Genomic DNA, 55,983 nt, shown 5'->3' on the forward strand with positions numbered 1-55,983 from the left:
TCCCTTGCGGCTTCGGTCCCGCACCACCGCAGAACCGTTCTTCCGCACACCGCACGTCCGTAGCACCGCACGTCCCGTAGCACCGTACGTCCCGTAGCACCGTACGTCCGCAGCACCGCACGTCACTGGCACCGTACCGCCGCGCATGTCCGCCGCCGCGGCCCGATCCGTACCGGACGGGTCTCAGTTCGCCGGAGGCGCCAGCAGGGCCGTCAGTTCCTCCGAAGTGAAGGAACGATGCGGCAGCCCGCCGGGTCCCCCACCGCCCGGCTCGCCCTCCGCACCCTGCACGGCCGTCAGCAGCCGCCCCGCCTGTATCCGCCAGGGCTGCGCGCCGACCTCGCCGAAGGCGGCACAGGCCCGCCGGAACCGCTCCGCCGCCTGCGCACAGCGACCCCCGAGCGCGTCCACGCACCCGAGGTCCGTCTCCACCCGCGCGTACAGGAACCGGTCCGCCAGCTCATCGGTGATCTCCAGGGCCTGCTGCAGCGTGTCCCCCGCCGCCTGCAGCAGGCCCTGGCTCCACTGCGTCTGGCCCAGACCCCGCAGCGCGTGGGCCTCACCGACCCGGTCGCCCTCGCCGCGGGTCAGCCGCAGCACGGTGCCGAACGCCTCGGCGGCCTCCCCGAGATCCCCCGCGCGTAGCCGCACCTCGGCGAGCCGGTACACGCTCTGGGCCTCCGCCCGCACCGATCCCGTGCGCCGGCTCAGCGCCACCGCCTCCTCCGCCAGCGGCAGCGCGCCGCCCACGTTGCCCCGGTCCAGCTCGATCTGCGCCTGGAAGCCCAGCAGATGGGCCTCGTTCCCGATGTCCCCGGAGTCGTGGAATCCGCTGAGCGCCGCCTCGCAGTACTCCAGCGCCCGCTCCCAGTCGCCCTGGAACCGCGCGCACATGGCCAGGTTCCGCTGGGCGAGCGCCGCCCCGCCGAGGTCGCCGCTGCTGCGCAGCAGGCGCAGCGCGGCCATGTTCCAGCCCTCGGCCTGCTCGTAGCGCCGCTGGTAGATCGCCAGCGACCCCAGGAGCCGCAGCATCGTCGCCTCACCGGGCTCGTCGCCGGCCCGCCGGGCGGAGGCCAGGGCCTGCTCGGCGCTGCGCTGCCAGTCCTCCAGGTAGTTCTTGGTCTCGAAGTGCGGCACCGCGCTCTCGGTCAGCATCCAGGCGTAGCCGGCCCGGCCCGTCTCCGCGGCCTGCGCCACCACGTCCGTCACGGCGGTGCGCTCCGACTCGAACCAGTCCATCGGTGAGCCCAGCAGCTCGTCGGCGATCTCGCCCAGGAATCCGGGGGCGGGCGCCGCCGGCCGGCCCACCGGGAACTCCCGTCCGTCGATCCGCCGGTGCGCCTCCTCGGCCAGCCAGAGCCATGCCCCGAAGGCCCGCTCCAGCGCGGCGTCCGCCTCCTCCTCGGGCTCGTCACACTCCGCCCGCTCCCGGGCGAACAGCCGCAGCAGGTCCTGGAACCGGTAGCGGGCCGCCCGGCCCGGCGCCGCCTCCGCGACCTCCAGGAGCTGGGCGTCGACCAGGTGGTCGATCAGCTCCTCCGCGTGCCACACGCTGGTGTCCAGTACGGCCGCCCCCGCCCAGGCGGCGAAGTCCGCCGTGCGCAGCAGCCCGAGCCTCCGGTACATCCGGGCCGCCTCCGGCGGCAGGTCCCGGTAGGTGAGCCGGAAGCCGGCGCGCACCCCGCCCTCGCCCGGGCTCAGCACGTCGAGCCGGGACCGGTGGTCGCGCAGCCGCTCGACCAGGCTCCGCACGCTCAGGCTGGGCTTGGCCGCCAGCCGGGCGCCGGCGATCCGAAGCGCCAGTGGCAGGCGGTCGCACAGCGCGCCGAGCTGCTCCACCGCCACCGGGTCGCTGCCGAACCGGTCCGCACCGGCCAGGGTGATCAGCAGGGCCGTCGCCTCGGTCGGCTCCAGCATTCGCAGCCGGATGCTGAGCGCCGTGTAGTCCCCGGTCAGGTCGCCCAGGTTCTCCCGGCTGGTGGCCAGCACCACACTGCGTCCGCCGCCCGGCAGCAGGGGTCTGAGCTGGTGGAAGGAGCGCACGTTGTCCAGGACGATCAGCGTCTTGCGGGTGCTGAGCAGGCTCCGGAAGAGCGAGGCCCGCTCGTCGGGATCCGCCGGGACCTGGGGTGCGGCGATCCCGAGGGCGCGCAGGAAGCGGTCGAGCACGGCGGCGGGGGACACCGGTGCCTGTTCCTCGTCGTAGCCGCGCAGATCGGCGAAGAGCTGGCCGTCGGGGAACTGGTCGGCGACCTGGCTCGCCCAGTGGACCGCCAGTGCGGTCTTGCCCACCCCGCCCACGCCCACGATCGTCGCCAGTGCCGGGGTGTGAGGGTTGTACGGCTCCTTCAGCAGCCGGTCCAAGGAGGCCATTTCACGCTGCCGCCCGGTGAACGCCATGACTCCGGCCGGTAGTTGCGCCGGGATCGTGTGCACGGCGGCCGGCGCGGGGGTGACCACGGCCGGCGGGCGGGTCAGCTCCGGTGAGTCCCGCAGGATCAGCTCGTGCAACTGCCGCAGCCCCGGGCCGGGTTCGATTCCCAGCTGCTCGGTCAGTAACCGGCGGCCGTGCAGGAACACGTCGAGTGCCTCGGCCCGCTGCCCCGACCGGTACAGGGCGAGCATGAGGTGCTCGCGGCACTGCTCGCGCAGCGGGTGCCGGGCCACCAGTTCGGTGAGCTCGCCGATGAGCGCACGGTGCCGGCCCAGCTGCAGCATCAGCCCCGCCCGCTCCTCGATGAGCGTGAGCCTCGTCTGTTCCAGGCGCGTCGCCTCGGCCTCCAGGCGGGAACCGGGCGTCTCGTCGAGCGCCGAGCCCCGCCAGATGCTCAGCGCCTCCTCGAACAGCGTGCAGGCCTCCTCGGTACGGCCGTGCCGGGCGGCGTCGCGGCCCTGGGCGGCCCGCTCCAGGAATTCCTGGACGTCGACGCGGTGCTCGCCCTTGGCCAGCAGATAGCCCGGGGGAGAGGTGATCAGCAGATCGGTCACGCCGGCCTGCTTGAAGGTCTTGCGCAGGGTGGCCACGCAGATGGCGATCTGGTTCCGTGCCGTCGCGGGAGGGGAATCCGGCCAGACGGCGTCCACCAGGGTGTCCACCGAGACGACCCGGTCGGCATAGAGGACCAGCATCGCGAGGACCGTCGCCTGGCGCCGGCCGTTGATGCGCAAGGGGCCGTCGTCGGCCTGGACGAGCAGTGGCCCCAACAGTCTGAAGACAAACCGATTCAACAGGTCCCCCGCCTTTGAAACCCCGCGTCAGGCGCGAACGGTACCGCAAAGACGATTCCTCGGTGCAGTCAACTCTTGGGAAAATCAGCGGCTGTTTCAGGCCATCTTGTCCGTATGGCGGTAGGGCGGGGAACGGCCTTCACGGAGAGTCGCCGGCGCCGACCGAGGCCAGTACGCCCGACAGCCCCCGCAGCATTTCGGCCGTCCGGTGCACTTCCTCCGCACCGCCCAGGCTCTCGCACAGGTGCCGGGCGAGCCCGTCCAGGCACGAGTCGATCTCCCGCTTCGCCGCCGCTCCCGGCTCGGTGGCGGCGAGCAGTTTCGCCCGGCGGTGCGCCGGATTGTCCAGGTAGACCGCGAGCCCCTGGGACACGAGCAGGTCCGCTATGCGCTGCACGCTCTGCCGGGTCGTCCCCACGCGCCGGGCCACCTCGGAGACCGACAGGGACTCCTGCGTCACCGCGCTGAGGACCTGCCAGCGCGCCGCACTGAGGCCGGAAGGCAGGGCCAGCCGGTCCACGGCCGCGGTGAACCGCCCGTTCAGCCGGAAGACCGCCACGGCGGCCCGGCTGAACGCCTCGGCCTCCCCGGACTCCGCTGTACGCGTCAACGCCGGTCCCCTTCCGTACGTCTTCCGGGTCGCTGCACGATAACAGTGCGTGGTCGCACGGACGAGAGTCGTGCGACCACGCTCCGCAGACAGCGGCCCGGACTGGTCCGTTGGCAGCTCCGTGGTCGACGGAACCCTTCGGTAACCAGCCCAATGGCCCACCCCACGCGCATCGATTTGAGCCAGTGGGCCTCCAGGTGCTTATCTGTGGCGTATCCATGTACTTTCGGCGCCGCGCAGCGCCGGACGGCAACGAGGCCGGTTCCGGAGCGCGGCGCCTTCGCCGTGCCCGTCCGCCGCCCACCACCCCCGGGCGGCGCCGGACCGGCGCGCACCACTGCAGGGGGGCGGCACACCGCTGTGAAGAGGATGTTCGTAGCTCCGGATCCGGGGCGCCTGAGACTCAGGACGTCGGCCCGCGCCGTGATCGGCGTCGCCGCCGCCGTCGCCCTCGCCGAACTGTGCGGTCTGTCCCTGACCGCCTCCATCACCGGCGGACTGGCGGCCCTGCTCGCGCTCTTCACCGTCACCGACGCCACCGTGCGCCGCCAGGCCGTCACCACCGCCCTGCTGCCCGCCGCCGGATTCCCCGTCCTGGCCCTCGCCACGGCCCTGCACGGGGTGACCCCGCTGCGGGACGCCGCCTTCGTGCTCGTCGTCTTCTGCGGGGTCTACGCCCGCCGCTGGGGCCCGCGCGGGCACGCGCTCGGGATCTTCGCGTTCATGAACTTCTTCGTCACGCAGTTCCTGTACGCCCTTCCCGCCCAGCTCCCCGAGCTGTACACCGCCGTGGGCCTGGCCCTCGGCGCCGCCGCGGCCGTACGGTTCCTGCTCTGGCCCATCGAACGCCGCACCCCGCCGCCCGCCGCGCCCGCGCCGCTGCCCGGCAGCGGCCTGGCCCGGCACACGACCCGCCAGGCCTTCCAGGCCACCGCCGCGTGTGCCGTCGCCCTCGCCGTCGGCCAGGTGCTCTCCGAGGACCGCTGGTACTGGGCCGTCGGCACCGCCTGGTGGATCTTCGTCAACACCGCCTCCCGCGGCGAGACCCTGGTCCGCGGCTTCCGCCGGGTGCTCGGCACCGTCGTCGGCGTGGCCGCGGGCGTCCTGATCGCCATCCCGCTGGACGGCGCGCCCCTGCCCACCGCCCTCCTCGTCGCCGCCTGCGTCTTCGGGATCTTCTACACGGCCGCCGTCTCCTACAGCTGGATGATCCTGGCGGTCACGCTGATGGCCGGGCTGCTCTACGGCCTCCTCGGCGTACTGGACCCCGGCCTGCTCGTACTCCGCCTGGAGGAGACGGCCGTGGGGGCCGTGTGCGCCGCGCTGGCCGTGGTCCTCGTCCTGCCCGTCACCACCCACGCCACGAACGACGCGTGGATCCAGCGCGCCCTGCACTGCGTGCACTCCGCCACCGCCCAGGCCACCGCCCGCCTCGCGGGCTCCGCGACGGCGGACCCCGCCCCGCACGCCGCGGAGCTGGAGACGCTGCTGGCCCGGGTCCGGATGGCGCTCGCCCCCCTGGTCCACCCGCTCAGCCCGTTCCGCGCGCGCAAGGCCCGCGCCGGCCAGGTCATCGCCCTGCTGGACGACTGCGCCCGCGAGGTGCGCGGCCTGGTGACCGTCGTGGCCGACCCGGACGCCGGCCACGACGCCCGCCTCGCCGCCGCCTGCTGGCGCGTCGAGGCGGCGGTGCAGGCGCTGACCGCCGGCGAGCGGGAGCTCGAAGCGCCCGAGGCCACGGTCGACACCACCCCGTCCGCCGCCACCACCGAACCCGCGCTCGCCCACCTTCAGGGCCTGGAGCGGGCCCTGACCGAACTCGCCTCCCCCCTGGGCAGTGACCCCAGGGCGCCGTTCGTCATCAGCGCCTGAGCAGAGCGCCCCAGGCCGGCGTCCCCTCCGCGGACAGCCGGCCGGGGGTGTGCACCACCCCCAGGGCCTGGGTGGCCCGGGTCAGCGCCACGTACAGGTCGCTCGGCCCGAAGCCGGCCGGCTCCACCACGATCACCGTGTCGAACTCCAGCCCCTTGGCCTGACGCGGATCCAGCAGGACGACCTCACGGGTCAGATCGGGCTCCGCGCCCTCCCGCACCTGCGGCAGTACGGCGGCCAGTGCCCCGTGCAGATCCCGCTGGGCGATCACCGCGAGCCGCCCCTCGGCCGGCCGCTCCCGCTCCACCGCCTCCCCGACGGCCGCGGCCAGGTCGCCGGCCGCCCGCGCCCACGGCCGCACCCCGGTGGCCCGTACCGAACGCGGCGGCTCGAAACCGGGATCGCGCTCGCGCAGCGCGGCGGCCGCCACCTCCATGATCTCGGCCGGCGTGCGGTAGTTGACCCCGAGCGTGACCAGCTCCCACCGCTCGCCCACGTACGGCGCCAGGATCCGCTCCCAGGACCCGCAGCCCGCCTCGTCGCCGGTCTGCGCCGGATCGCCGACGAGCGTCATCGAGCGGGTCGGGCAGCGCCGCATCAGCAGCCGCCACGCCATCTCCGACAGTTCCTGCGCCTCGTCCACGATGACGTGCCCGAAGGCCCAGGTCCGGTCCGCCGCGGCACGCTCGGCGGTGCTGCGGTGGTCGGCCTCCTCGTGGCGTTCCGCCATCCGCTCGGCGTCGATGATGTCGTGCGCCGCCAGGTACTCGTTCTCCTCGTCCTCGAACTCGTACGACTGCGAGCCCGCGGACACGTCCAGCACCCCCTGCGCGTACGCGATGCGCTGCTGCCTGCGCCGCTCCTCGGCGGCGCGCAGCGCACTGTCGTCCTCCCCGAGCAGCTCGGCCGCCTCGTCCAGGAGCGGTACGTCGGCCGGAGTCCAGTCGGGCCGCGCCGAGGGCGCGCGGCGGATGAGCCGGGCCTCGTCCGGGGGCAGGTGCGTGGGCTCCGCCAGGAAGTCGGTGATCAGCTGCTGCGGGGTGAGGGAGGGCCACAGCGAGTCGATCGCCGCGTGCACGGCGGCGCTCGTCGCGATCTCCTTGCCGAGCTGGGCCACGTCGTCGGGGCCGAGCAGGTTCGGACCGCCGTACGGATCCGCCCCCAGCCGGTCGGCGAGCTGCGCGGTGAGCGCGTCGACGATCCGGAGGGCGAAGGCGGGCCGCGCCCGGTTGTGCGGCAGCCCGGTGCCCCGGGCCCGGTCCCGCGCCTCGTGGGCCATCGTGCGGTCCAGCAGCAGGGTCCCGTAGTCGTCGTGGTCGATCTCCAGCGCGGCCTCGGGCACGGTGTCGTACTCCTCGCCGCTGTCGGCCGGCACGTGCTCCGGCAGGCGCTGCCGGTCGGCGACGACCCGGGCGAGGACCCGCGCCATCGCGGCGCGGCCCTTCACCGCGGCGGCCCCGGGACGGTCGGTGCCGGTGGCGTGGACCCCCGGGAACAGCTCGCCCGGCGTGGACAGCAGCACACCCGTCTCGCCGAGCGCGGGCAGCACCCCGCCGATGTAGCCCAGGAAGGCCGGCCCCGGTCCGACGATCAGCACGCCGCGCCGGGCGAGCAGCTCGCGGTGGGCGTACAGCAGGTACGCGGCGCGGTGCAGCGCGACCGCGGTCTTGCCGGTGCCGGGCCCGCCCTCGACCACCAGCACCCCGCGGTGCGTGGAGCGGATGATCCGGTCCTGCTCGGCCTGGATGGTCCGCACGATGTCGTGCATGCGGCCGGTGCGGGCGGCGTCGAGCGCCGCCAGCAGGACCGCGTCGGCGTCGGCCCCCTCGTGGCCGGTGCGCTCCGCGTCGGTCAGGTCGAGGATCTCGTCGTGCAGGGCGGTGACCACCCGGCCCCGGCTGCTGATGTGGCGACGGCGGCGCAGTCCCATGGGCGTGTGCCCGGTGGCGAGGTAGAAGGGGCGGGCGACCTCGGCCCGCCAGTCCAGGACCAGCGGTGTGCGTTCCGTGTCGTCGGCGCGGATCCCGAGGCGTCCGATGTGGTGGTCGCGGCCGTCGGAGAACTCCAGTCGTCCGAAACACAGGCCGTTCGCACCGGCATTCAGAGCGGACAGCAGACCCGACTGCTCGGCCACCAGGACATCGCGTTCCAGGCGTGCCTGAAAGCCCGATCCGACATCGCGCAATGCCCCTTCGACTGCCTGTTCGGCCTGGTCACGCAGGTCGTCGAGGCGCCGATAGAGGTCGGTGACGAATTGCTGCTCTTTCCGGAATTCCTCGGTTGACAATTGCACTCCCGCCGCGATACACTGTCGTCGTAAACATTTCCGCGCCCTCGCTCAAAGCGAAGTCGCGAACTGTTCAATATACGCCTTCTCATCCCTCGGCAGCGAATTCGACCGGGGGATTTTTTGCGTACGGTGGATCTCATGACCACCGCACACGCCCCGGCCGACGGCATCGTCTACCGCCTCGCCCGCCCCGAGGACGCGGGCGCCATCGAGGCCCTGGACAGCTCCTTCACCACCTCCACCGTCTTCGAGGTCACCGCCTCCGGTGACGGCTTCGGCTTCCTGCTCCGCGAGGTGCCGGCGGACCCGCCGGTGCACAAGGTGTTCCCGCCCGAGGAGCACGACGAGCAGGGGTTCGCCGGCGCCCGGGGCCCCGACGTGGACGCGGACACCCGCACCTTCGTAGCCCTCGACGGCGGTGAGCTCTGCGGGTTCGCCGCCGTCGGCTACGCCGCGTGGAACCGGCGGCTGACGATCGAGGACATCGAGGTCGCGCCCGGTCACCGGGGTCGCGGGATCGGCAGCGCGCTGATGGAGCGCGCCGCGGAGTTCGCCCGCGAGCGGGGCGCGGAGCACCTCTGGCTCGAGGTCAGCTCGGTCAACGCCCCCGCCGTGCACGCCTACCGGCGCATGGGGTTCGTCTTCTGCGGCCTCGACACCGCCCTGTACGGGGGTACGCCCTCCGCGGGCGAGCAGGCGCTGTTCATGAGCCGCCCCTGCCGCTGACCCCGCGCGCACCGAAGCGGTCCGACGGCACGTCAACTCCCACGGCGGGGCGGATCTTACGTCCCTCTGCCCCCTGTTCGCAGCCCGATCCTCCAGGATCACTCGGAGGAGTGTTCCGGAAGCCCAGGCCGTACGCCCCTGACCTGCGGAAGGTACAACGGGTAATTGATTACTGCACATTCATCTGGCACGTACAGGGTGGATCTGGTCGGACAGGGGGTAACCCGCCGGAATGGAAATTCTTCAACAGCGCTCCACCACCGCACAGGTGTGGCAGGCGGCCGAGGAGTTCATCCGACTCTTCCACAGGGAGAACGCCGGCGCGGGTGATCCGCGCGCCCGGCTCGCCGCCGTGAGGGCGGAACTCGCGGACACCGGTACCTACGTGCACACCCCCGAGGAGCTGGTCCACGGGGCGCGCGTGGCCTGGCGCAACAGCAACCGCTGCATAGGCAGGCTCTACTGGAACTCGCTGCGGGTCCGTGACCGCCGGGGGATCACCGACGCCGACGCGATCGCCGCCGAGTGCTTCGACCACCTGCGCGAGGCGACCAACGGCGGCCGGGTGAGGCCCACCATCACCGTCTTCGCCCCGGAGGCCCCCGGCCGCCCGGGCCCCGTGATCTGGAGCGAGCAGCTGGTGCGGTACGCCGGCTACGGCGACCACCCGTCCATAACCGTCGGCGACGCCCGCAACGCCCCGCTCACCGAGGCCCTCCTGCAACTCGGCTGGCCCGGCGGCGCAGGCACCCCCTTCGACCTCCTCCCGCTGGTGGTCCAGGGTGTCGACGACAAGCCGCGGTGGTTCGACACCCCCGCGGACGCCGTCCTGGAGGTCCCGATCGTCCACCCCGACGGTGACGGGTGGGCGGACTGGGGTCTGCGCTGGCACGCCGTTCCCGCCATCTCCAACATGTGCCTGGAGATCGGCGGCATCCACTACCCTGCCGCGCCGTTCAACGGCTGGTACATGGGCACCGAGATCGGTGCGCGCAACCTCGCCGACACCGACCGCTACAACCTCCTGCCCGCCGTGGCCCGCCGCCTGGGCCTGGACACCTCCAGCGACCGTTCGCTGTGGAAGGACCGCGCCCTGGTCGAGCTCAACCGGGCGGTCCTGCACTCCTTCGACCGGGCGGGCGTCACCATCGCCGACCACCACTCCGAGTCCCGCCGCTTCCTCACCCACATGGAACGGGAGGAGCGCAAGGGCCGCGAGGTGGGCGCGGACTGGTCCTGGATCGTGCCGCCGATGTCCGGCGCGGCGACCCCGGTCTTCCATCGCACCTACGAGGACCTCCCCAGCAGCACGGCGTACGTCCACCACCCCGGCGCGCAGGAACGGGCCCGGGGACGGGATTTGGTCTAGACCTTCTGTTACCGTCGGCTCCGGACGGATCCGACGGCGGTGAGAGGGGTTTCCTGTGGGCGGCGCGGACAGCACGGACCGAAGCGGCGAACACCGGGCCTACATCGGCTCCTTCACCTCGGGGGGCGGCCGCGGTGTGACCATCGCGACCGTGGATCCGAAGACCGGGGCGCTGACCCCGCTCTCGGTCGCCACCGCCGAGGATCCGTCGTACCTCGCCCTCGCTCGGGACACCGGCGTCCTCTACGCGGTGAGCGAGACCGAGCGGGGCGAGGTGGCGGCCTTCCGGCCCACCGCCGGGGGCCTCGCGGCGCTGGGCGCGCCCGTGCGTGTCGGCGGCTCCGGCCCCACCCACCTCAGCGTGTCCGGGCGCCGCCTGTTCACCGCCAACTACACCTCGGGCAGCGTCAGCAGCCTCGCGCTGGCCGCCGACGGCAGCCCCGGCGGACCGGCCCGCGTGCTCGCGCACCGCGGCTCCGGCCCCGACACCGCCCGGCAGGAGGGGCCGCACGCCCATCAGGTGCTGCCCGACCCGACCGGCCGCTGGGTGCTCAGCGTCGACCTGGGCACCGATGCGGTCCGGGTCTGCGCACCGGACGCGGTCACGGGGGAGCTGCGGGTGCACACCGAGACGTCGCTGCGCGCCGGAACGGGCCCCCGCCACCTGGTCTTCCACCCGGAGGGCGCCGTGGCCTACGTCCTCCACGAGCTGGAGCCGCAGGTGACCGTCTGCCGGTGGAACGGCGCATCGGGGCGGCTGGAACCGGTCGGTGAGGTTCCGGTGGCCTCCACGGGCGCCCCAGGGGCCGTACGGGCGTACCCCTCGGCGGTCGTGGCCTCCCCCGACGGCCGGTTCGTGTGGGCGGCCGTCCGCGGGGCCGATGTGCTCGTCACCCTGTCGCTCGCCGACGGGCCGGGGAAGCCGCGGCTCACCGGCACCGTGGACTGCGGCGGCGCGTGGCCGCGGGACCTCGCCGTGGACACCGCGGGCAGCCGCCTCTACACGGCCAACGAGCACTCGGGTGACGTGAGCTGGTTCGACGTGGACCCGCTGACCGGGCAGCCGCACCGGGCCGGTTCGCTGGCCGTGCCCGCCGCCACCTGCGTGGTCCTCGGCTGAGTCCCGTACGCGGGCCGGGCGCGGGCCGGACGCGCGCAGGCCCCCGCCGGCCGGGAGATCCGGCCGACGGGGGCCTGCGCGGGTGTCGGGCGGGTCAGTGCGCGGGCGAGGTCTGGGGGATCCCCAGAGCCGCGGTGTACTGGGCGACGGCCAGCTTGCCGAGCGCCGGGTAGGCGCCGAGCACCTCGGCGGTGGCGCAGTCGGCCTCCTTGCACGCCGTGTCCAGCAGCCCGTCGGCGGCCTCCGGGCCGATCAGGTACGGGGCGAGCGCGAGCTGGGTGGAACCCTCGCGGCGCAGCTGGTCGGCGACCGCGGCCACCGAGCCCTCCTGGTCCAGCGCGGCGGCCTGGACGGGCACCGCGAGGCGGGCGGCGAGCAGCATGCCCGTGATCCCGGCGGCCTGCACGGCCTCCTCGCCGCCGGTGGTGGCCAGGACGATGCCGTCGGCGGCGGTGGTCACGGTGAAGAGGCGGGCGCGGTCGGCGCGGGCCAGCCCGGCCTCGGAGAGGCGCACGTGCAGACCCTCGGCCAGCAGCGGGTGCGGGCCGAGGACGTCGGCCAGCTCGGCGGCGGCGGAGGAGTCCATCAGCGCCTGGCGCATCCGGCGCAGCAGGTCGCTGTCCGGGCCGGCCAGCAGCGGGACGACCACGGCGTCCGGGCCGCTCTGCTCGGGCACCTCGTGGCCGGCGGCGCGGGCGAACTCGGCACGCGCGGTCCGGTCGGCCGAGACGGCGTCCAGCACGCCGGACAGGGACGGGAACTCGGAGGCGGAGTCACCCTCAAGGAAACCGATGCGGGCGTCGAGGCCCGGCAGCTCGGAGCGGCCGATGCTGATGATCTCTTCCGCGAGCCCCCGCGAAGCGGCCGAGGGTGCACCGGGCACGGCGAGCACCAGCGCGGGCGCGCCCTCGGGCGCAGCCGCGGGCTCGGGCCGGCGGTGCCGTCCGGTCGGGCGGGGTCGCGGCATTCGTACGGGCAGGCCATGTGCGGGGCCGGTGGGGGAGCTCATGGCGCCGCATGCTACTGGCTTATCGGAAGAAGGTGTTCGGGCAGGGCCTTCTCGTGCCGCATCTGTCCGTATTTATCCGATGAATTGCAGATACGTTCAACTGACGGACGGCAAGCGCCAGTCCACGGGCTGTGATCCCTGGCCCACCAGCAGTTCGTTCGTCCTGCTGAAGGGCCGGGAGCCGAAGAAGCCGTAATCCGCCGATTTGGGGGAGGGGTGCGAGGACTCCACCACCGGCAGGTCGCCGAGCAGCGGCCGCAGGTTGCGGGCCGCACGGCCCCACAGGATGGACACCAGCGGCTTGCCCCGGGCGGCCAGCGCGCGGATGGCCTGGTCGGTGACAGCCTCCCAGCCCTTGCCCTGATGCGCGTTCGACCGGCGGGGCGCGGTCGTGAGCGAGCGGTTGAGCAGCAGCACGCCCTGCCGGGTCCACGGGGTGAGGTCACCGTTGGCGGGCCGGCCGGTCCCTATGTCCCGGTGCATCTCCAGGAAGATGTTGTCCAGGCTCGGCGGTACCGGACGCACGTCCGGGGCCACCGAGAAGGACAGTCCCACCGCGTGCCCCGGGGTGGGGTACGGGTCCTGGCCGACGATGAGGACCTTGACCTCGTCGAAGGGCTGCTGGAAGGCGCGCAGCACATGGGCCCCGGCGGGGACGTACGTCCTCCCCGCCGCGATCTCGGCTCGCAGGAAGTCGCCCATCGCGGCGATCTGCGCCGCCACCGGCTCCAGAGCGCGGGCCCAGCCCGGCTCGACGATTTCGTTCAACGGTCGTGCTGCCACGGTGGATCACTCTACTGGCCGATCGTCGCCGCCCGCACGCACAGGACGTCGGGCAGGTGCTCGGCCAGCAACTGCCAGCTGTCGCCGTCGTCGTGGCTGGCGTACAACTCGCCGTTGCGGTTGCCGAAGTAGATCCCCGCCGGGTCCGCGTCGTCCGTGCAGAGCGCGTCCCGCAGGACCGTGCCGTAGTGGTCGGAGTCCGGGAGTCCGCGCGTGAGCGGTTCCCAGGTGGCGCCCGCGTCCTCGGTGCGGAAGACCCGGCACCGGTGCCCGGCCGGGACCCGGTCCGAGTCGGCGTTGAGCGGGAACACGTAGGCGGTGTCCGGCCGGTGCGGATGGGCCGCCACCGCGAAGCCGAAGTCGGAGGGCAGCCCGCCGCCGATGTCGGTCCAGCGGGCGCCCGCGTCGTCGCTGCGGTAGACGCCCCAGTGGTTCTGCAGGTACAGCCGGTCCGTGTCGCCGGCGTCCTGGGCGATCTTGTGGACGCACTGGCCGAACTCGGGGTTCGGATCCGGCAGGAACACCGCCGAGACCCCCTGGTTGGACGGTTGCCAGCTGGCCCCGCCGTCCCTGGTCCGGAACACCCCGGCGGTGGAGACCGCCACGGTGACCGCCTCCGGGTCGCCGGGATCGGTGATCACCGTGTGCAGGCCCTCGCCGCCGCCGCCCGGGACCCACTTGCCGCGGCTCGGGTGCTCCCACAGCGGGCGGACCAGCTCGAAGGACTCGCCCCGGTCCGTCGAACGGAACAGCGCCGCCGGCTCCGTGCCCGCATACACCACGTCGGGGGCCTCGGCCCCGGCCGGCTGGAGCTGCCAGACCCGCTCCAGCGAGGCGCCGGTGTCCTGGGGGAACTTCACGGCCGCCCCGGCCGGTTCCCGCCAGGTCTCCCCGAGGTCGTCGGAGCTGAAGACGGACGGACCCCAGTGGGTGCTGTCGCCGCCGACCAGCAGCCGGGGGGCCGGGCCGCGCCGGTCGATGGCGGCCGCGTAGACGGCCTGGGCGTTGAAGTGGGGCCCGCCGAACTCCCACGGCCCGTCGCCCCTGCGGCGGCCGATGAACAGTCCCTTGCGGGTCCCCACGAGCAGCAGTACGTCGGCCATGGCCGGCACCTCCGGACCTCGTCGTCCTTGCGGGTGGATCGTTCCTCGCGGAGCGTCTTTCCGGCCAGTCTGCACCCGCCCACCGACAGGGGCCCGGCGGGCGCCACGCACCTCACATCGGATGATCTATACCGATCATTTACCGCGCGGAAATGATTGCGCCTTGCATAGGGGTGTTCGCAGTGGGTTGACTTCAAGCCATTGCTGCCGCGTGTGAGAGGACGTATGTGGCCACCGAGCACCTGTCTCCGCTCGACCTCGCCTTCTGGCGGATGGAATCCGCCGACCATCCCATGCACCTCGGCGCCCTCGCCGTCTTCCGCACCCCCCGGCACCCGGAGCCGGGCGACGGGGACGCCGCCGAGCGGGCCGCCGCGCTCCTCACCGCGCGCTGTGCGGCCGTGCCGGGCCTGCGCCGCCGGATCCGCGACGTGCTGCTGCCCCTCGGCGCCGCCGCCTGGTCGCCGGACCCCGGCTTCGATCCGGCACGGCACGTCTTCCTCGTCCGCACGGACCTGACCTGCCCGCACGAGGCCGCCGGCCCCCTGATGGCCCGCCCGCTGGACCGGGAGCTGCCGCCGTGGGAGGCGCACGTCCTGGCCGGGCCGGATCCGGACTCCTTCGCCGTCCTGTTCAAGTTCCACCACGCCCTCGCCGACGGCCTGGGCGCGCTCGCCCTCGCGGCCGCGCTGTTCGACGAGGTCCCCGAGCCGCGAGCCCCCGTGCGCCCGGTTCCGGGGCAGCGGGCCGGTTCCGTCCTGAGCCGGCTCCCGGGAGCCCTGGCCGCCCGGGTCCAGGGCGTGGGCCAGGCCCTGGAGATCGGCGCCGCCGTGGCCCGCGGCGGGCTGCCGCTCGGTGTCCCGGCCGCGTTCACGGCCGGTCCCACGGGCTCGGGCAGCCGTATCGTCGCCGGTCTCGCGCTCGACCTCGACGAGGTCAACCTGATCCGCAAGGGGGCCGGTGGCACCGTCAACGACGTGCTGATCACCCTGGTCGCGGGCGCACTGCGGCGCTGGCTGGCCGGCCGCGGCGACCCCGAACCCCTCGGGGCCGGACCGCGGGCCCTGATCCCGGTCTCCCGCCGCCGCGGGCCCCGGGACGGTGGAGGCGCGGGGAACCGGCTGTCCGGCTACCTGCTCCGGCTGCCGCTCGCCGAGCCCGATCCGCTGCGGCGCCTGGCCTGCGTACGCGTCGGCATGGACCGCAACAAGGACGCCGGGCCCGCCCGGGGTGCGGGAGCCGTCGCCCTGCTCGCGGACCACGTCCACCCGCTCGGCCACCGGCTCGGCGGGCCCCTCGTCGCCCAGGCGGCCAGGCTGCTCTACGACATCCTCGTCACCAGCGTCCCGCTGCCCGGCCTCACCTTCTCCCTCGGCGGCAGCCGGGTCCACGAGGTCTACCCGCTCGCCCCGCTGGCCCGAGGCCAGTCTCTTGCGGTCGCCGTCTCCACCTACAAGGGAACGGTCCACTACGGCCTGGTCGCCGACGCGGCCGCGGTCGCGGACCTGGCGGCGCTGGCCGGGGCGCTGCGGGCCGAGCTCGACGCACTTGTACGAGAGGTCTCGTAGTACGAGGAGATTCGTAGTATGGTGAGTCTCGTACTTAGCCGCCGATCCCGGCGCGCCCGGTGACCCCTGGAGAGCCCCGATGAGTGCTGCCCCCGCCGTACCCGCCGCTTTCGCCGCCCTGTTCGAGCCCTACACCCTGCGATCGGTCACCGTCCCGAACCGCGTGTGGATGGCCGCGATGTGCCAGTACAGCGCCGAGGCCTTCGGGCCGAACGCGGGCGTCGCCGGCGACTGGCACTTCGCCCACTACGCCGCCCGCGCCACCGGGGGGACCGGCCTGATCATCCAGGAGGCCACCGCGGTCTCCCCGGAGGGCCGCATCTCCCCCTACGACCTCGGCATCTGGAACGACACCCAGGTCGAGGCCCTGCGCCGGATCACCGGCTTCCTGAAGGCCCGGGGGACCGTCCCCGGCATCCAGATCGCCCACGCCGGCCGCAAGGCGTCCACGGACCGCACATGGACCGGCGGCGCGCCGGTCGGCCCCGACGCGCACGGCTGGCGGCCGGTCGCCCCGAGCGCGGTGCCGTTCGCCGAGGGCCACCCCGTCCCGCACGAGCTGACGGTCGATGAGATCGCCCGGATCACCGGCCAGTTCGCGGCCGCGGCGGGGCGGGCCCTGGCGGCGGGCTACGAGGTCGTCGAGATCCACGGCGCTCACGGCTACCTCATCGGGGAGTTCCTCTCCCCGCACAGCAACAGGCGCACCGACGCCTACGGCGGATCCTTCGAGAACCGCACCCGCTTCGCCCTGGAGGTCGTCGACGCCGTCCGGGCGGTGTGGCCCGAGGAACTGCCGCTGCTCTTCCGGATCTCCGCCACCGACTGGCTGGAGCAGGAGGGCTGGACGGCCGACGAGACCGTACGCCTGGCCCGGCTCCTCCAGGAACACGGCGTGGACCTCCTCGACGTCTCCACCGGCGGCCTCGCTCCCGGAGTGAGCATCCCGGTCGGCCCCGGCTACCAGGTGCCCTTCGCCGCCCGGGTGAAGGCCGAGACGACCCTCCCCGTGGCGGCCGTCGGCCTGATCACCGAACCGGAGCAGGCCGAGAAGATCCTGGCCAACGGCGAGGCCGACGCGGTCCTGCTGGGCCGCGAGCTGCTGCGCGACCCGTTCTGGGCCCGCCGCGCGGCCGAACGGCTCGGCGCGTCGATCCGGACGCCCGAGCAGTACCACCGGTCCTGGTGACGGCGGTACGGCCGCGGCCCCGGGTCGCGGCCGTACCGGCCGCTCCCGCCGGTTTCCGCGGTGCGCACGCCTCCTTCGACACCTCTCGTACCATGGGGGTCCGGACCAAGCCGAGTGAGCGGAGCAGGGACATGACGGATCGGGACACCTCCCGCACCCCGGCCCACCCGGCGGCGGAAGAGATCCGCCTGGAGGGCGTGCTGCACGCGCTCTCCGACCCGGTGCGGCTCTCCATCGTGCTGGACCTCGCCGCCTCGCCGGACGATCTGGCCTGCTCGCACTTCGACCTGCCGGTCACCAAGTCCACGACCACGCACCACTTCCGCGTCCTGCGCGAGAGCGGTGTCGTACGCCAGGCCTACCGCGGCACCACGAAACTGAACGCCCTGCGCCGCGATGACCTGGAGGCCCTGTTCCCGGGCTTCCTCGACAGCGTCCTGACGGCGGCCGCCGCCGAGGCGGAGCGGCTCGCGTCGCCGTGACCGCGGGCCGGACGACCCCGCCGGTGGTCACGGCCGCGGGCGTGCTGTCGACCGACACCGTCACGCCGTCGGCGATGTCCTCCGCGGTGAGGAGCAGGCCATCGGACACCGGATTCACCGGGAGGCCGCAGCCGGGATGCCGCCCGTCGCGGCGGGGCGGGCGCCGGGCCCGGTCGTCGGCCACGGCGCGGTCCGGGCACCGGGCGGCGCTCACGGTGGTCCGCCCGGCGGAGCCCGCACCCGCCGCCGCGGCGCACGGGGGCGCCCTGGGGGCGCCACCAGCAGCGCCGCCGTCACCGTCCCGAGGTGGATCCAGGGCCGCCCCCCGGCCCGTGACCGGCGGAACCCGTTCGCTGCCACGCCCCTCCCTCCGCATGCTGCTCCGGGACTCCGGGGCTCCGGTCCAGCGCCGTGCTCGGCCCGCGCACCCGGGGCGGCACGGCGACACTCCCGGCCGGGGCCCCGGACGATCCCGGACGCAGGTCCGCGGGCGCCTGCGCGCGGCGCGGCGAGCCGGGGGCCGGAAGACGGCCTACGCCCGGTCCGCGCCCGCCGCGTCCAACAGGCCCTGCCAGTTGGGGATCTTGACGGTGCGTCGGCCCAGCGAACGGCCCAGATCCGCCTCGGCCGACTCGATGGCCAGCCAGCCGGGCCACTCCACCGGGTGCAGGCCCGCCGCCCGCAGGGCGGCCAGCGGGTCGCCGGGCAGCTCGCGCCGGGCCAGCGCACCCGCGTCCTGGAGCAGCGAGGACACGGTCTCCTTCGCGCACGGCCGGTTCGTGCCGATCACCCCGGTGGGGCCCCGCTTGATCCAGCCCGCCACGTACTCGCCGACCGAGGCCCGGCCCGCGCGCAGCACCCGGCCCGCGGCGTGCGGAACCGTGCCGCTCGCCGGGTCGAAGGGCAGCCCGGTGAGCGGCAGGCCCCTGTACCCCACCGAGCGCAGCACCAGCTGCGCCTCGACGTCCTCGTGGACGCCCGTCCCGGTCACCCCGCCGTGCCCGTCCGGGGCGGTCCGCTCGAAGCGCATCCCGGTGACCCGGCCGTCGGGCCCGCCCAGGATCTCCACCGGGCGCAGATAGAACCGCAGCGCGATGCGGCGCGGTTCCTCGCCGGGCTCCTTGCCGGCCCAGCCGCGCAGCACTTCCAGGTTGCGCCGCGCCACCGCCGGCAGCGCGGCGGCGGCATCCGGGTCGGCGTACGTCGGGTCCAGTGCCAGCTCGGCCGGGTCCGCCCCGGTGTCCACACCCGGCAGGGTGCCCAGTTCGCGCAGTTCCTTCGTGGTGAACCTGCCCTGGGAGGGCCCGCGCCGGGCCACCATGGACACCTTGCGCACCCCGCTGTCCGCGAGCGCCCCGAGGGCCGGCTGCGGCATGTCCGTCGGCGCCAGCTCCGACGCGGCGCGGGCCAGGATCCGGGTCACGTCCACCGCGACGTTGCCCGCCCCGACCACCACCGCCGCTTCGGCCCCGGGCAGGCCGAAGGCCTCGGCGGCGGCGTCCGGGTGCCCGCTGTACCAGGACACGAAGGCCGTCGCGGAGTGCACCCCGGCCAGTTCCTCGCCGGGGATGCCCAGCATCCGGTCCCGCGCCGCACCCACGCAGTACACGACCGCGTGGTACAGCTCCAGCAGCCGCTGCGCGGGCAGGGCGGTCCCGCCGACCTCGACGTTCCCGAGGAAGCGGATCCGCTCGTCCTCCAGCACGGTGCGCAGGCTGCCCTGCAGCGACTTGATCTTCTCGTGGTCCGGTGCGACCCCGTAGCGCACCAGCCCGTACGGGGCGGGCAGCCGGTCCAGTACGTCGACCAGCACCCCGGGCACCTCGCGCTGCTGGATCAGCGCCTGGGCCGCGTAGACCCCGCTGGGTCCCGATCCGACGACGGCGACACGAAGCACGGCGGAGCTCCTCCCGCAGGTGGTTCCAGCATGGCACCGGCCCGCCCGCCGGTCAGCCCATCGTGCGCATCCGGTGGATCTCGGCGCTCTGCGTGGCCACCACCTCGTTGGCCATCTCCTCGACGGCGACGTTGTTCCCGCCGGTCAGTGCCTCGCCCGCCATCGTCAGGGCCCCCTCGTGGTGGGCGGTCATCAGCTTCAGGAAGAGCCGGTCGAAGTCGGCGCCCCTGGCCGCGGCCAGTTCGTCGAGCTGCTGCGCGGTCGCCATGCCCGGCATCGAGCCGTGGTCGTGGTCGTGTCCGTGCCCGGGGGCGGCCGTTGCGGAGCCCGCCGCCGGTGCCGGATGGAGGTTCAACCACTTCTGCATGGCGCCGATTTCGGGCTTCTGGGCGGCCGTGATTCGTTCCGCCAGCCGTTTGACCGGCTCCGCCGCCGCCCGTTCGGGAGCCAGTGCGCTCATCGTCAGGGCCTGTCGGTGGTGTTCGATCATCCGCTGCACGTAGGCGTGGTCGGCGGCGTTGGGGCTGTCGTCGGGCTTCGCCGCGGCGGCCTGTTCGGGGGTGAGGGTGCGTGAGGTCTCGCCGGGTCTGCCCGGCGCGACGATCGAGGCCCGCCCGTCGTCGGCCCGGTCCGCTCCGTCGTCCTGGCAGGCGGTGAGCATCAGCAGGAGGCAGGCGGTCGCCGGCACCGCGGCGAACCGGAGAGGCCGCGCGGACGAGGCCTCGCGGCCCCTGAGGTCTTTTGCCATGTCCATGAAGGGAAGATACTGCCGGGGTCCTGGTTCCGTTCCCCTGCGGACGGAACCGATCGGGCTCCCATGGGAGGCACAGTGACCTCACTACGCACCAGGAGAGCGGGCAGCGGGAGGGTGGGGGTGGCCGTTCTCGCGGCCGGTCTCCTCACGACCCTCCTCACGGCCGGACCGGCAGCGGCCACGCCCGACCCCGGCGACCTGACGCCCGGGCACGTAAACCATCAGGGCGCGGGCACCCTCGACGGGCCGGAACTCGCCCCGGGCGACATCCCCGGCCAGGACGAGATCGTGCACAGCGCCAACATCAAGCCCCTGGCCAACATCCCCTCCACCGATGCCACCGCGATCAACACGGACCTCGCCTTCCAGGGCAGGTACGCCTACGCGGGCAACTACAACGGCTTCACGATCTACGACATCGCCAACCCCAAGGCGCCGAAGAAGATCACCGAGGTGCTCTGCCCCGGCGGGCAGAACGACATCTCCGTCGACGGCGACCTGCTCTTCCTCTCCACCGACTCCTCGCGCAGCGACGACTCCTGCAACAGCGTCTCGCAGCCCGCGACGGAGAAGTCCTCGTGGGAGGGCATCAAGATCTTCGACATCAAGGACAAGAAGAACCCCAGGTACATCAAGTCCGTCGAGACCGCCTGCGGCTCCCACACCCACACCCTGGTCCCCGGCCGCAAGGACATCTACCTCTACGTCGCCTCCTACTCGCCGAACGAGGCCTTCCCCGACTGCAAGCCGCCGCACGACGGCATCTCCGTGGTGAAGGTCCCGAAGAAGAGCCCGACCCGGGCCGCGGTCGTCGCCTTCCCGGTGCTCTTCCCCGACGGCGGCAACCCGGGCGCGCCCACCAACCCCGGAGTCTCCAAGACCACCGGCTGCCACGACATCACCGTGCTGCCCTCGAAGGACCTGGCCGCCGGCGCCTGCATGGGCGACGGCATCCTCTTCGACATCAGCAGGCCCGAGCAGCCACGCGTCATCGACCGGGTGCAGGACAACGTGAACTTCGCGTTCTGGCACTCGGCCACCTTCAACGAGCGCGCGAACAAGGTGGTGTTCACCGACGAACTCGGCGGCGGTGGCGGCGCCACCTGCAACGAGGCCACCGGCCCCGACCGGGGCGCCGACGGGATCTACGACATCACCGGCCGCGGCGAGCAGCGCAAGCTCGTCTTCCGCAGCTACTTCAAGATCCCGCGCCACCAGGCCGACACCGAGAACTGCGTGGCCCACAACGGCTCGCTGATCCCGGTCGGCGGTGGCCGCGACATCATGGTGCAGGCCTGGTACCAGGGCGGCGTCTCGGTGTGGGAGTTCACCGACTCGTCCCGGCCCCGGGAGATCGCCTACTTCGAGCGGGGGCCGCTGACGACGGACCGGCTGGGGCTGGGCGGGTCCTGGTCGGCGTACTACTACAACGGCCACATCTACTCGAACGACATCGCCAAGGGCCTCGACGTCCTGCGGCTCGACGACAGGCGCACCGACAGTGCCAAGCGGGTCCGCCTGGACCGGCTCAACGTACAGTCCCAGCCCGAGTACCACTGAACCGTGTGAGGTCACAGGTGTGAGGGGAACGTTCCGCCGGGCGGCCCGCCGTCCGGCGGAACACCGAGGTCCCAGTCCAGCCCGTAGCGCTGGAACAGCTCCGCCCGCAGCCGGGCGGCCGGCATCGGCGCCCCGGGCAGCAGCACCGCCACCACCGCGCCCATCAGCAGGGCGCGCAGCAGCGGGTAGTCCGCGTCCACGTCCTGCGAGCCGTACCGGGCGACGGTGTCCCGCAGCAACTCGGCCAGCCGTTGCTGCTCCGGGCACTGCACGAAGCCCTCGGCCGTGAGGATGCCCGCCATGTGCGTCCGCATCAGCAGCGGTTCGTCCCGGGCGAGGCCCAGGATCGCGTCGATGGCCCGCGCCAGCCGCTCGCGCCCGTCCTCGCTGCGGGGCTCCCGCTCCAGCGCGGCGCACAGGGTGAGGTGCATCAGCCGGTGCACGGCCGACTGCAGCAACTGCCGTTTGCCCGGGAAGTAGTACGAGACCAGGCCGCGCGCCGCGCCCGCCCGGTCGGCGATGTCGCCGAGGGTCGTCGCCTCGTAGCCGCGCTCGGCGACGAGCTCCACCGTGGACCGCAGCAGCCGTTCCCGGGAACGTCTGCGCAATTCTTCATTGACCGATGCGCTGCGCGGGGACATGCTTACTCCTGCGTTGACTGGCTCTCGGCCAATATACTCAGCGCACGGGGTCGCCTGCTCTGGGTGACACGGGGGATCATCCAGGGCAGGCCACGCCACTCGGCGGCCCGCCCCGGCTCCACGGGCCCGGCAGCGCGCCTTCAGGCCGGGTCCCGGCCCCGGGACCCGCCTCACCGTTCCTGCGTTCCACCCACGGGTCTGCGGCCGCGGACGCGCGCCGACGCCGCGAGGACCACCACGGCGGTGCCCAGCAGCCAGCCCGCCAGCACGTCGGAGAACCAGTGCACACCGAGGTAGAGCCGGGTGAAGCCGACACCGAGCACCGTGACGGCCGCCGACGCCCAGGCGGCCGGGTCCCACCCCGGGGACGGGCGGGGCATCAGCCACAGCAGCATCCCGCAGACCACCGTCGCCGTCAGGGCGTGGCCGGACGGGTAGGCCGCGTAGTGCGCCCAGTCCACCGGGTCCGACCACACCGGACGCTCCCGGCCCACCGCCGCCTTCAGCCCCTGCTGCACCACTGATGCCGCCACCACGGCCAACGCCACCCGCAGGGCCCGCTCGCGGTCGTCGCGCCGCCACAGCAGGAAGCAGGCCACGGCGGCCAGCACCCGCATGGCCCACGGGTCCCAGACCCAGTCGGACAGCACCCGCATGGACCGCGTGACCCCGGGGTGGGCGACGGCGTGGGCGTGCAGGTCCCGGGCCACCCGTTCGTCGTAGGCCAGGAGGGGCTGCCAGCCCGCCACCACCAGGGCGGTCAGTACCGCCACGAACAGCACGCAGCCGATCCCCACCCAACGAAATAGATCGTTCCGCATAGGGCGATCCTTGCACCGGCCCCGGGCGGACGGCGCCGGGCGCGCACTACGCCAGCGCGCTCAGCCCCGGTACGAAGGCGACCAGCAAGGGGATCGCCGGCACCAGCGTGGCCAGCGCCGTCAGCCGCAGCCGACGGCCCGGCGAGAGCCTGGGCGCGGCCGACAGCAGCCTGCGCACCCGCTGCGGGACGTGCGCCTCCGGCGCGGAGGAGGCCGCGAACACCCCGCGGTCCTCGTTGAGCCCGACGAGCGCCAGCGCGACCGTCAGCCGGCCGAACCGCCGTGAGGCCACGTCGTCCGCGGCCAGCTCCACCAGCCGGTGCATCTCCGCCTCGAAGGCGGCGAAGACCGGTACTTGCGGGAAGCCCCGGGACAGCGCCCGCGAACAGTGCAGCAGCCAGTCGTGGCGGGCCGTCGCGTGCCCCTGCTCGTGTGCCATCACGGCGTCCAGCTGGCTGCCCTTGAGCCGTCCCAGCGCCGCCGTCGTGACCACCAGCTGCGGAGCCGCGCCCGGCAGCCACCAGGCGTCCGGCCGCGGACCCTCCAGTACGACGAGCCGCGCACCGGCGGGGTCCTCCCCGGGCAGCAGCGGGGCCCGCTCCAGCAGTTCGCTGCCCTGCGCGCGCCGCCGGGCCCGCGCCCGCAGCACCTCGCCGGTCAGCATCGCCCCCGTCCACAGGCCGCCGCCCGCGAGGGCGAGGGCGGTCGCGGCGGCCCAGGGGCCGCCGGACGCGCCGAGGGCGTAGGCGTCGACCACCCCGTGCGGGGCGGCGGCGAAGAGCCGGCCCCGGACCGCCTGCCAGGCCGCGGCGGCGCTCAGCAGCATGGACAGTCCGAAGCACAGCAGCACCGCGCCGACGACGCACTGCCACACCCACAGGGCCACGACCGGCTCGCGTTCGGGCCACTGGGCCCGGGCCAGCAGGCGGGGGGCGAGCAGCGCGGTCAGGGCGCCGAGCACAAGGAGGGCGGCGGGGACCATCATGGTTACCAGCCTATGAGCGAGCGGCTACCTGCGGGTACGAGACGGGGGCATTGGTGACGCAGGACACGTTTCGCCGGCCCCGTCACATCGACAGCAGCATCGCCAACATCCCCATTCCCATGGCGAGTCGGCAGGCCCTGACGAGCTCCGTGGGCGCGCCGGGCGCGGGCACGGGCACGGGCATGGGCACCGGCGACGCGGACGGGACGGAGGACGCCGGGACCGGACCTCCCGCGGTGAGCAGCCGCGTTCCGCCGAGCACCACGTAACCGGCGTAGTAGAGCAGGAGGCTCCCGGTCAGCAGCGGCAGCCCCGCGCCGTGCCCGTGACCGCCCCCGGAGACCGCCGCGACGGTCATGTACACCATCGTCAGCGAACCCAGGAGGTGGTGGGCGTGGTGCGCCCCGCCCCGCAGCAGCCACAGGGCGTGCAGGGCCGCGGCGCAGAAGACCACGCCGAGCACGGGCGTCCGCCATGCGCCGCCGCCCCCGAGGGGCACCGCCATCAGCGCCATGCCGAACCCCATCACCGCCTCCCCGGCGGCGGCCCCGCTCCACCCGTGCGCCCGCCGCAGGCAGTACGCGCCGCTCACCGCGCACAGGAGCACCAGCAGCCAGGAGGAGAGGGTGGCGGACAGGGACGAGGCGGATCCGTGCACGGCGGAACCTCCCGGTTCGTCGGCGTCACCGGGAAAGATGCCCTCCTCACACAGTGCTCACGCGGCCCCGGGATAGGCTCTCCCCGCCGTCCCCGGCATGTCATATGCCGCAGCACCGAACGGAGCGCCCATGTCGACCGCCCAGCCCGCAGCCCTCAGCTTCCGCAGCGCCGTCGAGGCGGACGTACCGGAACTGGTGGCGCTCGTGGAGTCCGCGTACCGCGGGGACGCCAGCCGGGCCGGATGGACCACCGAGGCCGACTACCTGGACGGTCAGCGCACCGACGTGGACGGGGTCCGCGCCGTCATCGACAGCCGGGACGGCGTCCTCCTCGTCGTCGAGCGGGCGGGCGAGCTCGTCGCCTGCTGCCACATCGAACACCGCGGCGACCACGCCTACTTCGGGATGTTCGCCGTCCGCCCGGGACTCCAGGGCGCCGGCCTCGGCAAGGAGATCCTCGCCGAGGCGGAGCGCCGCGCCCGCGACACGTGGGGCGCCGGGGAGATGCGGATGACGGTGGTGAACGTGCGGGAGGAGCTCATCGCCTACTACGTGCGCCGCGGCTACCGGCGCACCGGCGAGCTGAGCCCCTTCCCGTACGGCGACGAGCGCTTCGGCATCCCGCTCCGCGACGACCTCGCCTTCGAGCTCCTGGTCAAGCCGCTCTAGACGCCGTCGGCCGCTCAGGCGGTGAAGCGGCCGGTGCTGCGGATCTCCGGGAAGTCCGTGGTCACGCCGTCCAGCCCGAGCGCCCGTGCCAGCCGCAGCTGGTCCAGGGTGTTGACCGCCAGGCCGGTCATCCGCAGGCCCGCCGCGTGCGCCGCCTCCACCGCCGCCAGGGAGATCCGGTGGATGTCCAGGGCGATCGTCGCCGCGCCCGCGGCCGGCGCGCGGCTCACGACGGCTTCGGCGGCGCCGAGGGACTCCACGAACAGGGCGGTCCGCACGCCCGGCACCCGGTGGGCCGCCTCGGCGAGCACCGCCTCGTCCGTGGAGGCGATCTCGACCCGCGAGACCAGGTCGCGGCGCAGGACCAGCTCCGCGAGCGCCCCCGCCGCCGCCCGGTCCTCGACCGACACCTGAAGCGGCGAGCGGACGGCGTCCAGCACCTCCTCGAACACCGGTACACGCTCGCCCTGACCGGCGTCCAGCCCGCGCAGCTCGGCCAGGGTCAGGTCTGCCACGGCTCCCGAGCCGTCGGTGGTCCGGTCCACGTCGGGGTCGTGCACGGCGACGAGGACGCCGTCCTTGCTCAGCCGGAGGTCCAGGGCGATCCCGTCCATGCCGGAACGTTCCGCTCGGAGATACGACCGCAGGGTGTTCTCCGGTTCGACACCCATGACCCCGCGGTGACCGATGGTGAGGAAAGTCAAGGTTCTCTCGCTTCCGTCGACGGCGGCTCCCCGCGCGGTCGCGGTGTCCCGACCGGCCGCGCGCGATGAGGTCGCATGCTAGTGCGCCGCTCGTGGATGGGACCATGCGTGCACGGCCCGCCGAAGCGTCACCGACCGCTTCCCGCCAGGGTTGTGCGCCCCCGGAAGGCCGCCCGCGGCCCTGCCGCGTCACCCGGGCGTGGGCGCGTCCCCACCGGCTTGACGCCCAGCCGTCCCGGCCTGCGGGGAGAGTTCCGCCAGGTCGGCCAACAGGGCCTCGCCCAGCTCCAGTTCCGCCGGATGCTGCCGCCGAGGGCTGTTTCCCGACCGCCGCGCACATGCGCTGGTTCTGGGAGCAGTACCTCGGCCCCGGCGGTGACGGCCGGCACCCGCCGGCCTCCCCGCTGCGTGCGGACCCCGCCGGGCTGCCGCCCGCCCACCTGGTGGTCGCCGGGTGCGATCCGCTGTTGGACGACGGCCGCGCGTACCGCCACCGGCTGACGAAGAGCGGAATCCGGTCGGTTCTGGACAGCCACCCCGGCATGATCCACGGCTTCATGGGACTGGCCGGGGTACTGCCACAGGCATGTGAAGCCTTGGCGCGACTGGGCGGAGCTATCAATTCCGCCCCTACCAACGGGAAGACTTTCGGTGAAGCGGGGGGTGGCGCAGGATAATTTCCCGAATCACCTCTTGAGTAGGAGAGCCTCGCGCGCATACGCTGTGCGGACGTGAGGTTCTCCTGTGGAGGAAGTGACATGACGGAAACTCTTGTGCCGGGCGTCGGCGGTGCCGTGATATCCGCTGGGGCGCGGGTGGTCGACCACCCTGCGTGGCTCGAGCTCAAGGCCGCCGTGGAGGAGATCCGCCCCTGGCAGGCGGCCGACGGTTCCATCGACTTCGAGGCGGAGGGCGAGCACGCCCGCGCCACCGTCCTGGCCGCGGTCGAGCGCGTGATCGGCGCCGTCGAGACGCTGTCCCCGCTGCTCCCGCACGCCACCGCGTACCACGAGGCGCTCGTCGCCGACCTGCGCAAGTGGGCCGCGGACGACTTCCGCGTGCCGGACTTCCTCGACTCCCTCATGGCCTTCCACCCGGCCGCCGAGCGCGCCGACGGCCTGCAGCACCTCGTCGTCTTCCCCATGTACACGCAGAACGGCAACCCGGACCGCAACCTCGAAGCCGTCGTGCTGAAGATGGTCTGGCCCGAGTGGCTCTCCGAGCTGGAGCGCACCCGCTACGACAACCCGCTCTTCCTCGGCATCACCTTCGAGGACTTCACCCCCGGCTACGACACGCACTCCGCCGTGCTGTTCCCGGAGACCATCGCCGTCCGAGAGGCCCCCGAGCGCTTCACCTGGGGCGGCATCTTCTGCGACCGCGAGGCCGCCCGCTACCGCAAGGTGACCGCCGCCGCCGTGGACATCCTGGGCATCGACCTGCCCGAGGACATCGCGCGCATGGTCGAGGACCAGGAGCGCTGCGAGAAGGCCTTCGTCCTGTGGGACATGGTCCACGACCGCACCCACAGCCACGGCGACCTGCCGTTCGACCCGTTCATGATCAAGCAGCGCCAGCCGTTCTGGATGTACGGCCTGGAGGAGCTGCGCTGCGACCTCACCGCCTTCAAGGAGGCCGTGAAGCTGGAGTCCGAGGGCAACGAGCACGGCCGTGACGTGCAGTACGCCGTCCTCTTCGACCGGATGTTCCGCTTCCCGGTCTCCGGCGACCGCAACCGCAACTACGACGGTCTCGGCGGCCAGCTGCTCTTCGCCTACCTCCACAAGCACGACGTCGTGCGCTGGACGGACAACAAGCTGAAGATCGACTGGATGCGCGCCCCGCAGGTCACCAACCAGCTCTGCGCCGAGATCGAGGACCTCTACCGGGCCGGCATCGACCGCCCGAAGCTGGTCCACTGGTTCAAGGCCTACGAGCTCGTCTCGACCTACCTCGCCCCCCACCCGGGCTCCAAGTGGGCCAAGGGCGCCGACGCGCTCGACCTGACGCAGCCGCCGCGCAAGCTCGTCGACGACGTGCTTCCGGACGAGTTTCCGCTCAGCATGTTCTTTGAGGCGCTCGCCAAGAAGCTCAAGGGCACCATCGCCTCGACCAAGGGCATCACGGCCCTGAACGCAGAGCACGCCGAGCGGGTCGCCGCGTGAGCACTCGCCCACAGGAGGCTGCACAGATGAACGGCTCCGGGAACGGCAACGGAAAGCTGAGCGGAGCGGTGGTGGCGGTGGCCGGGGCCGGCGGGCCCGCCGGCCGCGCCGCCCTGCTCCGCCTCGCCGAGGCGGGAGCGGTGGTCGTAGCGTCCGACGCCGATCCGGCCCGGCTCGCGGAGGCCGTGGACGCGGCCCGCTACGCCCACGGCGGCGCCACCATCACCGGTGACACCGTGGACCTGCTCGACCTGGACGCCACCAAGGCCTGGGCCGAGCAGACGGAGAAGGAGTTCGGGCGGGTCGACGGACTGGTCCACCTCGTCGGAGGCTGGCGCGGCAGCAAGACGTTCACCGACGTCGACCTCGCCGACTGGGCCTTCCTGGAGAAGCTCCTGATCCGCACCGTCCAGCACACCTCGCTCGCCTTCCACGACGGGCTGCTGCGCAGCGACCGCGGGCGCTACGTCCTGGTGAGCCAGTCCGGCGCGCACAAGCCGGTCGCCAACAACGCCGCGTACAACGCGGGCAAGGCGGCGGCCGAGGCCTGGACCCTCGCCATGGCGGACTCCTTCCGCAAGGCGGGGGGTGACGAGGGTCCCGGCGCGGCAGCTGCGATCCTGGTCATCAAGGCACTGGTGCACGACGCGATGCGCGCCGAGCGTCCCAATGCGAAGTTCGCGGGCTTCACCGACGTGAAGGAGCTGGCCGAGGCCATCGCCGGCGTGTGGGAGCGGCCCGCCATCGATGTGAACGGACAGCGTCTGTGGCTCACTCCGCAACCGTGAAGACCGATGCCCGCCGGCACCACGATCCGGCAGTGCGCGGCTTCGCCAGCGACAACTACGCGGGGGTCCATCCGGAGATCCTGGAGGCCCTCGCCCTCGCCAACGGAGGTCACCAGATCTCCTACGGCGAGGACGAGTACACCGAGCACCTGCAGAAGATCATCCGCAGCCACTTCGGGGCGTACGCGGAAGCCTTCCCGGTCTTCAACGGCACCGGCGCGAACGTCACCGCCCTCCAGGCGATGACCGACCGCTGGGGTGCCGTGATCTGCGCCAAGAGCGCCCACATCAACGTGGACGAGGGCGGCGCGCCGGAGCGGATGGCCGGCCTCAAGCTGCTCGCCGTGCCCACCCCGGACGGCAAGCTCACGCCCGAGCTGATCGACCAGGAGGCCTGGGGCTTCGAGGACGAGCACCGCGCGATGCCGCAGGTCGTCTCGATCACCCAGAACACCGAGCTCGGCACGGTCTACACGCCGGACGAGATCAAGGCCATCTGCGAGCACGCCCACGGGCTCGGCATGAAGGTCCACCTCGACGGCGCCCGGATAGCCAACGCCGCGGCCTCGCTCGACGTGCCGATGCGCACCTTCACGAACACCGTCGGCGTCGACGTGCTGTCCTACGGCGGCACCAAGAACGGCATGATGTTCGGCGAGGCCATCGTCGTGCTCAACCCGGACGCGGCCCGGCAGATGAAGCACATCCGCAAGATGTCGATGCAGCTCGCGTCGAAGATGCGCTTCGTGTCGGTGCAGCTGGAAGCGCTGCTCGCCAAGGACCTGTGGCTGCGCAACGCCCGCCACGCCAACGAGATGGCGCAGCGGCTCGCGGCCGGCGTCCGCGCGACCGACGGCGTGGAGATCCTCTACCCGGTGCAGGCGAACGCGGTGTTCGCACGGCTGCCGCACGAGGTGTCCCGGCGTCTGCAGAAGCGTTACCGCTTCTACTTCTGGGACGAGGCCGCGGGTGACGTCCGCTGGATGTGCGGCTTCGACACCCAGGAGGAGGACGTCGACGGCTTCCTCCAGGCCCTGAAGGAGGAGCTCGCCCGCTAGGCGGCCGACCTCCGCAACTGCATAGGTATGCCACCCATCGTAAAATGATTGATTCGCGATGGGTGGCACACCTATGCTCCGGACCATGCAGCTGATCCAGCAGAGCCCGGACCTCCTCGCTTACTTGGCCTCGGATGAGGCCATCGACCACTGGCACCCCGCCGTGCTGGAAACGGCGGACCGCCTCTGGTCCCCTACAGGCGACGCATACTCATACGCCCAGGCCGCCTTCGAGTTCGTTCGCGACGACATCCCCCACTCGGCCGACTCCGGCGACCCGCGGGTCGCCTGGCGGGCCTCCGACGTACTGGGCACGCGCAACGGCATCTGCCACGCGAAGTCCCACGCCCTGGCCGCCCTGCTGCGCGCCCAGGGGATACCGGCCGGGCTCTGTTACCAGCGACTCGCCGACGACGACGGCTCGCACCCGCTCGTCCACGGGCTGATCGCCCTGCGCCTGCCCGGCGCGGACCGCTGGAGCCGCCTCGACCCGCGCGGCAACAGGCCCGGGGTGGACGCCCGCTTCGACCTCGCCGAGGAGCGCCTGGCCTTCCCCGTCCGCCCGGAGCTGGGCGAGGCCGACTACCCGGGGCTGTACGCGGCCCCGCATCCGGGCGTGCTCGCGGCGCTGAAGGAGTCCGCCGACCGTCAGGACCTGTGGCGAAGGCTGCCGAGCGCGCTCTAGGCGTGCCGTCCGGCGGCCGCCTGGGCTCCGCGCCCGCCGGAGGGGGGCGATCCGGGCTGTCAAGCCACGGGATGCAGGGGCGTGACGGGGGCCGGGCGGCGGGGCGTACTGGAGGTGTCCGCTTCGCCCCTCGTCCGAGGAGAACCGCCATGACCCCCACCCGACGCATGCGCCGCCCGGCCCTCTTCGCGGCCGTCACCGCCCTGGCAGCCGGTGCCGTCCTGGTCCCCACGACCGCGTTCGCCGCCCCACAGGCGGCCCCGCACGCCGTCGTGGCGGAGAAGGGCGCACCGGGCGGGAAAAGCCACGGGACGTGGCAGAAGGACGGCCCGTGGGGCAGGAAGCGTCCGGGTGAGGGCGGCTCGAACGACGGGAAGCACCATCCGGAGGAGTCGCGGTGGCAGTGCGTCACCGCCCCGTGCGGTCCTCCCGGAAAGGACGGCTCCGACCACGGGAAGCACCGCCCGAAGGAGCCGCGGTGGCAGTGCGTCACCGCCCCCTGCGGACCGCCCCGCGCCTCGGCCGACGACGGCCGGACCTACCCGGCCTGAGCCGCGGCCCAGGCCGGTGGGGCGGGCTCAGCCCGCTTCGCGGACCTCGGCCGCGGTCGGCGCCGTACCGCCCAGGTGGGCCGGCAGCCACCAGGTGTCCTCGGGGCCCCGCGGCTTCTCCGGGTACGCGCGCTGGGCCGCGTCCAGCAGCTCCTGCACCCGCTCGCGCAGCCGCCGCGTGATCGCCCCCGCGTACTGGTCGGTGGGGGCCTCGATCGGCTCGCCCACCCGCAGCGTCACGGGGATGTGGCTGCGCTTGAGGTTCTTCGGACGGCCCTTGGTCCACAGGCGCTGCGTACCCCACAGCGCCACCGGGATCAGCGGTACGCCGGCCTCCTGCGCCATGCGGGCCGCACCCGACTTGAAGCTCTTCAGGGTGAAGGACTGGGAGATCGTCGCCTCGGGGAAGACCCCGATGATCTCACCGGAGCGCAGCGAGTCCAGCGCGTGCTGGTACGCCGTCTCGCCCTGCTTGCGGTCCACCGGGATGTGCTTCATCGCGCGCATCAGCGGACCGGACACCCTGTGCCGGAACACCGACTCCTTCGCCATGAAGCGCACCAGGCGCTTCTGCGGCCGCGCCGTCAGGCCGGCGAAGATGAAGTCGAGGTAGCCGATGTGGTTCGACACCAGGACCGCACCGCCCTTGCGGGGGATGTTCTCGGTGCCCTTCATGTCGATGCGGATGTCCAGCGCGCGGAACAGTCCGTGCGCGGCGCCGATCACCGGAGGGTAGACGAGCTCAGCCATGGGGAGACCCGCTTTCTGCCTGGGGAGGTGCTCCCGGCCGGAAGTTACGGAAGCGTAGGTACGCGACCCTTGGGGATGGTGCCCCAAACGAGGGCCGCTGGCCAGTCCAGACGCTCCTGCCCGGGGAGATTCTCGTCACGCCGGGAATGTCCGGGCCCCGTCGGGTGTCCCATCCACGTACGAGCGTACGACGATCATGTGCGTGGACGAAGGCGACGGTGTGACGGGAGTGCGGGTGCTCGGGCGGGAAGACGGGCCGCAGCGCGGAGAAGGCGACGCGGGCGGCGGGGTACCGGGGTTCCTGGATCCCGCGGAACTGGGCGCGCGGCCGGGCCGCCGGGCCACCCTGGTGCAGTTCTCCAGCGCCTTCTGCCAGCCCTGCCGGGCCACGCGGCGGATCCTCGCAGAGGTGGCGGGGATGGTCGAGGGCGTCGCACACGTCGAGATCGACGCCGAGGAGCGGCTGGACCTGGTGCGGGCGCTGGGGATCGAGAAGACGCCGACCGTGCTCGTGCTGGACGCGGCCGGCCGGATCGTGCGGCGGGCGGCCGGCATGCCCCGCAAGGTCGACGTGATCGCCGCGCTCGGCGCCGCCGTATGACGAGGAGCCTGCGTATGACGAGGGGCCTGCGTATGAAGAGGGGCCTGCGCATGACGAGGAGCCTGCGTATGACGAGGAGCCTGCGCATGAAGAGCGGCGCCGCGTCCGACGGCGCTCCGCGGATCGTGGCCGCAGGACCGGACGCGCCGGTGTGCACGCCCGCACACCGCGTGACGCGTCTGACATCTGCCCGATCCCGCTTGACTGGGTCCACGGGAGATCGCCACGCTGACGGTATGCGGTATGAACTCCTGCTCCACGGACGGGTCCATGTGGACCTCGTCCGCCACGCGAGCGCGCGCTGTCCGGATCACTGAACGCCCCGGCCCTGATCCCGACTGTGCCCGCGTGTCCTGCGGCAGAAGGCAGAACCCTGATGAGTGCTCCGACCGTCCCGACGGTCCCGACGGCCGCCTCCCCCCTTTCCGGCGCCGGCCGTCCCGGCTCGCCCGACCTGCTGCGCTCCGTCTTCCGGCAGCACGCCGCCGGAGTCGCCGTGATCACGTCCCAGGACGGCGGCCGACCGGTGGGTTTCACCGCCACCTCGCTGAACTCCGTCTCCGCGGACCCGCCCCTGTTGTCCTTCACGATCGGCACCGGGGCCTCCAGCTGGCCCGCGGTGCGCGACAGCGAGTACCTGGGCGTCCACATACTCGGCGAGCACCAACGGGAGCTGGCGGGCCTCTTCGCGAGCAGCGGGGCCGACCGGTTCGGGCCGGACACCGGATGGGCCGTCGGCCCGCACGGGGTCCCGGTGCTCGACGGCGTGCTGGCGTGGCTGGTCTGCCGGGTGGTGGCGAGGGTCCCCGCCGGGGAGCACCGTGTGATCATCGCTCAGGCGGTCGTGGGCGATCCGGCCGGAGAAGGCCGTCCCCTGCTGTACCACCAGGGGCGCTTCAACGCGCTGCGCGACTGAATCGTCCCTGCTGGGGCGGGTCGGGCGGCGTTGGGCAGATCACAGTTCGCCGACCTTGCGACTTGGTGGGACCCACGGTGTACTGGCGAGTAACATTCCCTTCGGAGCGTGGCCCGCCCCGATCGGGATCCGCCCGAGAAGGCGCCTATGCTGCCTGCATAAGGCGGTACACGAAAAGACGATGCGGTAGGAGAGCCGGCGTGAGCCTGAGGATCGTTGTCTGTGTGAAGTACGTGCCCGACGCCACCGGCGACCGGCAGTTCACCGAGGACTTGACCGTCAACCGTGACGACGTCGACGGCCTGCTGTCGGAGCTCGACGAGTACGCCGTCGAGCAGGCGCTGCAGATCTCCGAGAATTCGGACGACGACGTCGAGATCACCGTGCTGACGGTGGGCCCCGAGGACGCCAAGGACGCGCTGCGCAAGGCGCTGTCGATGGGCGCCGACAAGGCCATCCACGTCGAGGACGACGACCTGCACGGCACGGACGTCATGGGCACCTCCCTGGTGCTCGCCAAGGCCATCGAGAAGGCCGGCTACGACCTGGTCATCACGGGCATGGCGTCCACCGACGGCACCATGGGCGTCCTCCCGGCGATCCTGGCCGAGCGCCTGGGTGTCCCGCAGGCCACCCTGCTCTCCGAGGTCAAGGTCGAGGACGGCACCGTGACCGGCCGCCGTGACGGCGACACCGCGAGCGAGCAGCTTCAGGCCTCCCTCCCCGCGCTCGTGTCGGTGACGGACCAGTCGGGCGAGGCCCGCTACCCGTCCTTCAAGGGCATCATGGCCGCGAAGAAGAAGCCGGTCGAGTCCTGGGACCTGGAGGACCTGGAGATCGAGGCCGACGAGGTCGGCCTGGAAGGCTCCTGGACCGCGGTCGACTCCGCGGCGCAGCGCCCGGCCCGCACCGCCGGCACGATCGTCAAGGACGAGGGCGAGGGCGGCAAGCAGCTGGCCGAGTTCCTGGCCGGCCAGAAGTTCATCTAAGAGCTTCGGCCATCCCTCAGTAGCCCCCAGACACTTCGCAATCGCAGGAGAGCAGTCCCATGGCTGAAGTTCTCGTCTACGTCGACCACGTGGACGGCGCCGTCCGCAAGCCCACCCTTGAGCTGCTGACGCTCGCCCGCCGCGTCGGCGAGCCCGTCGCCGTCGCCCTGGGCGCCGGTGCCGACGCCACCGCCGCCGTGCTCGCCGAGCACGGCGCGGTCAAGGTCCTCACCGCCGACGCCCCCGAGTTCACCGAGTACCTCGTCGTACCGAAGGTGGACGCGCTGCAGGCCGCGTACGAGGCCGTTTCCCCGGCCGCCGTGCTCGTCCCGTCCTCCGCCGAGGGCAAGGAGATCGCCGCGCGCCTGGCCGTCCGTATCGGCTCCGGCATCATCACCGACGCCGTCGACCTGGAGGCGGGTGACGAGGGACCGGTCGCGACGCAGTCCGCCTTCGCCGCCTCGTTCACCACCAAGTCCCGCGTCTCCAAGGGCACCCCGGTCATCACCGTGAAGCCGAACTCGGCCCCGGTCGAGGCCGCCCCGGCCGCCGGCGCCGTCGAGGCGCTCGCCGTCACCTTCGGCGCCCTGGCGACCGGCACCAAGGTCACCGGCCGCACCCCGCGCGAGTCGACCGGCCGTCCCGAGCTGACCGAGGCCGCGATCGTCGTCTCCGGCGGCCGTGGCGTCAACGGTGCCGAGAACTTCGGCATCATCGAGGAGCTCGCGGACTCCCTCGGCGCGGCCGTCGGCGCCTCGCGTGCCGCCGTCGACGCCGGCTGGTACCCGCACACCAACCAGGTCGGCCAGACCGGCAAGTCGGTCTCCCCGCAGCTCTACATCGCCTCGGGCATCTCGGGCGCGATCCAGCACCGGGCCGGCATGCAGACCTCGAAGACCATCGTGGCCATCAACAAGGACGCCGAGGCCCCGATCTTCGACCTGGTCGACTACGGCGTGGTCGGCGACCTCTTCACGGTCGTCCCGCAGCTGACCGCGGAGATCAAGGCGCGCCAGGGCTGACCGCCTGACCTGCGCTTCTCTTCGTAGCGCCGCCTCCCCGGGGCCGTGTGGTGATTCTCACCGCACGGCCCCGAGTCGTTTGGCCGGGACGGCCGGGGGAGCATTGACGGAGCGGAACCGCGTGACTAAATTCTGCTATGCGGATCTAAGCTTCCGTGAAGCGGAAAAAGGAGAGTGCACGATGGGTCAGCAGGAGAAGGTGGCGACGAGCCTCGCCGGCGCGGTCAGCGAGGGCATCAGCGCCTCCCTCGCGCCGGTGGACGCGGAGCTCGCGCGCCACTACCCGGGCGACCCCGGCACCCGGCAGCCCATCCACACGGTCTACGTACCCGGTGACGTCTTCGCCGCCGACACCATCCGCTCCTGGGGCGACCAGGCCCTGGCCGCGCTCGACGAGCACGCCCCGGACGCGGCCACCTTCGCCGAGGTCCTCGGCATCTCCGACGAACTCGCCGTACCGGTCTACGACCGCGTCCGCGCCAAGCTGCTGCGCGAGCCCGTCGAGGACCTCCGCGTCGACTTCGAGGACGGCTTCGGAGTCCGGTCCGACGAGGAGGAGGACCAGGCCGCGGCCCGCGCCGCCCGCCTCGTCTCGGAAGCCTTCTCCAACGGCACCAACGCGCCGTACATGGGCATCCGCATGAAGTGCATGGAGTCCAACGTCCGCGACCGCGGCATCCGCACCACCGACATCTTCCTCTCCGGTCTGCTCGAACACGGTGGCCTGCCCGAGGGCCTCGTCCTGACCCTCCCGAAGGTCACCTACGCCGAGCAGGTCAGCGCCTTCGTCAAACTGCTGGAGGCCTTCGAGACCACCCGCGGCCTGCGCCCGGGCCGCATCGGCTTCGAGATCCAGATCGAGACCAGCCAGTCCATCCTGGCCTCCGACGGCACCGCCACCGTCGCCCGGATGATCGAGGCCTCCAAGGGCCGCGCCACCGGCCTGCACTACGGCACCTTCGACTACAGCGCCTGCGTCGGCGTCTCCGCCGCCTACCAGGCCAGCGACCACCCCGCCGCCGACCACGCGAAGGCGATCATGCAGGTCGCGGCCGCCGGCACCGGCGTACGCGTCTCCGACGGCTCCACCAACGTGCTGCCCATCGGCACCACCGAGAAGGTCCACGAGGGCTGGAAGCTCCACTACGGCCTGACCCGCCGCGCCCTGGCCCGCGCCTACTACCAGGGCTGGGACATGCACCCGGCGCACCTGCCGACCCGCTACGCGGCCGTCTTCACCTTCTACCGCGAGGGCCTCGAAGCCGCCGCCGCGCGCCTGAAGGCGTACGTGGCCAAGATCGAGGGTGATGTGATGGACGAGCCCGCCACCGCCAAAGCCCTCGCCGGCTACCTGGTCCGCGGCCTCGACTGCGGCGCCGTCGGCGCCGACGAGGTCACCGCCCTGACCGGCCTGACCCGCGCCGAACTCGACGCCTTCGCGATCCCGCGCCGCTCCGCCACCCTGACGGCCACCGCCTGATCCGGCCCACGAGGTCACGACGGGCGCGGCGCCGGGTGGTCACCCGGGCCGCGCCCGCGGCCGCGGGGCCGGTCGAGGACGATCGGACCGCGCGGGGAGGCCCATGGCCGTACCGGCGCATAGCTCCGCATACGTCCTGGCCGGGAGGGCCGGGAGGGCCGGGAGCGGGGATGGGTGCCGGGCGTGCGTTCTCGGCCGTCTCCGGGCCGCGGAACATCAGCTCGTCGGGGGGAGTTCGCCCGAGCCGCGGGGGACGAGGCGGGTGGGGAGCTCGGTACGGGTCGGGGTGAGCGCGGTTCCCGCCAGACGTTGGAAGAGGCGGTCCGTGGCCACCCGGCCCAGAGCCGCCGGGTCCTGGGCGACCACGGTGACACCGGGCCGCAGCAGGTCCGCCAGTTCGAAGTCGTCGAACCCGACCAGGGCCACCGCGCGGCGGAGGGAGGCGAGGACCCGCACCACGGTGACCGTCACGCGGTTGTTGCCGGCGAAGACGGCGGTCACCGGCTCCGGGCCCCCCAGCATCGCGTTCGCCACAGGCGCGACCCGGCCCGGGTCCGTCGAGCCGAGCGACACCCAGGATCCGGCCACGGGCAGGCCCGCCTCCGCCATGGCCGCGTGGTAGCCGCGCAGGCGCTCGGTCGCCGTGTGGATGCGGGGGTGGTCCCCGATGAAGCCGATCCGGCGGTGGCCGCCCGCGATCAGGTGCGCGACACCGCCGCGGGCCCCGCCGAAGTTGTCCGACAGCACCACGTCGGCGTCGATCCGGCCGGCCGGCCGGTCCACGAACACCGTGGCCACGCCGGCCCGCATCTCCGGCTCCAGGTACCGGTGGTCGCTCCCGGCCGGGATCACGATCAGCCCGTCCACCCGGCGGGCGCACAGGGCGAGCGCCAACTCCCTTTCACGGTCCGGGTCCTCGGCGCTGGAGCCGTTGATGAGCAGTGCCCCGTGCGCGCGGGCCACCTCCTCCACGGCCCGGTTCAGCGGTCCGTAGAAGGGGTCGGCGAGGTCCTCCAGGACCAGACCGACGGTGGCGGTGCGGCCCTTGCGCAGCACGCGCGCGCTGTCGTTGCGGCGGAAGCCCAGGGCCTCGATGGCCGTGCGGACCCGTTTCTCCGTCTCCGGGGTGACGCCCGGCTCGCCGTTGACCACGCGGGACACCGTCTTCAGGCCGACGCCCGCCTGGGCCGCAACGTCCTTCATGGTCGGCCGGTTGCCGTATCGGGGGTCGGACGTGCGGCGGTTGTGGGGCACGGTCGTGCATCCTCCCTGGTACTCGGGCGAGAGTGCGGGCTCATGACCTTGAGGATAAGCACTCGACCGATAGTGAGGTTTTCGTGACAGGGTGGGGCGGGCAAGCCACTGGGGGCTCCGGACGAGCCATGGGGAGAGGGGTAGACGTGATTGTCTGGATCAACGGCACGTTCAGCGCCGGGAAGACCAGCACGGCCCGTGAACTGACCGGAATCCTCCCGGACAGCACCCTGTTCGACCCGGAGCTCATCGGCGACGCGCTGCGGGTGCTGCTGCCGCCCAAACGGCTGGCGGAGGTCACCGACTACCAGGACCTGCCGAGTTGGCGGCGGCTGGTCGTGGACACGGCCGCGGAGATGCTCGCCGAGGTGGGCGGGGTGCTCGTCGTCCCGATGACGCTGCTGCGCCAGGACTACCGTGACGAGATCTTCGGTGGGCTGGCGGCGCGCCGGATCCCGGTGCGCCATGTACTGCTCGCTCCCGCTGAAACGATCCTTCGGGAGCGGATCGCGACCCGCGTCGAGCCCGGCGCACCCGAGGACGTGGACCTGCACGCCCGCCAGTGGGCCCACGACAACATCCCCGTCTACCAGGAGGCCCTCGGCTGGCTCACCGGCGACGCGCACGTCATCGACAACGGGCTCCTGACCGTACGGGAGACCGCCGAGCGGATCGCCGAAGCCGTCCGCTCCGGGACCGCCCGGGTCTGCGACATCGTGCAGACCCCGGAGCCCACGCGGGAGACGGTGGCAGCCGGGGTCCTGCTCTTCGACGAGCAGGACCGGGTGCTGCTGGTGGATCCGACGTACAAGGCCGGCTGGGAGTTCCCGGGAGGCGTCGTCGAGACGGGCGAGGCCCCGGCCCGCGCCGCCGTACGGGAGGTGGCGGAGGAACTGGGCCTCGTACTGGACCGGACCCCCGGACTCCTCGTGATCGACTGGGAACGCCCGCAGCACCCCGGCTACGGAGGACTGCGCCTGCTCTTCGACGGCGGCAACCTCTCGGACGAGGCGGCCGCCCGCCTCCGGCTGCCGGGCCCCGAGCTGCGGGCCTGGCGCTTCGTGACGGAGTCCGAGGCCGCCGAGCTGCTGCCGCAGCACCGGTACGAACGGCTGCGCTGGGCGCTGCGCGCCCGGGAGCGAGCCCGCCCCCTCTACCTGGAGGCGGGCGTCCCCACCGGCTGAGGCGGCGCGCTCCCTTGCCTACGGGCTCGGTTCGCCGCCGGGGCGCCTTGTGCCGGCTCGTGACGGCGTACGTGCTCGAAAGCCCCTCGTGCCTCGCGGTTTCCTCCGCGCGCTCGCCCTCACTCCCCGGCGCGCCCCTTCGGCTCGCTCGCCCGCGCGGTCAGGCCGGCGTCTACGTACGGACGGCCCGCCGCCCCGCGCACGGGACTTCACCGTGAGCGCAGTACGCCCAGGGCGTACTGCGCCCTGGGCGTACACGGAGCGGTGGCCGGCGGCCCGGTCAGGCGCGCTTGGACTCCGCGTAGTTGACGAGGAAGAGGGCCTCGGCCACCGACAGGCGCTCCAGCTCCTGCGGCGACACGCTCTCGTTGACCGCGTGGATCTGCGCCTCCGGCTCGCTCAGCCCGATGAGCAGCATCTCCGCCTGCGGATACAGCGACGTCAGCGTGTTGCACAGCGGGATCGACCCGCCCATGCCGCTGATCTGCATCTCCTGGCCGGGGTACGCGGTCTCCAGGGCCGCGCGCATCGACGCGTACGCCGGGCTGTCGGTGTCCGCGCGGAACGGCTGGCCCTGGCCGACCAGCTCCAGTTCGAGGCGCGCCTTCCACGGCGTGTGCGCCTCCAGGTGGGCCTGGAGCAGCTTGACGGCCGCGGCGATGTCCACGCCCGGCGGCACGCGCAGGCTGACCAGCGCGCCGGCGCTCGCGTGCACCGACGGGGTCGCGCCGACCACCGGCGGGCAGTCGATGCCGAGCACGGTGACGGCCGGGCGGGCCCACAGCCGGTCGGCGATGGTGCCGTCGCCGATCAGCTCGACGCCGTCCAGGACCTTCGCGTCGGCACGGAAGTCCGCCTCCGGGTACTGCAGGCCCTCCCACACCGCGTCCGCGGCGAGCCCGTCCACGGTCGTCGAACCGTCGGCGGCGCGCAGCGAGTCCAGTACGCGGATCAGCGCGGCCAGCGCGTCGGGCGCGGCCCCGCCGAACACGCCGGAGTGCAGGTTCCCGCCCAGCGTGTCGATCTTCACCTTGAGCAGGCACATGCCGCGGAGGGTGGCCGTCACGGTCGGCAGGCCGAGGCGGAAGTTGCCCGCGTCGCCGATGACGATGGTGTCGGCGGCCAGCAGCTCCGGGTGCGCCTCCGCGTACTGCTGGAGACCGCCCGTGCCCTGCTCCTCGGAGCCCTCGACGATGACCTTCACGCTCACCGGCACACCACCGTTGGCCTTCAGGGCGCGCAGCGCCAGCAGGTGCATGATGAACCCGCCCTTGCAGTCCGCCGCACCGCGCCCGTACCAGCGGCCGTCGCGCTCGGTCAGTTCGAAGGCGGGGGAGACCCAGGCGTCGTCGTCCAGCGGCGGCTGCACGTCGTAGTGCGCGTAGAGCAGCACGGTCGGCGCGCCCTCGGGGCCGGGCAGGAAGCCGTACACCGACTGGGTGCCGTCGGGGGTGTCGAGCAGCGCCACGTCCTGGAATCCCTCGACGCGCAGGGCGTCGGCCACCCAGTTCGCCGCGGCCTCGCTCTCGCTCTTGGGGAACTGCGCCCAGTCCGCCACCGACTGGAAGGCCACCAGCTCCGTCAGCTCCTGCTTGGCGCGGGGCATCAGCGAGGCGATGGTCTCGGCGATCGGATTCTGGGACATGGGCACGCTCCTTTTGGGTGCGACGTTGTATCCGTGTACGCCGCTCGCGCATGCGCGGGGTGGGCGTATGCCGGGTACGGCGAGAGACAGCCCGATCTTCGCACAGCGGAGCGGGGCGGTGTCTCGCCGTAGGATTTCCCCGGCATCGGAGCAACGGGTGATCAGGAGCGGCAACACATCGTGAGCAGCAGCGACGACGACGTACGCGATGCAGGTGCGGATGCAGGTGCGGCAGGCGGGGACGTCACGGCGGAAGCGGGCGTGGACGCGGGCGTGGGCACGGGCACGGGCGAGGTCCCGGCCGAGCAGGGGGCGGGCGACGAGGTGGCCGGTGGGTCGGGCGAAGTGTGGGACGTGGTCGTCGTCGGGGCCGGACCGGCCGGGTCCTCGGCCGCGTACGCGGCGGCCACGGCGGGACGGCGCGTCCTGCTGCTGGAGAAGGCCGAACTGCCCCGGTACAAGACCTGTGGCGGCGGGATCATCGGCCCCTCGCGCGACGCCCTCCCGCCGGGCTTCGTCCTGCCGCTGAAGGACCGCATCCACGCGGTCACCTTCTCCATGAACGGCAAGCTGACCCGGACCCGGCGTTCGAAGCACATGCTGTTCGGGCTCATCAACCGGCCCGAGTTCGACGCCGGCCTCGTCGCGGAGGCGGAGAAGGCCGGCGCCACCGTCCGTACGGGCACCGCCGTGACCCGCGTGGAGCAGCACGGGGCGGCCGTGCCCGACCGGCGCACCGTCGCCGTGGTGCTGGCCGACGGTGAGACCGTCCTGGCGCGCGCGGTGGTCGGCGCGGACGGCAGCGCGAGCCGGATCGGCGCGCACGTGGGCGTCGAGATGGACCAGGTGGACCTCGGCCTGGAGGCGGAGATCCCCGTCCCCGCGACGGTGGCGGAGGACTGGAAGGGACGGGTGCTGATCGACTGGGGCCCGCTGCCCGGCAGTTACGGCTGGGTCTTCCCCAAGGGCGACACCCTCACGGTCGGGGTGATCTCGGCCAAGGGCGAGGGGGCCGCGACCAAGCGGTACCTGGACGACTTCATCGCCCGGCTCGGACTCGCCGGTTTCGAACCGTCCGTCTCCTCCGGGCACCTGACCCGCTGCCGCAAGCCCGACTCGCCGCTCTCGCGCGGCCGGGTCCTGGTCGCCGGAGACGCGGCCGGACTGCTGGAGCCGTGGACCCGCGAGGGCATCTCCTTCGCCCTGCGCTCGGGGCGGCTCGCGGGGGAGTGGGCGGTGAAGATCGCCGAAGCGCAGGACGCGGTGGACGCGCGCCGTCAGGCCCTCAACTACGCCTTCGCGGTCAAGGCCGGGCTGGGTGTGGAGATGGGGGTCGGCAAGCGGATGCTGACCGTCTTCGAGGCCCGGCCGGGGCTGCTGCACGCGGCGATCACCGGGTTCCGCCCGGCGTGGCGGGCCTTCGCCCGCATCACGCGGGGCGCGACGACCCTGGCCGACATGGTGCGTACGTACCCGCTCGCGCGCAAGGCGCTGCACGTGCTGGACGCGCGGCAGGCGGCGGCGCGCGGCGGCGACCGGGAGTAGCGGGAGAAGGCGTGTGCGGGCCCCGGCCGACGGCCGGGGCCCCGTCCGTGCTTCCAGCACCGGGTCGGCCGGCCGGTCGGCGGGCTGGTCGGTCGGTCGCGAGGGCCCGGGCCGCGGTGCGGGAGGCGAGCGAAGGCGTGGCGGGATTCCGCCGGGCGGTGGTGTACTTCCCGCGGGCCCCGGCGCATTCCCGGGGGTGGTGGGGGCATTCGTCGGGCTCCCGGGGGGGTGTCAGCTCGATGCCGGGACGATCCGGAAGACCGGGTGGTCGTCGGCGATCGCCCGGATCTCCGTGTCCGAGGCCTTGGTGTCGACGCCGCGGAAGAACTGGTTGACCTCCCAGCCCCACTTCTCCAGGTAGGTGCGCAGGATCGCGGTCTTCTCGACCGGGTCGGTGATCTCGACGACGGTGAACGCGCGCACCTTCCGTCCCACGCGCAACTCGCCGCCGCCCGCGACCCGCATGTTGCGCACCCACTGGGAGTGGCCTCGGGCCGACACGAGGTGCTCCGCGCCCTCGTACGTGTGGGGATTGACCGGGATGCGCTGCATCCGGCCAGAGGTGCGGCCGCGCACCGAGAGCTCGGCGCTGCCGGCCAGGCTGATGCCGTGGCGGGCGAGCTTGCCGAGGAACGCGTTGAACCGGGTGACGAGAGGGCCGGCCTGGACGTAGTACGGGGTGGGCGCGTTCACGAGGACCTCCGGGCCATCTGGGTGCTCCATTTCGAGAGCACTGCTCTCGCTTGACTCCCAGTGTGCATCGGATCGGCGCACCAAAGCAAGAGCAGTGCTCTCTGAATGGAGCAGTAATCCGTTTCCTGGGCGGTGCTCTGCCCGCGTGGCACACTGGCCTGCATGAACACCGTGCGAGGGGCCAGGGAACGGGCCCGCATCGAGGTCACCGCCGCCATCAAGGACGAGGCGCGCCGCCGGCTCGCGGCCGAGGGCGCCGCCAAACTGTCCCTGCGCGCCGTCGCCCGCGAGCTGGGCATGGTCTCCTCGGCCCTCTACCGCTACTTCCCGAGCCGCGACGACCTGCTGACCGCGCTCATCATCGACGCGTACGACAGCCTCGGCGCCGCCGCCGAGGAGGCCGATGCCCGTGCCCTCGCCGCCGGAGCCCCGCCCCGCGACCGCTGGATCGCCGCCTGCGAGTCCGTCCGTACCTGGGCGCTGGAGCACCCCCACGAATACGCCCTCGTCTACGGCTCCCCCGTACCCGGCTACAGCGCCCCCGCCGACACCGTCGGGCCCGCCTCCCGGGTCGGCAACGTCCTCATCGGCATCGTGCGCGCCGCCTACGAGGGGCGCGGCCTCGCCCTGCCGCCGCTGCCGCCCGCCCTGGGCCCCGAGGCGGACCGGATGACCGCCGATTTCGCGGAGGGCCTTCCCCCGGCGGTCGTTGCCGCCCTCGTCGCCGCGTGGGCGCAGCTGGCCGGCCTGGTCTCCTTCGAGCTGTTCGGCCAGTTCAAGGGTGTCGTCGAGGAACGGTCCGCGTTCTTCGCTCACGCCGCCGGACAGTTGGCACACGGGGTCGGGCTGCCCGCCGTATGACAGGAGGGCGGGGGAGGGGGCCGTCCCGCCGGCAATTCACGTGATGGGGCGATGGCTCGCTCTCCTGTTCCTCATGGCAATACAGGAGGTTCAGCCTTGAACGACGGGCCGTCCGTCTAGTGTTCCTCGGGTCCCCCGCCCCGCCGTAGCCGGAGGAAACGTTCATGCCTCGTGCCGAGAAGGCCTTGTACGCCGTCCTGGCCACCGCCCTACTGGCCGCGCCGGCGCCCTCCGTCGCCACGCCGCCGCACGAGGCGTCCGCCGCGTCCGCTCCCGCCGCCCCGTCGCCGCCCCCGCCCCCCACGCCGCGGATGCCGGGCGTGCGGGGCCTGGAGATCGGCGTCCCCGCCTACGTGATGGCGGACGACCGCATGCTGACCGACCTCACCGCCACCGGACCCGCCCCCTCCGTGGTCGTACTGAACCCGGGCAACGGCGACGCCCCCTTCAGCGCCCCCTGGCGCTCCCGCGCCGACGCGCTCCGCGCCCGCACCACCTCGACCGGCGAGCGGACCAAGGTGCTCGGCTACGTCCACACCGACCACGGCAACCGCGACATGGCCGCCGTCAAGGCCTCCGTCGACAACTACCTCAAGACCCCGGACGGCCGCCTGCACGTCGACGGCGTCTTCTTCGACGTCGTCAGCCGCGACTGCGGCCCCGCCAACGCCACCCGAGACCACTACGCGGAGCTGCGCCGCTACGTCCAGGACACCATGAACGCCGCGGATCCCACCGTCCCCGACCTCGTCGTCAACAACCCCGGGACCGCCATAGCCGACTGCTACCTGGAGCCCGGCCGCCGCACCGCGGACGTCTTCGTCACCTACGAGGACACCTACGCCGCGTACACCGGGGCCGGCTGGCCCGGCGGCAACGTCTTCGACCACGACTCCGGCTACCGGCCCGGTACCGAACTCGACCCGAGCGGAACGGCCTTCTGGCACCTGGTCCACGACGTCCCCGACGCCGAGGCGATGCGCGCCACCCTCCGCACCTCCTTCGACCGGGGCGCGGGCTACGCGTACGCCACGGACACGGTCATGCCCAACCCCTGGAACACGGGCCCCACGTGGAAGTACACCTCCCAGACCGCCTACGCGGCCACCCTCGGCTAGAGTCCGCGCCCCGTTCCTCCCCGCGGACCCTCCGTCGCGAACACCCGCCGCCTCGCCCCAGGTTCGGGCCTGCGCCTCTCGCGGTCGCCGTCACCGGTCGCGTACGCCTGAGGCCCGGCGACTGCGGACAGCACGGCCGGGACCAGGGCTCCCCCTGCGTGCGCGACGACGCCGTCCGGTGCACGCCGACCACCTTCTTCCCTGGGGTCAAGCGTCCTCCGGCGGGCGTGCCCGGGCCACTTGGTCACCTGTCCGGTCCTGCGCCCAGTACGTCCAGCCGGTGTCGCCCCTCCTGCGGGTCAGCATGTCGAGTGGAACACGCCGCCCACGGGCCGGCCCGCGGCCGCGAGGGTGTTGTGGAGCGCGGCGGCCGCCCGGGTCTCCTTCACGTGCACCTCCGCGCCCGCCTGCCGGAGCAGTTCCCGGGACGGCGGTGCGATCGTGAGGCACTCGTCCATGCCGAGGCTGAGGACGGCGACCGTCGCTCTGCGCTGCAGCAGTTCGCGGACGTCCCCCGGCCGGACCCCGGTGGAATGCCGGGTGCCGTGCACGGCCCGGTCCCACGGGTGGCCGCCGCCCGGGTACAGGACGAGGTCCTTGCCGGGAGCCGGCCCTTCGGCCTCCATCAGGCCCCGTTCCATCCGGCTGATCCTCGGGGACCGCCCGGCGTCCGGCGGTCGGGCACCCGCGGACGGACCGGAGGCCGAGGCGGGGGCGGTGTCGCTGGCACGGTCGGTGCCGGTATCGGTCATGCGGACCAGCATCCCAGCGGAGATGATCACGTGCGCGGGCTTCTCGCGGAGTGGGACCGCGCGAGCCCGGTCAGCGGTAGTCGTCCGGGTGGCCCTGCATCCACGTGTTGATCTTGTCGCGGGTGCTGATGAGCAGGGTCTGGTGCTTCTTCAGGTTCTCGAAGCTGCGGTCCCCGGCGAGCTCCGCGTCGAGCTTCGCGATGAGCGCGATCGGCTCGGGGAAGTGCCCCGGTCCCTTCGGGTCCGCCTTCATCGCCGCGTCCAGGCCGTGGAGTTCGTCGTGGACCCGCCCGAGGAAGTAGGCGCATTCGGCCGGTGTGCACGCATCGTTCAGTGTCGCCTGAAGTCCGGCGAAGGCGTCCCGGACCTTCTCCGGCGCGGCGCCGGGCAGGGCGTCCGGGCCACCGGAGGCGGCAGGCGGGGCCGGCACCGGATCCGACGGGCCCGGCACGGCGGACGCCGACGCGGCCACCGATGCCGGCTCCGCCGGCGCCGATGCCGACGCGGCCGGATCCGCGTCGCAGGAGACCGCGAACCCCGCCAGGACCACCGCGGCCACCGCCGTGCCGCGCACCGTGGAACCGAACACCCGCCACCTCCGAGATCGTTGAGGAGGTGACCATAACCGCTCGTCCCCGCAGGCCATCGAGCGGGGAGGGCGGGGAGGGCGGTGGGAGCAGTGGCGGCGGTGCGGGCGGCCGGCCCGGCCCCCGCCCCACGGCCCAGGGCTCAGATCCCGGCCGTGTCCGCCCACAGCGCGGCCAGCGACTGGTCGCCCGTCACCCCCGGACCCGCCAGAGGCAGCCGGTTCCACAGCGCCGCGTACAGCCAGGCCGCCTCGCCGGACACCTCGCAGTCGACCGGATCGCCCATGTCGCCGAGCACCGTCCGCGCCGGCGCCGGCGACAGGTGTACGGTCCACACCGCGCCCGTGTCGGCGGCTCGGATCCGCATCGTCCGCGGCTCCGGGGTCCGCACCCGGCTCCGCGGCCGCGCGTGGAAGCCCGTGAGCAGTTCGTCTACCCCGTCCTCCGCGAAGTCGGGTGCCACCGGTGAGGGGACGACGCCCAGCGCGGACTCGGCGTCCATCCGGTGCACGGTGGTCTCATGGGCCTGGCGGCGCGCCCAGAACGCCGTCGGCGACGGCGGGGCGGTCGGCAGGAAGGTCCAGCACTGTACGTCCGCCGGAGCCTCGGTCAGTGTGCGCACCAGGTCCGCGTGGCCCTCCCGGAACCATGCCAGGAGCTCGCCGCCGACCAGTTCCGGTGCCTCCGGAAAGCCCGTCGGCTCCAGCCGCCCCTCCGCGACGTAGGCGGCGGCCCAGCGGTGCACCGAGCCGGTGTGCCGCAACAGGTCGGTGACGTGCCAGCCCGGACAGGACGGGACGAAGGCATCCGTACCGGCCCGCTCGGCCGCGTCGGCGAGCAGTTCGCCCTCCCGGGCGAGGGTCTTCACGTAATCGGTGATCTCCATACCGGGAGTCTTGCAGCCCCGGCACCGACAATGGAGGGGTGGACGGCGAACTCTTCCCGCGGGAGCGGACCGTGATCGCCCCCGGCGCGGTGCACGTACCCGACTGGCTGGGGACGGACCGGCAGGGAGAGTTGCTGGCGGCCTGCCGCGAGTGGGCCCGGCCGCCCGCCGGCCTGCGCACCGTACGCACCCCGGGCGGCGGAGTGATGACCGCCCGGCAGGTGTGCCTGGGGCTGCACTGGTACCCGTACGGATACGCCCGCACCGCCGTGGACGGGGACGGGGCACCGGTCAAGCCGATGCCGGACTGGCTCGCCGGGCTCGGGCGGGAGGCGGTGGCCGCCGCGTACGGGACGCCTCCCGGTCCCGCCGCGGCCGCCTACGACATCGCGCTGATCAACTTCTACGACGGGGACTCCCGCATGGGCATGCACCGTGACGCGGAGGAGAAGTCCCCCGCGCCCGTGGTCTCGCTCAGTCTCGGCGACAGCTGCCTCTTCCGCTTCGGCAACACCGTCTCCCGCGGGCGCCCGTACCGCGACGTCGAGCTGCGCAGCGGGGACCTCTTCGTCTTCGGCGGCCCGAGCCGGTCGGCCTACCACGGGGTGCCGAAGGTCCTGTCGGGCACGGGTCCGCGGGTGCTCGGGCTGACCGGGCGGCTCAACATCACACTCCGGGTCAGCGGGCTGGACTGAGGGGCGGCGTCCGGCACCGTCCGATCATGCGAGGATCGATGCCATGAACGGCAACGGGGCCCCGCCGCGGGTGGGGGATGCGACCACGCCATCGGTGTCGAGCGCGGGCACGCGGACCAGGCTGGAACGGGGTCGCGGCGCGCTCGGACCGGCGCTGGAGCTCGTCCACACCGGCCGTGCCCCGACCCGCGCCGTCCTGACGGCCGAGCTCGGGGTCACCCGCGCCACCGCCGGGGCCGTCGCGGCCGAGCTGGAGGCGCTCGGGCTGATCCGGGTCGACTCCCGCCCCGGCGGCTCGGGCGGCGCCGGGGGCACGGGCGGCGGCCAGGGCCGTCCCTCGCACCGCCTCTCCGTGGCCGAGGACGGTCCGGTGGCGCTCGCCGCCCAGGTGCACTCGGACGGTTTCCGGGCCGCGCTGGTGGGCCTCGGCGGCCGGATCGTCGCCACGGTCCCCGGCAAGGTCACCGTCTCCGCCGACCCGGCCCAGGTGCTCGGCGCGGTCGTCCGGGCGGGCGCGGAACTGCTCGCGGACAGCGGCCGCCGCTGCGTCGGCGCCGGGCTCGCGGTCCCGTCGGCGGTCGCCGAGCCGGACGGCACGGCGCTGAACCCGCTGCACCTGGCCTGGCCGGCCGGATCGCCCGTACGGGAGATCTTCGCGGAGTGCGTGAAGGACGCCGGGATCGACGGCCCCGCCCTGACCGGCAACGACGTCAACCTCGCGGCGCTCGCCGAGCACCGGCACGGCGCGGGCCGCAGCGCGCAGCACCTGCTGTGCGTGGCCACCGGGCACCGCGGGGTCGGCGGCGCCCTGGTGCTGGACGGCCGCCTGCACAGCGGCAGTTCGGGCCTGGCGCTGGAGGTCGGCCACCTCACCGTGAACCCCGAGGGGCGCGCCTGCCACTGCGGCGGCCGCGGCTGCCTGGACGTGGAGGCGGACCCGCTGGCCTTCCTCACCGCGGCGGGCCGCAGCCCCGGCCCGGAGGTGTCACTGCTCCAGCAGGCCCGCGACCTGCTGCGCGAGGAACCCGAGGAGCCTGCGGTACGGGCGGCCACGCGGGAGCTGATCGACCGGCTCGGCCTGGGCCTCGCGGGCCTGGTGAACATCCTGAACCCGGACCGGATCATCCTGGGCGGGCTGCACCGCGAGCTGCTGTACGCGGACCCGGAGCGGCTGCGGGCGGTCGTCGCGGACCGCAGCCTGTGGGGGCGCAGCGGCGGGGTGCCCATCCTGCCGTGCACCCTCGACCACAACAGCCTGGTCGGGGCGGCGGAACTGGCCTGGCAGCCGGTCCTCGACGACCCGCTGGGTTCCCTCGCCGTGCTGTGACCGCAGAGGTCCACCGGCTCGCGCCGCCCGGCCGGCGGTCACCCGGGGCGGACGGCCACCGGCGAGGGGGCCGGCACCGGCAGCGCCGCGGGGACGGTGTCCGGCTCGACGGCCACGACCACGGTGCGCGCGGGTTCCCGTACGGGCCTGGCCGCGATCGAGACGGGGTGCGTCGGTGCCACCGGGGCGGGCGCCGCCGTCAGGGAGAACCAGACGGCCTTGCCCGGTCCGTCGGCCCGTTCGCGTACCCCCCAGGCCTCGCTGAGCGCCTCCACCAGGGCGAGCCCGCGTCCGCTGGTCTCCAGCGGCCCGGCCTGCGTCGCGCGCAGGACCGGGAGCCGCGGATCGCTGTCGATGACCGAGACCGTCAGCCGCCCGAGCCGGAGCTCGATCTCGACGACGCAGGTCTTGTCCGGCTGCGCGTGGCGGTGGACGTTGCTGAGCAGCTCCGTCACGCCGAGCGCAGCCCGGTCTATGAGCGGATCGAGCTGCCAGTGGCGCAGTTGGGCCGAGAGGATTCTGCGGATTTGGCCGATCCGCGACGGCAAGGCCTGCAGTTCGACGACGCAGTGCCTGCGGGAATGACTGATCACGGCTGCGACTCCCCGACATGAGTGTTACGGGTGCTGCACCCTCGGTAATGCTCCACCAGGGTCACCCACGGTGCCGCGTAGTGCAACCGAACGCGATCGAAAGCGATCCGCATAGATATCCAAAGTGACTGTTTGTGCAGGTGAGAGAGGTACATTGCGAAAGGTAGGGAGCGAAGAAGACCCATGAAGGAGCGCGGCGCATGAGTACCACCGGCACTACGGGCACCACCGGCACGGGAGCCACCACCGGTACGACGGCCACGACCGTCGATGTCGACCGCAGCGACGCGGACTACCGTGCCTGGCTGAAAGAGGCGGTGCGCAAGGTCCAGGCCGACGCCAACCGCTCGGCGGACACGCACCTGCTGAAGTTCCCGCTCCCCGAGGCGTGGGGCATCGACCTCTACCTCAAGGACGAGTCCACGCACCCCACGGGCTCCCTCAAGCACCGCCTCGCGCGCTCGCTGTTCCTCTACGCCCTCTGCAACGGCTGGGTCCGGCCGGGCCGCCCCGTCATCGAGGCCTCGTCCGGCTCGACCGCCGTCTCCGAGGCGTACTTCGCCAAGCTGATCGGTGTCCCGTTCATCGCCGTCATGCCGCGCACGACCAGCCCGGAGAAGTGCCGCCTCATCGAATTCCACGGCGGCGCATGCCATTTCGTGGACGACCCGATGAAGATGTACGAGGAGTCGGCGGAGCTCGCGGCCCGCACCGGCGGGCACTACATGGACCAGTTCACGTACGCGGAACGGGCCACGGACTGGCGCGGGAACAACAACATCGCCGAGTCGATGTACCAGCAGCTCAAGCTGGAACGTTTCCCCGAGCCCGCCTGGATCGTGGCGACCGCCGGCACCGGCGGCACGTCGGCGACCATCGCGCGCTACGTGCACTACATGCAGCACGACACCCGCGTCTGCGTCCCGGACCCGGAGAACTCCTGCTTCTTCGAGGGCTGGACCCGCAACGACCCGGACGCGAGCAGCGACTGCGGCTCGCGGATCGAGGGCATCGGCCGTCCCCGGATGGAGCCGAGCTTCGTACCCGGCGCCATCGACCGGATGATGAAGGTCCCCGACGCGGCGAGCGTCGCCGCCTGCCGCGCGCTGGAGACGGCCATAGGGCGCAAGGCGGGCGGCTCGACCGGCACCGGCCTGTGGAGCGCCCTGAAGATCGTCTCGGAGATGGTGGCGGAGGGCCGCACCGGCAGCGTCGTCACCCTGCTGTGCGACCCGGGCGACCGCTACCTGGACAAGTACTACTCCGACGAGTGGCTGGCGGCGCAGGGGCTCGACATCGCCCCGTACGCGAAGACCCTCGACACGCTCCTGACGACCGGCGTCTGGCGCGAACCCACCGCCTGACCAGGCCTGAAGGGTGTTGCGGAAGCCTCGGTTCGGGGCCTTCCCGCCGTATGGGCGGGGTGCTGCGGGAGCGGGGCGGGGACGGCCCGGCGGCGGGCGTGCGTGGTGTCCGCCGCCCGCGGTCCACTACCGGAGACACGACCTGGTTCGGTTTCCCCGGAGTCGCCCGGCCGCAGGGGATGGAAGCGAACTGCTGCTGGTGCCGCTGCCCGGCCACTCGGCCGGACACACGGGCGTAGCGGTGCGCGACCACGACGGCCGGTGGCTGCTGCGCGCGGGCGGCGCGTACATGTATCACGGCGAGATCGCCCGCACCCCGGCCCTCGGCCATCCCTCCTCGAACCGGTCCAGCAGGGCGCGCAGACCGACGCCGCGGCACGCACCGGGACCCGCGACCGGCTGCGCGACCTCGTCCGCGACCACGCCGACGAGGTCACCGTCCTCAGCGCGCACGACCCCGGGGAGTACGCCCGCCTGGCGCGCCCCACCCCGGTCAACGCCCCGACGCGCGGGGGGCGGTGAGGCGGGCGTCCAGGGTGCGGACCGCCGTGCGGAAGGAGTGGCCCAGGCCCGGCCGGGCGGCGGTCAGGGCCAGACGAAACGCGGCCGGACCGTCCGCGGCGAACGTCCAGCGCACGTGCGTGCCGGAACCGGCCGGAGTCAGCCTCCACTCCTCCAACAGGGCCCGGACACCGGGGGCGTTGGTCGTGTCGACCCGGTACGCGTAACGTCGTTCGGGATCCGCGGCCATGATCGTCTCCTGCATGCGCACCCCGCCCAGCAGCCTGATCTCGCGGCCCGCCCCGCCGTACGTGGGGCGGGCCAGCGTCACCGCCCTGAACCAGCCCGGCCAGCCCTCCACTTCCTCGGCGAGCGCCTGGTAGACCGCCTCGGGCGGCGCCGCGGCCCCCGCGGTGAACACCAGCCGGACCGGCGCCACGTCAATGAAGTCCAGCCCCACCGGGCGGAGTCGGCGGACCATGGCGATACCTCCTGAGGGTGATCCGGGCGGACGTGCGCCGTCACCATAGCCGTGTGCCCCCGAGATGTCCGCTGCCACCGCCCCGCGATTTCCCCACCGGACGCGGCCCGCCCCGGATCGGCGGGTTCCCCCGTACGGGGCCTGGGCAGCGCCCCCGCCGCGCGGGATGCTGAAGACGAGCCGTTTCCCCCGCGAGCGGAGGCCTGCGTGCCCGACCGCCCCCAGACCGACCCGCCCCTCGCCCTCGAACTCCTCGTCCACGGCGTCGCCGGCGCCTCCCCGGCCGAACTGCTCGGCGACCCGCGCACCGTCCGCGTCACCGGGGACTCCACCGCGGCCGTGTTCCGCCGCACCGCCGACGCCGACGCCGAAGCCCACCCCGAGCGGTACGCGGGGCTGCCCGTCCCCGAGGCCTACTGCTGGTCCCGGCTCACCTCCGGCAACGGGGCCCGCGCCCTGTGGCTGCTGCTCCTGCCCTTCATGGTGGCCAACCTCGCCCACTGGGCCCGGCCGGCCGCCCCCACCGGACTCGCCGCCGCCCCCGCGCCGCGCGCGGTGCGCACCTACGGGGTCCTCGTACGCATCCTCGCGCTCAGCCTGACCGTCCTGCTGATCGCGGCCGCCTGCGAGGTCGCGCTCGATCTCGTCGCCTGGCAGTGCGCGGGCTCCGCGACCTGCACCGCCCCCGGCTCCCCGCTCGGCTTCCTCGCGCCCGACGGCGGCGGCTGGTGGTCCCAGCCCGGGCGCCGCCTCGCCCTCGGCGCGCTGGTCCCCGCCGCGCTGACCGGGCTGCTCTGGTTCCTGTCGAACCGCACCTGGAGCGCCTACGAATCCCAGCCGCCGCCCGCAGGCGCCGCCGACCCGGACACCGCCTCCGACACCGCGCCCGCCCTCGGCCGCCCCGGATTCTGGTACGGGCGCCGCATCGTGGCCCGGCTGCGGGCCGCGCACACCGCGGCCGGGCTGCTCACCGTCGCGGTGGCCGTCTCCGCGCCCACCGCCGCCCACGACCGCCGGACCGCGGCGACCGCCCCGGGCCTCGAAGCGGTCGGCTGGATCACCCAGACCCTCCTCGCCGCCGGGGCCGTCACGGTGGCCTGGGTCGTCTGCAGGCGCGGCCGCACCGAGGACCGCCCCGACCACCGCCTCGACCGGGCCGTGGTCAGCCTGCTGCCCGGCGCCGCCCTCGTCCTGCTCGCCGCCGTCCTGGTACACGCCTGCTTGGCGCGCCCGGGCTGGACCTCCGCCGGACGCCTCCCCGGGGACTTCGCCTTCGGGGTGATCATGCTCGGCCAGGGCCTCTGCGTGCTCGCCCTCGCCGCCGTCGCCCGGTACCTCCACCGCCGCGCCCCCGATCCGGGGGCAGCCCTGCGCGGCCTCGGCGGCCCCGCCGTCGCCATGCTCGGCTGCGCCCTCGGCGGCGTGATGTCCGGCGGGGTCGCCCAGCGCGTCGCCGACTGGATGGACGGAGGAGCCACCCCCGGGACGGCGGGCGCACCGCTGGCCGGGCCACCCGTCCTGCTGTCCTGGCAGGCCTCCGTGCTGCCTCCGCTGCTCCTCGTACTGGCACTGCTCGCCGCCTGGTTCGCGGCGCGCGGGGCCCGGACCCGGCGCCGCCTCGCCGCGACCGTCGCGGCGGAGTACCCGGGGGAGACTCCGGACATGGCGCGCAGCCGCCGCATCGCCGGGGCGCGTACGGCCGCCGCGCTCACCGACTCGGCGCCCTGGTTCGTCGCGGCCGTCTCCGGGATCACCCTGGTGCTCGGCGCCGGCGCCCTGGCCGGAGCCTGGTGCACCGGACAGGTCCCCGGCGAGGCCGCCCGCGCGGCCCCGCCGCTGCTGGAGGCCGCCGCCCGCGCCGCCCAGGACGCCGGATCCTGGCTCATCGGCCTCGGTATCGCCCTCTTCGCCGCCTGGGGCCGCCGCGCCTACCGGGACCCGGCAGCCCGGCGGACCATAGGGATCCTGTGGGACGTCGGCACCTTCTGGCCCCGTGCGGCCCATCCCTTCGCACCGCCCTGCTACGCCGAGCGTGCGGTCCCCGACCTGACCTGGCGGATGACCGGCTGGACCGGCCGTACCGGCGGCCGGCTGGTGATCTCCGGCCACTCGCAGGGCAGCGTGCTCGCCGCGGCGGCCGTCTGGCAACTGCCTCCGCCCGTTCGCCGCCGCGTCGCGCTGCTCACCTACGGATCCCCGCTCGCCCGCCTCTACGGCCGCTGGTTCCCCGCCTACTTCGGCCCCGGACCCCTCACCGCCCTGCACCGCGACATCGACTGCTGGCGCAACCTCTGGCGGGCCACCGACCCCATCGGCGGTCCCGCGCTCCCCGGCCCCCGGTCGCCGGAGGTGGACCGGGGCCCGCTCGCCGACCCGCTCGCCTACGGGCGCAGCGCCCACCATCCGCTGCCCGCGCCGATCCTCGGCCACGCCGACTACCAGGCGGACCCCGCCTTCGCCGCCGAACGAGCCGCCCTGCTCGCCCGGCTGGAACGGGCCGCCCGGGCCGAGGTGCCGGCTCAGCGCCCCGGTGTCAGCAAGGGGTGGGCAGCGTCGGCAGATCCGCCGGGAACAGCAGGGTGAGGTCGTCCGTGCTCGGCTCGGACAGCTGGGCCACCCGCCCCGCGTGCCGCTCGACCATCGACTCGAAGGTCTGGCGCGCGGTGCGGCCGTTGCCGAAGGCCGGTCCCTTGGGCAGCTCCGTGAAGTACCCCAGCAGGGCCTCGGTCGTGCCCTCCCCGAGGCGGTACTCGTGCTCCTCCGCCTGCTGCTCCACGATCCGCAGCAGTTCCCCCGGGCCGTAGTCGCCGAAGGCGATGGTCCGGGAGAACCGCGAGGCCACACCCGGATTGACGGTCAGGAAGCGTTCCATCTCCACCGTGTACCCGGCGACGATCACCACCACCGCGTCCCGGTGGTCCTCCATCAGCTTCACCAGGGTGTCGATCGCCTCGCGCCCGAAGTCCCGGCCCGAGTCCTCCGGGGCCAGCGCGTACGCCTCGTCGATGAACAGCACCCCGCCTCGCGCCCGCTCGAAGGCCTCCTGCGTGCGGATCGCCGTGGAGCCGATGTGCTCGCCCACCAGGTCCACGCGCGACACCTCCACCAGGTGCCCGCGCTCCAGCACCCCGAGGGAGGCGAGGATCTCCCCGTACAGCCGCGCGACCGTGGTCTTCCCGGTGCCGGGGGAGCCGGTGAAGACCAGGTGCCGGCGCACCGAGGCGGCCTTGAAGCCCGCCTGCTGCCGCCGTCGGCCCACCTCGATCATGTCGGTGAGCGCACGCACCTCGCGTTTGACGCTGTCCAGACCGACGAGCGCGTCGAGCTGCCCCAGCACGACGCCGGACGTCCGTCCGGCCACCGCCGCCGACGGCTCCTGCGCTCCGGGATCCGCGGGCCGCGGTACGGACACCCGGCCCGCCGGGACCGGCTGTGCCTCGGGGCCCCGCGCCG

Annotated in this window: 52 protein-coding genes (1 of these 52 cut by a window edge); 28 read left to right on the top strand and 24 right to left on the bottom strand. The window is 73.4% G+C overall.

Annotation, left to right across the window (positions count from 1 at the left end; all coding sequences use genetic code 11):
* Positions 1-183 precede the first annotated feature (183 nt).
* On the bottom strand, positions 184-3,204 hold the full coding sequence (locus tag ACIPXC_RS03865) for a BTAD domain-containing putative transcriptional regulator (protein WP_401613220.1): 3,021 nt from the start codon (positions 3,202-3,204) through the stop codon (positions 184-186).
* 163 nt (positions 3,205-3,367) lie between these two features.
* On the bottom strand, positions 3,368-3,838 hold the full coding sequence (locus ACIPXC_RS03870; protein WP_401613222.1) for a MarR family winged helix-turn-helix transcriptional regulator: 471 nt from the start codon (positions 3,836-3,838) through the stop codon (positions 3,368-3,370).
* A 369-nt stretch (positions 3,839-4,207) separates the two neighbouring features.
* Here ACIPXC_RS03870 and ACIPXC_RS03875 point away from each other — a divergent pair, with 369 nt between their 5' ends.
* Entirely contained in the window at positions 4,208-5,710 is a 1,503-nt protein-coding gene (locus tag ACIPXC_RS03875; RefSeq protein ID WP_401613224.1) for an FUSC family protein, read from the top strand.
* Here the strand turns inward: ACIPXC_RS03875 and ACIPXC_RS03880 are convergent.
* Positions 5,700-7,997 (bottom strand): HelD family protein, encoded by a 2,298-nt coding sequence (locus ACIPXC_RS03880; RefSeq protein WP_401613226.1) that lies wholly within the window; start codon positions 7,995-7,997, stop codon positions 5,700-5,702. The two genes, ACIPXC_RS03875 and ACIPXC_RS03880, sit on opposite strands and share 11 nt — an antisense overlap.
* Positions 7,998-8,138: 141 nt before the next feature.
* Here ACIPXC_RS03880 and ACIPXC_RS03885 point away from each other — a divergent pair, with 141 nt between their 5' ends.
* The 3 genes from ACIPXC_RS03885 (at position 8,139) to ACIPXC_RS03895 (ending at position 11,215) form a co-directional block, all read left to right on the top strand.
* Positions 8,139-8,726, top strand: coding sequence for a GNAT family N-acetyltransferase (locus ACIPXC_RS03885; protein ID WP_401613228.1), 588 nt, complete (start codon positions 8,139-8,141; stop codon positions 8,724-8,726).
* A 232-nt stretch (positions 8,727-8,958) separates the two neighbouring features.
* Complete coding sequence (locus tag ACIPXC_RS03890) at positions 8,959-10,095, top strand: nitric oxide synthase oxygenase (RefSeq protein ID WP_401613229.1); 1,137 nt, start codon at positions 8,959-8,961, stop codon at positions 10,093-10,095.
* A gap of 55 nt (positions 10,096-10,150) precedes the next feature.
* Positions 10,151-11,215, top strand: coding sequence for a lactonase family protein (locus tag ACIPXC_RS03895; protein ID WP_401613231.1), 1,065 nt, complete (start codon positions 10,151-10,153; stop codon positions 11,213-11,215).
* Between the two features lie 94 nt (positions 11,216-11,309).
* Here the strand turns inward: ACIPXC_RS03895 and ACIPXC_RS03900 are convergent, their stop codons facing one another.
* The 3 genes from ACIPXC_RS03900 to ACIPXC_RS03910 form a co-directional block, all read right to left on the bottom strand.
* Positions 11,310-12,224: a sirohydrochlorin chelatase gene (locus ACIPXC_RS03900; RefSeq protein WP_401613232.1), complete on the bottom strand. Its 915-nt coding sequence runs from the start codon at positions 12,222-12,224 to the stop codon at positions 11,310-11,312.
* A gap of 96 nt (positions 12,225-12,320) precedes the next feature.
* Positions 12,321-13,007 (bottom strand): uracil-DNA glycosylase, encoded by a 687-nt coding sequence (locus ACIPXC_RS03905; protein WP_401613234.1) that lies wholly within the window; start codon positions 13,005-13,007, stop codon positions 12,321-12,323.
* 11 nt (positions 13,008-13,018) lie between these two features.
* Positions 13,019-14,110: a WD40/YVTN/BNR-like repeat-containing protein gene (locus ACIPXC_RS03910; RefSeq protein ID WP_401613236.1), complete on the bottom strand. Its 1,092-nt coding sequence runs from the start codon at positions 14,108-14,110 to the stop codon at positions 13,019-13,021.
* Between the two features lie 227 nt (positions 14,111-14,337).
* Here ACIPXC_RS03910 and ACIPXC_RS03915 point away from each other — a divergent pair, with 227 nt between their 5' ends.
* The 3 genes from ACIPXC_RS03915 to ACIPXC_RS03925 all read left to right on the top strand — a co-directional run bounded on the left by ACIPXC_RS03915 (position 14,338) and on the right by ACIPXC_RS03925 (position 17,349).
* Complete coding sequence (locus ACIPXC_RS03915) at positions 14,338-15,678, top strand: wax ester/triacylglycerol synthase family O-acyltransferase (RefSeq protein WP_401613238.1); 1,341 nt, start codon at positions 14,338-14,340, stop codon at positions 15,676-15,678.
* Positions 15,679-15,757: 79 nt separating this feature from the next.
* Positions 15,758-16,867, top strand: a complete 1,110-nt coding sequence (locus ACIPXC_RS03920; RefSeq protein ID WP_401613240.1) for an NADH:flavin oxidoreductase/NADH oxidase — start codon at positions 15,758-15,760, stop codon at positions 16,865-16,867.
* A gap of 131 nt (positions 16,868-16,998) precedes the next feature.
* Entirely contained in the window at positions 16,999-17,349 is a 351-nt protein-coding gene (locus ACIPXC_RS03925) for an ArsR/SmtB family transcription factor (protein ID WP_401613242.1), read from the top strand.
* 532 nt (positions 17,350-17,881) lie between these two features.
* On the opposite strand, the gene ACIPXC_RS03930 is transcribed toward ACIPXC_RS03925, so the two are convergent.
* Together ACIPXC_RS03930 and ACIPXC_RS03935 are read right to left on the bottom strand one after the other, a co-directional pair.
* Entirely contained in the window at positions 17,882-19,246 is a 1,365-nt protein-coding gene (locus ACIPXC_RS03930; RefSeq protein ID WP_401613244.1) for an FAD-dependent oxidoreductase, read from the bottom strand.
* Positions 19,247-19,298: 52 nt separating this feature from the next.
* Entirely contained in the window at positions 19,299-19,994 is a 696-nt protein-coding gene (locus ACIPXC_RS03935) for a DUF305 domain-containing protein (RefSeq protein WP_401613523.1), read from the bottom strand.
* A 69-nt stretch (positions 19,995-20,063) separates the two neighbouring features.
* On the opposite strand from ACIPXC_RS03935, the gene ACIPXC_RS03940 reads away from it, so the two are divergent.
* Entirely contained in the window at positions 20,064-21,560 is a 1,497-nt protein-coding gene (locus tag ACIPXC_RS03940; protein ID WP_401613246.1) for an LVIVD repeat-containing protein, read from the top strand.
* 11 nt (positions 21,561-21,571) lie between these two features.
* Here the strand turns inward: ACIPXC_RS03940 and ACIPXC_RS03945 are convergent, their stop codons facing one another.
* From ACIPXC_RS03945 to ACIPXC_RS03960, 4 genes are all read right to left on the bottom strand, one after another.
* Positions 21,572-22,201, bottom strand: a complete 630-nt coding sequence (locus tag ACIPXC_RS03945) for a TetR/AcrR family transcriptional regulator (protein WP_401613248.1) — start codon at positions 22,199-22,201, stop codon at positions 21,572-21,574.
* Positions 22,202-22,371: 170 nt separating this feature from the next.
* Entirely contained in the window at positions 22,372-23,022 is a 651-nt protein-coding gene (locus ACIPXC_RS03950) for a phosphatase PAP2 family protein (protein WP_401613250.1), read from the bottom strand.
* Between the two features lie 46 nt (positions 23,023-23,068).
* Positions 23,069-24,007, bottom strand: coding sequence for a M56 family metallopeptidase (locus tag ACIPXC_RS03955; protein ID WP_401613252.1), 939 nt, complete (start codon positions 24,005-24,007; stop codon positions 23,069-23,071).
* Between the two features lie 82 nt (positions 24,008-24,089).
* Positions 24,090-24,665: a DUF5134 domain-containing protein gene (locus ACIPXC_RS03960; RefSeq protein WP_401613254.1), complete on the bottom strand. Its 576-nt coding sequence runs from the start codon at positions 24,663-24,665 to the stop codon at positions 24,090-24,092.
* Positions 24,666-24,795: 130 nt separating this feature from the next.
* On the opposite strand from ACIPXC_RS03960, the gene ACIPXC_RS03965 reads away from it, so the two are divergent.
* A complete protein-coding gene (locus ACIPXC_RS03965) occupies positions 24,796-25,335 on the top strand; it encodes a GNAT family N-acetyltransferase (RefSeq protein ID WP_401613256.1) in 540 nt (179 codons plus the stop codon).
* Between the two features lie 14 nt (positions 25,336-25,349).
* Here ACIPXC_RS03965 and ACIPXC_RS03970 read toward each other — a convergent pair whose 3' ends face one another.
* Entirely contained in the window at positions 25,350-26,039 is a 690-nt protein-coding gene (locus ACIPXC_RS03970) for a glycerophosphodiester phosphodiesterase (RefSeq protein ID WP_401613258.1), read from the bottom strand.
* A gap of 104 nt (positions 26,040-26,143) precedes the next feature.
* Here ACIPXC_RS03970 and ACIPXC_RS03975 point away from each other — a divergent pair, with 104 nt between their 5' ends.
* From ACIPXC_RS03975 to ACIPXC_RS04000, 6 genes are all read left to right on the top strand, one after another.
* Positions 26,144-26,716: an alpha/beta hydrolase fold domain-containing protein gene (locus ACIPXC_RS03975; RefSeq protein ID WP_401613260.1), complete on the top strand. Its 573-nt coding sequence runs from the start codon at positions 26,144-26,146 to the stop codon at positions 26,714-26,716.
* Between the two features lie 81 nt (positions 26,717-26,797).
* On the top strand, positions 26,798-28,204 hold the full coding sequence (locus ACIPXC_RS03980; RefSeq protein WP_401613262.1) for a DUF6421 family protein: 1,407 nt from the start codon (positions 26,798-26,800) through the stop codon (positions 28,202-28,204).
* 26 nt (positions 28,205-28,230) lie between these two features.
* The gene (locus ACIPXC_RS03985) at positions 28,231-28,992 is read left to right on the top strand and encodes an SDR family NAD(P)-dependent oxidoreductase (protein ID WP_030961537.1); all 762 of its coding nucleotides are present in this window, start codon (positions 28,231-28,233) and stop codon (positions 28,990-28,992) included.
* Positions 28,989-30,050, top strand: a complete 1,062-nt coding sequence (locus tag ACIPXC_RS03990; protein ID WP_401613264.1) for a threonine aldolase family protein — start codon at positions 28,989-28,991, stop codon at positions 30,048-30,050. Before ACIPXC_RS03985 ends, ACIPXC_RS03990 begins: the two co-directional genes overlap by 4 nt.
* Positions 30,051-30,135: 85 nt before the next feature.
* Entirely contained in the window at positions 30,136-30,735 is a 600-nt protein-coding gene (locus ACIPXC_RS03995) for a transglutaminase family protein (protein ID WP_401613266.1), read from the top strand.
* Positions 30,736-30,884: 149 nt separating this feature from the next.
* The gene (locus tag ACIPXC_RS04000; protein WP_401613268.1) at positions 30,885-31,286 is read left to right on the top strand and encodes a hypothetical protein; all 402 of its coding nucleotides are present in this window, start codon (positions 30,885-30,887) and stop codon (positions 31,284-31,286) included.
* Between the two features lie 27 nt (positions 31,287-31,313).
* On the opposite strand, the gene ACIPXC_RS04005 is transcribed toward ACIPXC_RS04000, so the two are convergent.
* Complete coding sequence (locus tag ACIPXC_RS04005) at positions 31,314-32,036, bottom strand: lysophospholipid acyltransferase family protein (protein WP_401613270.1); 723 nt, start codon at positions 32,034-32,036, stop codon at positions 31,314-31,316.
* Between the two features lie 202 nt (positions 32,037-32,238).
* Between ACIPXC_RS04005 and ACIPXC_RS04010 the strand changes: the two genes are divergently transcribed.
* From ACIPXC_RS04010 to ACIPXC_RS04030, 5 genes are all read left to right on the top strand, one after another.
* Positions 32,239-32,637, top strand: coding sequence for a TlpA family protein disulfide reductase (locus ACIPXC_RS04010; protein WP_401613272.1), 399 nt, complete (start codon positions 32,239-32,241; stop codon positions 32,635-32,637).
* Positions 32,638-33,013: 376 nt separating this feature from the next.
* Positions 33,014-33,553 carry a flavin reductase family protein gene (locus ACIPXC_RS04015; RefSeq protein ID WP_401613274.1) on the top strand — a complete coding sequence of 180 codons (540 nt, stop codon included), beginning with the start codon at positions 33,014-33,016 and terminating at the stop codon, positions 33,551-33,553.
* A 200-nt stretch (positions 33,554-33,753) separates the two neighbouring features.
* Entirely contained in the window at positions 33,754-34,542 is a 789-nt protein-coding gene (locus tag ACIPXC_RS04020) for an electron transfer flavoprotein subunit beta/FixA family protein (protein WP_030845538.1), read from the top strand.
* A 59-nt stretch (positions 34,543-34,601) separates the two neighbouring features.
* On the top strand, positions 34,602-35,564 hold the full coding sequence (locus ACIPXC_RS04025; RefSeq protein WP_401613276.1) for an electron transfer flavoprotein subunit alpha/FixB family protein: 963 nt from the start codon (positions 34,602-34,604) through the stop codon (positions 35,562-35,564).
* Between the two features lie 181 nt (positions 35,565-35,745).
* Positions 35,746-37,044: a DUF6986 family protein gene (locus ACIPXC_RS04030; RefSeq protein WP_401613278.1), complete on the top strand. Its 1,299-nt coding sequence runs from the start codon at positions 35,746-35,748 to the stop codon at positions 37,042-37,044.
* Positions 37,045-37,260: 216 nt separating this feature from the next.
* Here the strand turns inward: ACIPXC_RS04030 and ACIPXC_RS04035 are convergent, their stop codons facing one another.
* Entirely contained in the window at positions 37,261-38,247 is a 987-nt protein-coding gene (locus ACIPXC_RS04035; protein ID WP_401613525.1) for a LacI family DNA-binding transcriptional regulator, read from the bottom strand.
* 197 nt (positions 38,248-38,444) lie between these two features.
* On the opposite strand from ACIPXC_RS04035, the gene ACIPXC_RS04040 reads away from it, so the two are divergent.
* Positions 38,445-39,482: an NUDIX domain-containing protein gene (locus ACIPXC_RS04040; protein ID WP_401613280.1), complete on the top strand. Its 1,038-nt coding sequence runs from the start codon at positions 38,445-38,447 to the stop codon at positions 39,480-39,482.
* Between the two features lie 280 nt (positions 39,483-39,762).
* On the opposite strand, the gene ACIPXC_RS04045 is transcribed toward ACIPXC_RS04040, so the two are convergent.
* Positions 39,763-41,127 carry a dipeptidase gene (locus tag ACIPXC_RS04045; protein ID WP_401613282.1) on the bottom strand — a complete coding sequence of 455 codons (1,365 nt, stop codon included), beginning with the start codon at positions 41,125-41,127 and terminating at the stop codon, positions 39,763-39,765.
* A gap of 345 nt (positions 41,128-41,472) precedes the next feature.
* On the opposite strand from ACIPXC_RS04045, the gene ACIPXC_RS04050 reads away from it, so the two are divergent.
* Positions 41,473-42,672, top strand: coding sequence for a geranylgeranyl reductase family protein (locus tag ACIPXC_RS04050; protein ID WP_401613527.1), 1,200 nt, complete (start codon positions 41,473-41,475; stop codon positions 42,670-42,672).
* Positions 42,673-42,903: 231 nt separating this feature from the next.
* On the opposite strand, the gene ACIPXC_RS04055 is transcribed toward ACIPXC_RS04050, so the two are convergent.
* A complete protein-coding gene (locus tag ACIPXC_RS04055; RefSeq protein WP_401613284.1) occupies positions 42,904-43,395 on the bottom strand; it encodes a nitroreductase/quinone reductase family protein in 492 nt (163 codons plus the stop codon).
* A gap of 132 nt (positions 43,396-43,527) precedes the next feature.
* On the opposite strand from ACIPXC_RS04055, the gene ACIPXC_RS04060 reads away from it, so the two are divergent.
* Positions 43,528-44,226 carry a TetR/AcrR family transcriptional regulator gene (locus ACIPXC_RS04060; protein WP_401613285.1) on the top strand — a complete coding sequence of 233 codons (699 nt, stop codon included), beginning with the start codon at positions 43,528-43,530 and terminating at the stop codon, positions 44,224-44,226.
* 164 nt (positions 44,227-44,390) lie between these two features.
* The gene (locus ACIPXC_RS04065) at positions 44,391-45,344 is read left to right on the top strand and encodes a spherulation-specific family 4 protein (protein ID WP_401613287.1); all 954 of its coding nucleotides are present in this window, start codon (positions 44,391-44,393) and stop codon (positions 45,342-45,344) included.
* Positions 45,345-45,643: 299 nt separating this feature from the next.
* Here the strand turns inward: ACIPXC_RS04065 and ACIPXC_RS04070 are convergent, their stop codons facing one another.
* From ACIPXC_RS04070 to ACIPXC_RS04080, 3 genes are all read right to left on the bottom strand, one after another.
* The gene (locus ACIPXC_RS04070; protein WP_401613288.1) at positions 45,644-46,096 is read right to left on the bottom strand and encodes an MTH938/NDUFAF3 family protein; all 453 of its coding nucleotides are present in this window, start codon (positions 46,094-46,096) and stop codon (positions 45,644-45,646) included.
* A 70-nt stretch (positions 46,097-46,166) separates the two neighbouring features.
* A complete protein-coding gene (locus ACIPXC_RS04075) occupies positions 46,167-46,685 on the bottom strand; it encodes a hypothetical protein (RefSeq protein ID WP_401613290.1) in 519 nt (172 codons plus the stop codon).
* A 140-nt stretch (positions 46,686-46,825) separates the two neighbouring features.
* Complete coding sequence (locus ACIPXC_RS04080) at positions 46,826-47,569, bottom strand: maleylpyruvate isomerase family mycothiol-dependent enzyme (protein WP_401613292.1); 744 nt, start codon at positions 47,567-47,569, stop codon at positions 46,826-46,828.
* A 38-nt stretch (positions 47,570-47,607) separates the two neighbouring features.
* On the opposite strand from ACIPXC_RS04080, the gene ACIPXC_RS04085 reads away from it, so the two are divergent.
* A complete protein-coding gene (locus ACIPXC_RS04085; RefSeq protein WP_401613294.1) occupies positions 47,608-48,264 on the top strand; it encodes an alpha-ketoglutarate-dependent dioxygenase AlkB family protein in 657 nt (218 codons plus the stop codon).
* A gap of 43 nt (positions 48,265-48,307) precedes the next feature.
* Positions 48,308-49,591 (top strand): ROK family protein, encoded by a 1,284-nt coding sequence (locus ACIPXC_RS04090; RefSeq protein ID WP_401613295.1) that lies wholly within the window; start codon positions 48,308-48,310, stop codon positions 49,589-49,591.
* Positions 49,592-49,629: 38 nt separating this feature from the next.
* Here the strand turns inward: ACIPXC_RS04090 and ACIPXC_RS04095 are convergent, their stop codons facing one another.
* The gene (locus tag ACIPXC_RS04095; RefSeq protein ID WP_401613297.1) at positions 49,630-50,184 is read right to left on the bottom strand and encodes an ATP-binding protein; all 555 of its coding nucleotides are present in this window, start codon (positions 50,182-50,184) and stop codon (positions 49,630-49,632) included.
* A gap of 200 nt (positions 50,185-50,384) precedes the next feature.
* Between ACIPXC_RS04095 and ACIPXC_RS04100 the strand changes: the two genes are divergently transcribed.
* Entirely contained in the window at positions 50,385-51,548 is a 1,164-nt protein-coding gene (locus ACIPXC_RS04100) for a PLP-dependent cysteine synthase family protein (protein WP_401613299.1), read from the top strand.
* 294 nt (positions 51,549-51,842) lie between these two features.
* On the opposite strand, the gene ACIPXC_RS04105 is transcribed toward ACIPXC_RS04100, so the two are convergent.
* Positions 51,843-52,001: a hypothetical protein gene (locus ACIPXC_RS04105; RefSeq protein ID WP_401613301.1), complete on the bottom strand. Its 159-nt coding sequence runs from the start codon at positions 51,999-52,001 to the stop codon at positions 51,843-51,845.
* Between the two features lie 40 nt (positions 52,002-52,041).
* Positions 52,042-52,530, bottom strand: a complete 489-nt coding sequence (locus tag ACIPXC_RS04110; protein WP_401613303.1) for an SRPBCC family protein — start codon at positions 52,528-52,530, stop codon at positions 52,042-52,044.
* A 207-nt stretch (positions 52,531-52,737) separates the two neighbouring features.
* On the opposite strand from ACIPXC_RS04110, the gene ACIPXC_RS04115 reads away from it, so the two are divergent.
* Positions 52,738-55,113, top strand: a complete 2,376-nt coding sequence (locus tag ACIPXC_RS04115) for a hypothetical protein (protein ID WP_401613305.1) — start codon at positions 52,738-52,740, stop codon at positions 55,111-55,113.
* Here ACIPXC_RS04115 and ACIPXC_RS04120 read toward each other — a convergent pair.
* On the bottom strand, positions 55,064-55,983 hold the 3' portion of the coding sequence (locus ACIPXC_RS04120) for a right-handed parallel beta-helix repeat-containing protein (RefSeq protein ID WP_401613307.1). 1,543 nt of this gene lie beyond the right edge of the window; the window shows 920 of its 2,463 coding nt (coding positions 1,544-2,463); its start codon lies beyond the right edge, outside the window — the gene reads right to left on this strand; its stop codon occupies positions 55,064-55,066. The genes ACIPXC_RS04115 and ACIPXC_RS04120 overlap by 50 nt on opposite strands.

It is taken from the genome of Streptomyces sp. NPDC090021 (assembly GCF_044748225.1).
Taxonomy (GTDB): domain Bacteria; phylum Actinomycetota; class Actinomycetes; order Streptomycetales; family Streptomycetaceae; genus Streptomyces.

Excerpts from the sequence above, each read along its gene's own strand:
- ACIPXC_RS03875 (WP_401613224.1), top strand. The coding sequence starts at position 4,208 with ATGTTCGTAGCTCCGGATCCGGGGCGCCTGAGACTCAGGACGTCGGCC.
- ACIPXC_RS03975 (WP_401613260.1), top strand. The coding sequence starts at position 26,144 with ATGCGTGCACGGCCCGCCGAAGCGTCACCGACCGCTTCCCGCCAGGGT.
- ACIPXC_RS04100 (WP_401613299.1), top strand. The coding sequence starts at position 50,385 with ATGAGTACCACCGGCACTACGGGCACCACCGGCACGGGAGCCACCACC.
- ACIPXC_RS03890 (WP_401613229.1), top strand. The coding sequence starts at position 8,959 with ATGGAAATTCTTCAACAGCGCTCCACCACCGCACAGGTGTGGCAGGCG.
- ACIPXC_RS03950 (WP_401613250.1), bottom strand. The coding sequence starts at position 23,022 with ATGCGGAACGATCTATTTCGTTGGGTGGGGATCGGCTGCGTGCTGTTC.
- ACIPXC_RS03885 (WP_401613228.1), top strand. The coding sequence starts at position 8,139 with ATGACCACCGCACACGCCCCGGCCGACGGCATCGTCTACCGCCTCGCC.
- ACIPXC_RS04015 (WP_401613274.1), top strand. The coding sequence starts at position 33,014 with ATGAGTGCTCCGACCGTCCCGACGGTCCCGACGGCCGCCTCCCCCCTT.
- ACIPXC_RS03945 (WP_401613248.1), bottom strand. The coding sequence starts at position 22,201 with ATGTCCCCGCGCAGCGCATCGGTCAATGAAGAATTGCGCAGACGTTCC.
- ACIPXC_RS04090 (WP_401613295.1), top strand. The coding sequence starts at position 48,308 with ATGAACGGCAACGGGGCCCCGCCGCGGGTGGGGGATGCGACCACGCCA.
- ACIPXC_RS03910 (WP_401613236.1), bottom strand. The coding sequence starts at position 14,110 with ATGGCCGACGTACTGCTGCTCGTGGGGACCCGCAAGGGACTGTTCATC.
- ACIPXC_RS03925 (WP_401613242.1), top strand. The coding sequence starts at position 16,999 with ATGACGGATCGGGACACCTCCCGCACCCCGGCCCACCCGGCGGCGGAA.
- ACIPXC_RS04055 (WP_401613284.1), bottom strand. The coding sequence starts at position 43,395 with ATGGAGCACCCAGATGGCCCGGAGGTCCTCGTGAACGCGCCCACCCCG.
- ACIPXC_RS03965 (WP_401613256.1), top strand. The coding sequence starts at position 24,796 with ATGTCGACCGCCCAGCCCGCAGCCCTCAGCTTCCGCAGCGCCGTCGAG.
- ACIPXC_RS04080 (WP_401613292.1), bottom strand. The coding sequence starts at position 47,569 with ATGGAGATCACCGATTACGTGAAGACCCTCGCCCGGGAGGGCGAACTG.
- ACIPXC_RS04025 (WP_401613276.1), top strand. The coding sequence starts at position 34,602 with ATGGCTGAAGTTCTCGTCTACGTCGACCACGTGGACGGCGCCGTCCGC.
- ACIPXC_RS03980 (WP_401613262.1), top strand. The coding sequence starts at position 26,798 with ATGACGGAAACTCTTGTGCCGGGCGTCGGCGGTGCCGTGATATCCGCT.
- ACIPXC_RS04045 (WP_401613282.1), bottom strand. The coding sequence starts at position 41,127 with ATGTCCCAGAATCCGATCGCCGAGACCATCGCCTCGCTGATGCCCCGC.
- ACIPXC_RS04065 (WP_401613287.1), top strand. The coding sequence starts at position 44,391 with ATGCCTCGTGCCGAGAAGGCCTTGTACGCCGTCCTGGCCACCGCCCTA.
- ACIPXC_RS03940 (WP_401613246.1), top strand. The coding sequence starts at position 20,064 with ATGGGAGGCACAGTGACCTCACTACGCACCAGGAGAGCGGGCAGCGGG.
- ACIPXC_RS04060 (WP_401613285.1), top strand. The coding sequence starts at position 43,528 with ATGAACACCGTGCGAGGGGCCAGGGAACGGGCCCGCATCGAGGTCACC.
- ACIPXC_RS03985 (WP_030961537.1), top strand. The coding sequence starts at position 28,231 with ATGAACGGCTCCGGGAACGGCAACGGAAAGCTGAGCGGAGCGGTGGTG.
- ACIPXC_RS04005 (WP_401613270.1), bottom strand. The coding sequence starts at position 32,036 with ATGGCTGAGCTCGTCTACCCTCCGGTGATCGGCGCCGCGCACGGACTG.
- ACIPXC_RS04000 (WP_401613268.1), top strand. The coding sequence starts at position 30,885 with ATGACCCCCACCCGACGCATGCGCCGCCCGGCCCTCTTCGCGGCCGTC.
- ACIPXC_RS03935 (WP_401613523.1), bottom strand. The coding sequence starts at position 19,994 with ATGGCAAAAGACCTCAGGGGCCGCGAGGCCTCGTCCGCGCGGCCTCTC.
- ACIPXC_RS03900 (WP_401613232.1), bottom strand. The coding sequence starts at position 12,224 with ATGAGCTCCCCCACCGGCCCCGCACATGGCCTGCCCGTACGAATGCCG.
- ACIPXC_RS04110 (WP_401613303.1), bottom strand. The coding sequence starts at position 52,530 with ATGGTCCGCCGACTCCGCCCGGTGGGGCTGGACTTCATTGACGTGGCG.
- ACIPXC_RS03920 (WP_401613240.1), top strand. The coding sequence starts at position 15,758 with ATGAGTGCTGCCCCCGCCGTACCCGCCGCTTTCGCCGCCCTGTTCGAG.
- ACIPXC_RS04035 (WP_401613525.1), bottom strand. The coding sequence starts at position 38,247 with ATGAAGGACGTTGCGGCCCAGGCGGGCGTCGGCCTGAAGACGGTGTCC.
- ACIPXC_RS03955 (WP_401613252.1), bottom strand. The coding sequence starts at position 24,007 with ATGATGGTCCCCGCCGCCCTCCTTGTGCTCGGCGCCCTGACCGCGCTG.
- ACIPXC_RS04030 (WP_401613278.1), top strand. The coding sequence starts at position 35,746 with ATGGGTCAGCAGGAGAAGGTGGCGACGAGCCTCGCCGGCGCGGTCAGC.
- ACIPXC_RS03995 (WP_401613266.1), top strand. The coding sequence starts at position 30,136 with ATGCAGCTGATCCAGCAGAGCCCGGACCTCCTCGCTTACTTGGCCTCG.
- ACIPXC_RS04070 (WP_401613288.1), bottom strand. The coding sequence starts at position 46,096 with ATGACCGATACCGGCACCGACCGTGCCAGCGACACCGCCCCCGCCTCG.